The sequence below is a fragment of the Rhizobium sp. Root708 genome (genome assembly GCF_001429725.1).
Lineage (GTDB): Bacteria > Pseudomonadota > Alphaproteobacteria > Rhizobiales > Rhizobiaceae > Rhizobium.
This window is the reverse complement of record NZ_LMHV01000042.1, coordinates 227,186-283,581: the sequence shown is the minus strand read 5'-3', so window position 1 is coordinate 283,581 and position 56,396 is coordinate 227,186. Positions and strand designations below refer to the sequence as shown.

General features: G+C 61.3%; 54 protein-coding genes and 4 pseudogenes (2 of these 58 running past the window's edge). 25 read left to right on the top strand and 33 right to left on the bottom strand.

What is annotated here, in order from left to right:
- Window positions 1–431, top strand: the 3' portion of a protein-coding gene (locus ASE04_RS24040) for a Gfo/Idh/MocA family protein (RefSeq protein WP_056823782.1). The gene continues 676 nt to the left of window position 1, outside the view; only the last 431 of its 1,107 coding nucleotides appear in the window; the start codon falls outside the window, past its left edge; its stop codon occupies window positions 429–431.
- Between the two features lie 286 nt (window positions 432–717).
- On the opposite strand, the gene ASE04_RS24035 is transcribed toward ASE04_RS24040, so the two are convergent.
- Window positions 718–1,878 (bottom strand): aminotransferase, encoded by a 1,161-nt coding sequence (locus ASE04_RS24035; protein WP_056823779.1) that lies wholly within the window; start codon window positions 1,876–1,878, stop codon window positions 718–720.
- Between the two features lie 91 nt (window positions 1,879–1,969).
- Window positions 1,970–2,644 (bottom strand): Crp/Fnr family transcriptional regulator, encoded by a 675-nt coding sequence (locus tag ASE04_RS24030; RefSeq protein WP_244490482.1) that lies wholly within the window; start codon window positions 2,642–2,644, stop codon window positions 1,970–1,972.
- A gap of 161 nt (window positions 2,645–2,805) precedes the next feature.
- Here ASE04_RS24030 and hemN point away from each other — a divergent pair.
- The 9 genes and pseudogenes from hemN to ASE04_RS23985 all read left to right on the top strand — a co-directional run bounded on the left by hemN (window position 2,806) and on the right by ASE04_RS23985 (window position 12,335).
- Window positions 2,806–4,151 (top strand): annotated as a pseudogene (gene hemN / locus ASE04_RS24025) (oxygen-independent coproporphyrinogen III oxidase).
- Between the two features lie 147 nt (window positions 4,152–4,298).
- The gene (locus ASE04_RS24020) at window positions 4,299–4,877 is read left to right on the top strand and encodes a GbsR/MarR family transcriptional regulator (RefSeq protein WP_056823777.1); all 579 of its coding nucleotides are present in this window, start codon (window positions 4,299–4,301) and stop codon (window positions 4,875–4,877) included.
- 4 nt (window positions 4,878–4,881) lie between these two features.
- Complete coding sequence (gene cydD / locus ASE04_RS24015) at window positions 4,882–6,573, top strand: thiol reductant ABC exporter subunit CydD (RefSeq protein ID WP_056823774.1); 1,692 nt, start codon at window positions 4,882–4,884, stop codon at window positions 6,571–6,573.
- Complete coding sequence (locus tag ASE04_RS24010; RefSeq protein ID WP_056823771.1) at window positions 6,570–8,258, top strand: amino acid ABC transporter ATP-binding/permease protein; 1,689 nt, start codon at window positions 6,570–6,572, stop codon at window positions 8,256–8,258. Before cydD ends, ASE04_RS24010 begins: the two co-directional genes overlap by 4 nt.
- 76 nt (window positions 8,259–8,334) lie before the next feature.
- Entirely contained in the window at window positions 8,335–9,915 is a 1,581-nt protein-coding gene (locus ASE04_RS24005; RefSeq protein WP_056823768.1) for a cytochrome ubiquinol oxidase subunit I, read from the top strand.
- A gap of 6 nt (window positions 9,916–9,921) precedes the next feature.
- Window positions 9,922–11,076 carry a cytochrome d ubiquinol oxidase subunit II gene (gene cydB / locus ASE04_RS24000; protein ID WP_056823765.1) on the top strand — a complete coding sequence of 385 codons (1,155 nt, stop codon included), beginning with the start codon at window positions 9,922–9,924 and terminating at the stop codon, window positions 11,074–11,076.
- Between the two features lie 12 nt (window positions 11,077–11,088).
- Window positions 11,089–11,199 carry a cytochrome bd-I oxidase subunit CydX gene (gene cydX / locus ASE04_RS23995; protein ID WP_018857158.1) on the top strand — a complete coding sequence of 37 codons (111 nt, stop codon included), beginning with the start codon at window positions 11,089–11,091 and terminating at the stop codon, window positions 11,197–11,199.
- A gap of 165 nt (window positions 11,200–11,364) precedes the next feature.
- The gene (locus ASE04_RS23990) at window positions 11,365–11,961 is read left to right on the top strand and encodes a DJ-1/PfpI family protein (RefSeq protein WP_056823763.1); all 597 of its coding nucleotides are present in this window, start codon (window positions 11,365–11,367) and stop codon (window positions 11,959–11,961) included.
- 23 nt (window positions 11,962–11,984) lie between these two features.
- Window positions 11,985–12,335, top strand: coding sequence for a ribbon-helix-helix domain-containing protein (locus ASE04_RS23985; protein WP_056823760.1), 351 nt, complete (start codon window positions 11,985–11,987; stop codon window positions 12,333–12,335).
- Window positions 12,336–12,347: 12 nt separating this feature from the next.
- On the opposite strand, the gene ASE04_RS23980 is transcribed toward ASE04_RS23985, so the two are convergent.
- Window positions 12,348–12,836 (bottom strand): GAF domain-containing protein, encoded by a 489-nt coding sequence (locus tag ASE04_RS23980; protein ID WP_056824080.1) that lies wholly within the window; start codon window positions 12,834–12,836, stop codon window positions 12,348–12,350.
- Window positions 12,837–13,175: 339 nt separating this feature from the next.
- Between ASE04_RS23980 and ASE04_RS23975 the strand changes: the two genes are divergently transcribed.
- From ASE04_RS23975 to ASE04_RS23965, 3 genes are all read left to right on the top strand, one after another.
- Window positions 13,176–13,436 carry a hypothetical protein gene (locus tag ASE04_RS23975; RefSeq protein WP_056823758.1) on the top strand — a complete coding sequence of 87 codons (261 nt, stop codon included), beginning with the start codon at window positions 13,176–13,178 and terminating at the stop codon, window positions 13,434–13,436.
- Between the two features lie 17 nt (window positions 13,437–13,453).
- Window positions 13,454–13,933, top strand: coding sequence for an NUDIX domain-containing protein (locus ASE04_RS23970; protein WP_056823754.1), 480 nt, complete (start codon window positions 13,454–13,456; stop codon window positions 13,931–13,933).
- Window positions 13,934–14,041: 108 nt separating this feature from the next.
- Window positions 14,042–14,986, top strand: a complete 945-nt coding sequence (locus tag ASE04_RS23965; protein ID WP_056824078.1) for a DMT family transporter — start codon at window positions 14,042–14,044, stop codon at window positions 14,984–14,986.
- Window positions 14,987–15,089: 103 nt separating this feature from the next.
- Here the strand turns inward: ASE04_RS23965 and ASE04_RS23960 are convergent, their stop codons facing one another.
- The 5 genes from ASE04_RS23960 to ASE04_RS23940 form a co-directional block, all read right to left on the bottom strand.
- On the bottom strand, window positions 15,090–15,434 hold the full coding sequence (locus ASE04_RS23960) for a hypothetical protein (RefSeq protein ID WP_056823751.1): 345 nt from the start codon (window positions 15,432–15,434) through the stop codon (window positions 15,090–15,092).
- 147 nt (window positions 15,435–15,581) lie between these two features.
- Window positions 15,582–15,884: a hypothetical protein gene (locus ASE04_RS23955; RefSeq protein WP_056823748.1), complete on the bottom strand. Its 303-nt coding sequence runs from the start codon at window positions 15,882–15,884 to the stop codon at window positions 15,582–15,584.
- Between the two features lie 100 nt (window positions 15,885–15,984).
- Window positions 15,985–16,407: a secondary thiamine-phosphate synthase enzyme YjbQ gene (locus ASE04_RS23950; RefSeq protein ID WP_056823745.1), complete on the bottom strand. Its 423-nt coding sequence runs from the start codon at window positions 16,405–16,407 to the stop codon at window positions 15,985–15,987.
- Between the two features lie 77 nt (window positions 16,408–16,484).
- Window positions 16,485–16,838: a DUF1428 domain-containing protein gene (locus ASE04_RS23945; protein ID WP_056823742.1), complete on the bottom strand. Its 354-nt coding sequence runs from the start codon at window positions 16,836–16,838 to the stop codon at window positions 16,485–16,487.
- Window positions 16,839–16,961: 123 nt separating this feature from the next.
- On the bottom strand, window positions 16,962–17,930 hold the full coding sequence (locus ASE04_RS23940) for a LysR substrate-binding domain-containing protein (protein ID WP_244490481.1): 969 nt from the start codon (window positions 17,928–17,930) through the stop codon (window positions 16,962–16,964).
- Between the two features lie 489 nt (window positions 17,931–18,419).
- On the opposite strand from ASE04_RS23940, the gene ASE04_RS23935 reads away from it, so the two are divergent.
- Window positions 18,420–19,463 (top strand): porin, encoded by a 1,044-nt coding sequence (locus ASE04_RS23935; RefSeq protein WP_056823737.1) that lies wholly within the window; start codon window positions 18,420–18,422, stop codon window positions 19,461–19,463.
- Window positions 19,464–19,624: 161 nt separating this feature from the next.
- Here the strand turns inward: ASE04_RS23935 and ASE04_RS23930 are convergent, their stop codons facing one another.
- From ASE04_RS23930 to ASE04_RS23925, 3 genes are all read right to left on the bottom strand, one after another.
- Entirely contained in the window at window positions 19,625–20,005 is a 381-nt protein-coding gene (locus ASE04_RS23930; protein ID WP_056823735.1) for a DUF427 domain-containing protein, read from the bottom strand.
- A 159-nt stretch (window positions 20,006–20,164) separates the two neighbouring features.
- A complete protein-coding gene (locus ASE04_RS31270) occupies window positions 20,165–20,326 on the bottom strand; it encodes a hypothetical protein (protein ID WP_200960764.1) in 162 nt (53 codons plus the stop codon).
- A 153-nt stretch (window positions 20,327–20,479) separates the two neighbouring features.
- On the bottom strand, window positions 20,480–21,607 hold the full coding sequence (locus ASE04_RS23925; RefSeq protein ID WP_056823732.1) for a DUF930 domain-containing protein: 1,128 nt from the start codon (window positions 21,605–21,607) through the stop codon (window positions 20,480–20,482).
- Window positions 21,608–21,797: 190 nt separating this feature from the next.
- On the opposite strand from ASE04_RS23925, the gene ASE04_RS30355 reads away from it, so the two are divergent.
- Both ASE04_RS30355 and ASE04_RS23915 read left to right on the top strand, forming a co-directional pair.
- The gene (locus tag ASE04_RS30355) at window positions 21,798–22,163 is read left to right on the top strand and encodes an ArsR/SmtB family transcription factor (RefSeq protein ID WP_082597459.1); all 366 of its coding nucleotides are present in this window, start codon (window positions 21,798–21,800) and stop codon (window positions 22,161–22,163) included.
- The gene (locus tag ASE04_RS23915; RefSeq protein ID WP_056823727.1) at window positions 22,160–22,693 is read left to right on the top strand and encodes an SRPBCC family protein; all 534 of its coding nucleotides are present in this window, start codon (window positions 22,160–22,162) and stop codon (window positions 22,691–22,693) included. The genes ASE04_RS30355 and ASE04_RS23915 overlap by 4 nt, the downstream gene beginning before the upstream one ends.
- Before the next feature lie 62 nt (window positions 22,694–22,755).
- Here the strand turns inward: ASE04_RS23915 and ASE04_RS23910 are convergent, their stop codons facing one another.
- From ASE04_RS23910 to dnaG, 13 genes and pseudogenes are all read right to left on the bottom strand, one after another.
- A complete protein-coding gene (locus ASE04_RS23910; protein WP_056823723.1) occupies window positions 22,756–23,049 on the bottom strand; it encodes a GYD domain-containing protein in 294 nt (97 codons plus the stop codon).
- Window positions 23,050–23,255: 206 nt separating this feature from the next.
- On the bottom strand, window positions 23,256–25,310 hold the full coding sequence (gene rpoD, locus ASE04_RS23905; RefSeq protein WP_056823721.1) for an RNA polymerase sigma factor RpoD: 2,055 nt from the start codon (window positions 25,308–25,310) through the stop codon (window positions 23,256–23,258).
- Window positions 25,311–25,436: 126 nt separating this feature from the next.
- Entirely contained in the window at window positions 25,437–25,733 is a 297-nt protein-coding gene (locus tag ASE04_RS30830) for a hypothetical protein (protein WP_156408878.1), read from the bottom strand.
- A 35-nt stretch (window positions 25,734–25,768) separates the two neighbouring features.
- Window positions 25,769–26,116, bottom strand: coding sequence for a GFA family protein (locus ASE04_RS23900; protein ID WP_056823718.1), 348 nt, complete (start codon window positions 26,114–26,116; stop codon window positions 25,769–25,771).
- 10 nt (window positions 26,117–26,126) lie between these two features.
- The gene (tdh, locus tag ASE04_RS23895) at window positions 26,127–27,164 is read right to left on the bottom strand and encodes an L-threonine 3-dehydrogenase (RefSeq protein ID WP_056823716.1); all 1,038 of its coding nucleotides are present in this window, start codon (window positions 27,162–27,164) and stop codon (window positions 26,127–26,129) included.
- 21 nt (window positions 27,165–27,185) lie between these two features.
- Window positions 27,186–28,373 carry a glycine C-acetyltransferase gene (locus tag ASE04_RS23890; RefSeq protein ID WP_056823713.1) on the bottom strand — a complete coding sequence of 396 codons (1,188 nt, stop codon included), beginning with the start codon at window positions 28,371–28,373 and terminating at the stop codon, window positions 27,186–27,188.
- Window positions 28,370–28,498, bottom strand: a complete 129-nt coding sequence (locus tag ASE04_RS31960) for a hypothetical protein (protein WP_274533896.1) — start codon at window positions 28,496–28,498, stop codon at window positions 28,370–28,372. Before ASE04_RS31960 ends, ASE04_RS23890 begins: the two co-directional genes overlap by 4 nt.
- Window positions 28,444–28,623, bottom strand: a pseudogene (locus ASE04_RS31775) (SAM-dependent methyltransferase); the annotation flags it as partial. The pseudogene ASE04_RS31775 and the gene ASE04_RS31960, both read right to left, overlap by 55 nt.
- Complete coding sequence (locus tag ASE04_RS23885) at window positions 28,608–29,162, bottom strand: cytochrome b (RefSeq protein ID WP_056823710.1); 555 nt, start codon at window positions 29,160–29,162, stop codon at window positions 28,608–28,610. The pseudogene ASE04_RS31775 and the gene ASE04_RS23885, both read right to left, overlap by 16 nt.
- On the bottom strand, window positions 29,159–30,214 hold the full coding sequence (locus ASE04_RS23880) for a catalase family peroxidase (RefSeq protein ID WP_056823706.1): 1,056 nt from the start codon (window positions 30,212–30,214) through the stop codon (window positions 29,159–29,161). The genes ASE04_RS23885 and ASE04_RS23880 overlap by 4 nt, the downstream gene beginning before the upstream one ends.
- 152 nt (window positions 30,215–30,366) lie before the next feature.
- Entirely contained in the window at window positions 30,367–32,223 is a 1,857-nt protein-coding gene (recQ, locus tag ASE04_RS23875) for a DNA helicase RecQ (RefSeq protein WP_056823703.1), read from the bottom strand.
- Window positions 32,223–32,753: pseudogene (locus ASE04_RS32285) on the bottom strand (DNA primase); the annotation flags it as partial. The pseudogene ASE04_RS32285 and the gene recQ, both read right to left, overlap by 1 nt.
- Window positions 32,754–32,902: 149 nt before the next feature.
- Window positions 32,903–34,196 (bottom strand): annotated as a pseudogene (gene dnaG / locus ASE04_RS23870) (DNA primase); the annotation flags it as partial.
- Between the two features lie 650 nt (window positions 34,197–34,846).
- Here dnaG and ASE04_RS23865 point away from each other — a divergent pair.
- Entirely contained in the window at window positions 34,847–35,725 is an 879-nt protein-coding gene (locus ASE04_RS23865) for a hypothetical protein (RefSeq protein WP_056823698.1), read from the top strand.
- Window positions 35,726–35,730: 5 nt separating this feature from the next.
- Here the strand turns inward: ASE04_RS23865 and ASE04_RS23860 are convergent, their stop codons facing one another.
- Entirely contained in the window at window positions 35,731–36,183 is a 453-nt protein-coding gene (locus tag ASE04_RS23860; protein WP_056824075.1) for a GatB/YqeY domain-containing protein, read from the bottom strand.
- A 273-nt stretch (window positions 36,184–36,456) separates the two neighbouring features.
- Here ASE04_RS23860 and carA point away from each other — a divergent pair, with 273 nt between their 5' ends.
- Window positions 36,457–37,662 carry a glutamine-hydrolyzing carbamoyl-phosphate synthase small subunit gene (gene carA, locus ASE04_RS23855; RefSeq protein WP_056824072.1) on the top strand — a complete coding sequence of 402 codons (1,206 nt, stop codon included), beginning with the start codon at window positions 36,457–36,459 and terminating at the stop codon, window positions 37,660–37,662.
- 68 nt (window positions 37,663–37,730) lie between these two features.
- On the opposite strand, the gene ASE04_RS23850 is transcribed toward carA, so the two are convergent.
- The 3 genes from ASE04_RS23850 to ASE04_RS23840 all read right to left on the bottom strand — a co-directional run bounded on the left by ASE04_RS23850 (window position 37,731) and on the right by ASE04_RS23840 (window position 41,567).
- A complete protein-coding gene (locus ASE04_RS23850; RefSeq protein ID WP_056823695.1) occupies window positions 37,731–39,122 on the bottom strand; it encodes an MATE family efflux transporter in 1,392 nt (463 codons plus the stop codon).
- 136 nt (window positions 39,123–39,258) lie between these two features.
- Entirely contained in the window at window positions 39,259–40,506 is a 1,248-nt protein-coding gene (locus ASE04_RS23845; protein WP_056823691.1) for a TCR/Tet family MFS transporter, read from the bottom strand.
- 155 nt (window positions 40,507–40,661) lie between these two features.
- Window positions 40,662–41,567 (bottom strand): LysR family transcriptional regulator, encoded by a 906-nt coding sequence (locus ASE04_RS23840; protein ID WP_056823687.1) that lies wholly within the window; start codon window positions 41,565–41,567, stop codon window positions 40,662–40,664.
- A gap of 102 nt (window positions 41,568–41,669) precedes the next feature.
- Here ASE04_RS23840 and ASE04_RS23835 point away from each other — a divergent pair, with 102 nt between their 5' ends.
- Window positions 41,670–42,665, top strand: a complete 996-nt coding sequence (locus ASE04_RS23835) for an aldo/keto reductase (RefSeq protein ID WP_056823684.1) — start codon at window positions 41,670–41,672, stop codon at window positions 42,663–42,665.
- A gap of 38 nt (window positions 42,666–42,703) precedes the next feature.
- Here the strand turns inward: ASE04_RS23835 and ypfJ are convergent, their stop codons facing one another.
- Window positions 42,704–43,624 carry a KPN_02809 family neutral zinc metallopeptidase gene (gene ypfJ / locus ASE04_RS23830; protein ID WP_056823680.1) on the bottom strand — a complete coding sequence of 307 codons (921 nt, stop codon included), beginning with the start codon at window positions 43,622–43,624 and terminating at the stop codon, window positions 42,704–42,706.
- 136 nt (window positions 43,625–43,760) lie between these two features.
- Window positions 43,761–44,858, bottom strand: a complete 1,098-nt coding sequence (locus ASE04_RS23825; protein ID WP_056823678.1) for a phosphatase PAP2 family protein — start codon at window positions 44,856–44,858, stop codon at window positions 43,761–43,763.
- A gap of 226 nt (window positions 44,859–45,084) precedes the next feature.
- Here ASE04_RS23825 and ASE04_RS23820 point away from each other — a divergent pair, with 226 nt between their 5' ends.
- Both ASE04_RS23820 and carB read left to right on the top strand, forming a co-directional pair.
- Complete coding sequence (locus ASE04_RS23820; protein ID WP_056823675.1) at window positions 45,085–46,113, top strand: zinc-dependent alcohol dehydrogenase family protein; 1,029 nt, start codon at window positions 45,085–45,087, stop codon at window positions 46,111–46,113.
- A 172-nt stretch (window positions 46,114–46,285) separates the two neighbouring features.
- Entirely contained in the window at window positions 46,286–49,774 is a 3,489-nt protein-coding gene (gene carB / locus ASE04_RS23815; RefSeq protein ID WP_056823672.1) for a carbamoyl-phosphate synthase large subunit, read from the top strand.
- Between the two features lie 51 nt (window positions 49,775–49,825).
- On the opposite strand, the gene ASE04_RS23810 is transcribed toward carB, so the two are convergent.
- Both ASE04_RS23810 and ASE04_RS23805 read right to left on the bottom strand, forming a co-directional pair.
- On the bottom strand, window positions 49,826–51,316 hold the full coding sequence (locus ASE04_RS23810; protein WP_056823670.1) for a UdgX family uracil-DNA binding protein: 1,491 nt from the start codon (window positions 51,314–51,316) through the stop codon (window positions 49,826–49,828).
- Window positions 51,316–52,548 (bottom strand): putative DNA modification/repair radical SAM protein, encoded by a 1,233-nt coding sequence (locus tag ASE04_RS23805; RefSeq protein ID WP_056823667.1) that lies wholly within the window; start codon window positions 52,546–52,548, stop codon window positions 51,316–51,318. Before ASE04_RS23805 ends, ASE04_RS23810 begins: the two co-directional genes overlap by 1 nt.
- Before the next feature lie 215 nt (window positions 52,549–52,763).
- On the opposite strand from ASE04_RS23805, the gene greA reads away from it, so the two are divergent.
- The gene (greA, locus tag ASE04_RS23800) at window positions 52,764–53,240 is read left to right on the top strand and encodes a transcription elongation factor GreA (protein WP_056823664.1); all 477 of its coding nucleotides are present in this window, start codon (window positions 52,764–52,766) and stop codon (window positions 53,238–53,240) included.
- Window positions 53,241–53,246: 6 nt separating this feature from the next.
- A complete protein-coding gene (locus ASE04_RS23795) occupies window positions 53,247–54,332 on the top strand; it encodes a glycosyltransferase family 4 protein (RefSeq protein ID WP_156408877.1) in 1,086 nt (361 codons plus the stop codon).
- A 20-nt stretch (window positions 54,333–54,352) separates the two neighbouring features.
- Here ASE04_RS23795 and ASE04_RS23790 read toward each other — a convergent pair whose 3' ends face one another.
- Complete coding sequence (locus ASE04_RS23790; RefSeq protein ID WP_056823662.1) at window positions 54,353–54,820, bottom strand: Lrp/AsnC family transcriptional regulator; 468 nt, start codon at window positions 54,818–54,820, stop codon at window positions 54,353–54,355.
- A 232-nt stretch (window positions 54,821–55,052) separates the two neighbouring features.
- On the opposite strand from ASE04_RS23790, the gene trxB reads away from it, so the two are divergent.
- Window positions 55,053–56,027, top strand: coding sequence for a thioredoxin-disulfide reductase (trxB, locus tag ASE04_RS23785; RefSeq protein ID WP_056823659.1), 975 nt, complete (start codon window positions 55,053–55,055; stop codon window positions 56,025–56,027).
- Between the two features lie 23 nt (window positions 56,028–56,050).
- Window positions 56,051–56,396: the beginning of a LysR family transcriptional regulator VtlR gene (locus ASE04_RS23780; protein WP_056823656.1), read on the top strand. It continues 551 nt past the right edge of the window; only the first 346 of its 897 coding nucleotides appear in the window; it begins with the start codon at window positions 56,051–56,053; its stop codon lies off the right edge, out of view.

Genomic DNA, 56,396 nt, shown 5'->3' with positions numbered 1-56,396 from the left:
ATGCCAACGACAGCTTCACCATGTCGGTCGATTTCACCAATGGTGCGCTCGGCGTCATCCACGCGACCCGCTGGGCAACCGGCCATCTCAATGAGCTGAAGCTTCGCATCTATGGCGAAAAGGGCAGCCTCGAGGTCATCCATCGCCCGGATGGTTCCGAACTGCGCGGCTGCTTCGGCGAGGACATCGAGACCGCCACCTGGCGCGACATCGAGGTTCCGGCTGTGCTGACAAACTATCAGCGCTTTGCAGAAGCGGTCAGAACCGGAAAGCAGGACGACCCGACCTTCCGCCACGCCGCAAACCTGCAGAAGGTCCTCGACCTTGCGATCGTGTCGGAGAAGGAAAGGCGGGAGCTCAATCTGCTGGAGGCCTCAGAGCAGGCTAGCCCGGCAGACAAGCGGATACCGCCGCTGACAGTCGTCGTCTGATACGAGAATTCTCCAAAAAGGATAGAGGCCCGCCGATGCGGGCCTCAGACTGCTGACTAGCCGTTCCTTTTTGCGGAAGATCGGTTTCTCCGTCATGCCGGCCTTGAGCCGGCATCCAGCGGCACCGCGTCTGCGGTGCGAAAGGGCCTTTTGCGCGCAACGACTTGCGCGCGCTGGACCCCGGCTCGCCGGCCGGGGTGACGGCCGATAGGGCATCCATCCCGTTAGGACATAAGGCTTTGTCAACAAGCTTAAGTCCGCCGATGCGGGCCTTTATCTTTTCAAACTACCGAAGACGATCCGCGAGCAGGCCGATCGAGATAGCGTCGGCATTGGCAAAGGCGAGCCTGAGATAATGCTCCTGCCCTTCCCCGAAATAGCTGCCCGGCAGGCAGACGACACCGGCCTCCTTGGCCAGACGCTCCGCGACGGCGGCTGAGCTGAGCTCGGCGAAGGGGTGGCGGATGAACGCGAAATAGGCGCCAAGCGCACCGATCTCCCAGCCGGGCAACCCCGACATCACGGCCCGCAATGCATCCGCACGGCGCGCAATCTCCAGGCGATTTTCCGCCTGCCAGCCCGCAAGGATCGGTATCGCCGCGGCAACGGCGACCTGGGCTGCGCGTGGCGCGCAAATCTGCATGTTGTCCATGACCTTGGCAATCTCGGCTACGACGTTGACGCCTGCCGTGATCGCCCCGAGCCGATGGCCGGGAATGCAAAAGGACTTCGAGAAGCTGTAGAGAAGGACCAGCGTGTCTTCCCAGCCCTGAATCGTGAGTAGCGGATGTGGAGCGCCGTAGCCATCGGGAAGGAAGTCGCGGTAAGTCTCGTCGACGATCAGCCACGCCCCATGCTTGCGGCAGAGGTTGAACAGCTCATGCAGCAATGCCGGCGGGTAGATTGCTCCCGTCGGATTGTTCGGCGTCACCACCGCCAGCACCTTGGCGCCGCCCTGAAGCGCCTTTTCGGCTGATTGAACCTCCGGCAAAAAGCCATTCTCCGCATCGCACTCGACCAGAACGCGCTTGATGCCGAGCATCGACAGCGTCGTTTCCTGATTGAAGTAGAACGGATTGGTGAGCGCCACCGTATCGCCGGAGCCGGCAAGCGCGATTGCCGCCGACATGAAAGCCTGGTTGCAGCCTGCGGTGATATGAATGTTGGCTGCGGAAACGGCCGCCCCATAGACCTTGGACATATGTCCGGCATAGGCCTCTCTCAGCACGCCCTCGCCCTCGATCGGACCATAGCCCGTCGTCTTCGGCGACGATGCTGCTTCGCCAAGCAGCCGCAACATTTCAGGATGGGCCGGATAGCCGGGGACCGCCTGCGAAAGATCGACCAACGGTCCCTTGCCGCCCTTGTATTCGCGAGCCCAGGCGAGCACCGAGGGAATGGGTGGCGGAGACAGGCGGGAAACAAGCGGATTGGCGAAGGCAGACATGCAGCTCTCTTCTCGAACGAGGTGAGTCCTCACTCCTGCACGGAATGGGCTTCCTCGGCAACCGGCATTGAAGACCGTCGCACAGCGATCGTCAGGAGCCGCAGCAGGCCTTGAGTCTCGACAGCTTCGGCACCTCGATATGCCGGTTCGCGACGATGGAGATTACCCCATCGGCCTTCAGCTTCGACATCTGGCGGGAAACCGTCTCGATCGTCAGCCCGAGGAAATCGGCAATGTCGGCTCGCGACAGGGGCAGGTCGAACTGCCGCTTTTCGCCGTCGGCCTCAGGATCAAGATGCGTGGCGATCAAAAGAAGGAAGCTTGCGACCTTCTCCGCCGCCGTCTTGCGCCCGAGCGTCACCATCCAGTCGCGGGCTTCGTCGAGCTCGCGCAGTGTCTGCGACATCAGGCGTTCGGCGAGCGCCGGGTTGCTCTTGACCACGCGCTCCAGCGCGGCCTTTGGAATGCGACAGAGGTTGACGTCGGAGGCCGCCTCTACCGACACCGCATTTTCATTCGCATTCAGCCTGCCGAGAAGATCGGGCGCGAACTGCAGGCCGACGATCTGCTGGCGTCCGTCCTCCAGCGTCTTCGTGAGCTTCACGACGCCGCGGATGACGGTCGCGTAGGATTCGGCCGGCATCCTCTCACCGGCGAGCTCGTCGCCCGATTCGTGATTGACGAGACGCGTATGCGCCGACAGCGCCAGCAATTCGTCGGAACTGAGCGCACCGCACATGCCCTTGTGGCGAACCTCGCAGCTCATGCAACGTACTGGTATGTTTGAATTATGTATGTCTTTGCGCATCAAATCAGCTCCGCGCAAAAGCATAGACCACAGCCCACGCGCGAGAACAGCCCTTTTCTTGATCGAAATCAAAGTGTCGCCTTCCTGGCCCGGCTATGGCTTCCCCGAAAGGATACGCCATGAACGCCGAACTCATCGCCCGCTACGCCGCTCCGGTACCGCGCTATACCAGCTACCCCACAGCGCCACACTTCCACGACGGCATCGACGAAGCCGTCTATAGGGAGTGGCTTGGCGAACGGCCGGATGGCCCGCTGTCGCTCTATCTGCACATCCCGTTCTGCGATCGGCTCTGCTTCTATTGCGGCTGCCATACCAAACAGGTGCGCCGCTACGACCCGATCGTCGCCTATCTCGATGCACTCAACAAGGAGATCGGGCTTGTTGCCGGGTGCCTGCCCGAGCGGCGCAAGGTCAGCGCCATCCATTTCGGCGGCGGTTCGCCGACGATCGTCAGCCCGAAGGATCTGCAGCGATTGCGCGGCACGCTGGATCGACACTTCGACATCGCTCCAGACACCGAGATCAGTGTCGAAATCGACCCGACCCATGTCGACGCCGAGCGCCTGCAGGCATGGAGATCCTTCGGCATCACGCGGGCAAGCGTCGGCGTGCAGGACTTCGAACCGATCGTACAGACCGCCATCAACCGCCCGCAGAGCTTCGAGGAGACGGCTGACGTCGTGACCACGCTGCGAGATCTCGGCGTTGCGTCCATCAATCTCGACATTGTCTACGGCCTGCCGCATCAAGACCGGGCGATGCTGATGCGGACAATCGAGCACTGCCTTTCGATGGCGCCGGACCGGATCGCCATGTTCGGCTATGCGCATGTCCCCTGGATTAAGAAGCACCAGTCGCGGATCGATGCGGCGACACTAGCCGGCCCGTCTGAACGCTCGAGATGGCGGCTGCCGGTGCTGAGGCCATTCTTGCCGAGGACTATGTGCCTGTCGGTATCGACCATTTTGCGAAGCCGGCCGACGGCATGGCGCAGAAGCTCTCCGACGGCACGCTTCGGCGCAATTTCCAGGGCTACACCACAGATGATGCCGACGCACTGATCGGCTTCGGCGCCTCGTCGATCGGACGCCTGCGGCAAGGCTACGTGCAGAACATCACGCCGACCGGCCAATATTGTCGGGCAATCTCGGACGGGCACCTGCCTGTCGCACGCGGCTTTGCGCTGTCCGAGAGCGACCGCGCCGCGGCGTGCGCCATCGAGGACCTGATGTGCCGCTATGCGTTCTCCGTCACGGACCTGCGCTCCCGTTTCGGACGCGCGGCCGACGGCGTCTGCGCCGATGCGATGCGCACGTATATCTTCAACGAGGATGAACTGACCACCTTCGACGGCAATACCTTCGCCGTCACGCCGAAGGGCCGGCCTTTCGTGCGGGCGATCGCTGCGAAATTCGATCGTTACCTCAAGCAGGGCCATGCAAAACATTCCGTCGCCGTTTGATCCAGATCAAGTTCAGCCACGGCGAATTTTCCTATGACTCGCTGGGGCACCAAATTGCCGCAGCCTCCAATTGACGATTGCCCGTAGACCGACCCAGTTATAGTAATTTCAGAAATTTCTGAAATCACAGACATAACGGAAACCGAAATGAACCTTCCGCCGCTTGTTCAATCCTTTGTTCTGCACTTCGGCGAGATGGGCTCGCGGTGGGGCATCAACCGCACCGTTGGTCAGATTTATGCTTTGCTCTACGTCTCGCCTTCGCCGCTCTGCGCCGAGGATATCACCGATGCGCTCGGCATCTCGCGTTCGAATGTTTCGATGAGCCTGCGCGAGCTGCAGACCTGGAACCTGGTTCTGCTCAAACACAAGCCGGATGACCGGCGCGACTTCTTCACCACCCCCGACGACGTCTGGCAAATCCTGCGCACACTGGCCGAGGAGCGCAAGAAGCGCGAGGTCGATCCGACGCTGTCGGTGCTGAGGGAAATCCTGATGCAGCGCCCCGCAAGCGAGGCCGAGCGCCATGCCCAGGAACGCATGAGCGAGATGCACGCGCTGATCGAACAGCTAACGCATTGGTATGAAGACGTAAAACAACTTGAAACAGAGCGCCTTGCAACGTTACTCTCTTTAGGTGCGAAAGTGACGAAGCTGCTGGAGGCCAAGGACCGAGTTGTTTCGCTCGGCCGCAGCCGCCGGCCCAATCCTGCGAACAAGAGTTAGCGCTATGGGGAGTGCTTACTTAGACGCAAATGGAAAGCAGGCTTTCGGCAAGCCGGCTAAAGGCGTGGGCAAAAATAAGGGGCTGCGCAAGGCAGCCACCGTCCAGGCGCTGGCATCGCTCATCTGGATTCCGCAGGCGGCATTTCTCGCCGCCGCGGTCGGCCGCATCGCAGATGGCGGCGGCTTCAACGACGTCTTGTGGTTGGCCGTCTATATAGCGCTCCTCGGGTTCGCGAAGAGCTGTCTCGAAGCGGCTGGCGGCCGCATGGCATTCCGCGCAGCACGCGCCGAACTGACGGCGCGGCGTGAACTTGCTGCGGCAGCCCTCGCCCGGCGCTCGCCGATCGACAGCACAAGGCCGAGTTCCGGTGAAGCTGCAAGCATCCTCGGCGAACAGGCCGAGATGATCGTTCCCTACCTCTCCCGCTTTCAGCCGGCGCGCTTCAAGGCGAGCGCCGTACCGTTAGCCATCCTCGCCTGCGTCTTTCCGATTTCGTGGATCGCGGCTCTGATCCTGCTGTTCGCGATGCCGCTCATTCCGGTTTTCATGGCCTTGATCGGCTGGCGTGCCCAGACAGCCAGCGAAAAGCAGCTCGCAGCGACCGGCGGGCTCAACGGTTTCCTCCTTGATCGCCTGCGTGGAATGACGACGATCCGCTCGCTCGGTGCGGTCGATGCCACCGCGACCCGGCTGAGGGCCGATGCCGATGAGCTGAAAACCCGCACCATGGCCGTCCTCAAGATCGCCTTCCTGTCGTCGGCCGTTCTTGAGCTTTTCGCCGCACTCGGCGTGGCGCTGGTCGCCGTCTACATCGGCTTTTCCCTGCTCGGTGAAATCAGGTTCGGCGCCTGGGCCGGTGGCCTCGACCTGACAAGCGGCCTCTTCGTTCTGCTGCTTGCCCCCGCATTCTTCGAGCCGATGCGCGAACTCTCAGCCGTCTGGCATGACCGGGCCGCGGGCGAAGCCGCGATCAAGGCGATCGATGGGTTGAGTGCGCAAGGGCTTCAGCTTCCGGTCGGGGGCGATACCGCAAGCGAAAGCGCGGCCGGCGCCATCCGATTGCAGAATGTCGGCTTCCGCTACGACAAGGACGGCAAGGCGACGATCGAGGCATTCAATCTCAGCATTCGTCCCGGCGAGCACGTTGCGCTGCTCGGCGCCAGCGGCTCGGGCAAGTCGACCCTCCTCGCATTGATCGCCGGCCACGCCGCCTGCGAGACCGGCAGTGTCACCATCGACGACGAGCCCGCCAATCCCGCGCTGCAGGCCAGGATCGCCTGGGTCGGCCAGAAGCCGCACATATTTGCGGGCACCATTGCCGGCAATATTTCCCTCGGTCGACCGGGCGTCTCCCCGCAAGCGGTGGCGGAGGCGCTCGATCTCGCAAAGCTCGGCGGTTTCGCCAGCCTTCACGCCCGCCGCCCGCTTGGCGACGGTGGCCTCGGAGTATCGGGCGGCGAAGCGCTACGCCTCGCCATCGCACGCGCCGCCTGCAATCCCGACGCCCAAATCGTGCTTGCCGACGAACCGACGGCACACCTCGATGCGGACACCGCCAGCGACATCACCGAGAGCCTGATCGCTCTCGCCAAGGGCCGAACGCTGGTCGTCGCAACCCATGACCCGCGGCTTGCGTCGCGCATGGATCGCACAATCAGACTCGATCCCGAAACCGCACGGGAGGCCGCCGAATGAGCGCATCGCTTTCCAACCTCAAACCGATCATCAAGCTTTTCCTGGCCGAGCGGCGCCGCGGCCTGCTCCTCGGCGCGGCACTCTCAGCGACGACAGTCGCTGCCGGCATTGCCCTGCTCGGCCTGTCCGGCTGGTTCATCACCGCGGCTGGCATCGCCGGACTTTCCGCCGCAGCGATCTCCACCTTCGACGTCTTCATGCCGTCGGCCGGGATCCGCCTGCTTGCGCTCGGCCGCACCGGTTCGCGCTACGCGGAACGGCTGACGACCCACGACGCGACGCTGAGCGTACTCGCTGCCCTTCGCGAACGCCTGTTTCGCGGATGGGCGGCACCCGGTGCGGCCCGCGAACTGGCAAGGCGGCCCGCCCGCCTGCTTTTCCGTCTGACCGGCGACATCGACGCGCTGGATTCCCTTTATCTGCGCGTGCTGGTCCCGGCAGCCGTGGCGATCGTCGCAGCGCTTGCCGCGAGCATTGCGCTCGGCCTTATGAACCCGCTCTTCGGCCTCGCCGTCGGCGCCACGCTCCTCGGCGCGGGTCTCGGCATTCCACTGCTGGCAGGACGTCGCGCGACGAAGCACGCCCGCCGCCGCACCTATGGCATCGAAGCGCTCCGTGCCCGCACCATCGACCTCGTCGCCGGGCAGACTGACCTGCTGATGGCCGGACGCCTTGCTGCCCAGCGCGCGGCAATCGCCGAAGCCGATCGCTACGCGTCGGATGCGGATGATCGCCTGAACCGCATCGAAGCCGGTATTACCTTCGGCTTCGGTCTCACGACGACCGCACTCCTGGCCGGTTCATTGCTGTCGGTCGCGGCACTCGCGGGCAGCGGCGCAATCGGCGCACCGGCCGCGACCCTCGGCATCCTGATCGCCTTCGCATCAGTCGAACCCTTTGGCGCATTGAGGCGGGGGGCGATGGAACTCGGTCGCACGCTTCTTGCGGCACGCCGCATCGCGCCCCGGCTGTCGGCCGATGACGAGATTCACGGCAACCGCGCGCCGCCGACCGGTTCTGCTTTTCGCCTGCACGGCGTCAGCGCCGGCTACGACGCTGAAACATCAGCGCTTCACGGCCTCAATCTCGACATGGCGACAGGCTCGACGCTGGCACTCGTCGGCACCAGCGGCGCGGGAAAATCGACTCTGCTGTCGCTGCTCGCGGCCGAAATGCGGCCGAGCGAGGGAAGTGTCGAATGCCTCGACGCCACCCTGCTCACGCAGCGCACCGAGCTTTTCCAGGACAGCCTTCGCGGCAATCTGCAGCTGGCAGATCCCGAGGCAAAGGATGCCGCCCTCAACGAGGCGCTCGCCGACGCCGGGCTCCTGCAGGACCTCACCGCGCTGCCGCGCGGGCTCGATACCCGGCTTGGCGAAGGCGGCATGGGGCTGTCTGGCGGTCAGTCGCGCCGCCTCGCCCTTGCCCGTCTCTTCCTGCGCGATACACCGCTCTGGCTGCTCGACGAGCCAACCGAAGGTCTCGATGGCGCCACCGCCCGCGACGTCATGAACCGTCTGGCGGAGAAGGCGGAAGGACGGACGCTTGTCATCGCCACCCATATCCGCCGCGAGGCCGCGATAGCGGATGTCATGATCGTCATGGAGGATGGGCGCATCACAGAAGTTTCACGTCGTGGAGAGGCGACGTTCGAAAAGGCTTTGAATCGGCTGAGACCGGACTGAGCCACACCGCATGACCGCCCGGCAATCCGGCCTGGTGGAAACTCTTCATACCCCGTGGGGCCGTGGGAGAAAGACAATGGAACTAGACATAGTCGCGCTATCGCGCTTCCAATTTGCGCTAACCGCGCTTTACCACTTTTTATTCGTGCCATTGACGCTCGGACTTTCCGTGCTGCTCGCCATCATGGAAACGGTCTACGTCATGACCGGCCGCCAGATCTGGCGGCAGATGACGAAATTCTGGGGCGTGCTTTTCGGTATCAACTTTGCGATCGGCGTTGCGACAGGCATCGTCATGGAATTCCAGTTCGGGATGAACTGGAGCTATTACAGCTACTATGTCGGCGACATCTTCGGCGCCCCGCTGGCGATCGAAGGGCTGATGGCCTTCTTCCTCGAGGCGACCTTCGTCGGCCTGTTCTTCTTCGGATGGGACAAGCTTTCGAAGGTCGGCCACCTGGTGGCGACATGGTGCGTGGCGCTCGGCTCCAACTTCTCGGCGCTCTGGATCCTCATTGCCAACGGCTGGATGCAGAACCCCGTTGGCTCGGCGCTCAATCCGCAGACGATGCGCATGGAGGTCACCAGCTTCTTCGACGTGGTCTTCAATCCGGTTGCCCAGGCGAAGTTCGTTCATACGGTCTCGGCCGGCTATGTCTGCGCCTCGATCTTCGTGCTCGGTGTCTCGGCCTGGTACCTGTTGAAGGGACGCCACATCGAGATCGCCAAGCGGTCGATGACGGTTGCCGCCTCGTTCGGTCTTGCATCGTCCCTGTCGGTTGTCGTCCTCGGTGACGAAAGCGGCTATCTCGCAACCGAAAACCAGAAGATGAAGCTCGCCGCCATCGAAGCCATGTGGAAGACGGAACCGGCGCCCGCCGCCTTCACCGCCTTCGGGTTCCCCGATCAGGAAACGCGCGAAACCCACTTTGCCGTCCATATCCCGTGGGTCATGGGTCTGATCGGCACTCGTTCGTTGACGACGGAGATCCCCGGTATCGACAAGCTGGAGCAACAGGCCGAGGCCCGTATCCGCGAAGGCATCAAGGCCTACGACGCGCTGACGCAGATCCGCGCGGCTGCAACCCCGGATGCCATCGCGCCAGAACTCCGCTCGTCCTTCGAGGAACTCGGGCACCAACTCGGCTATGGCCTTCTCCTGAAGCGCTATGTCGACGACCCACGCCAGGCGACTGACGCCCAGATCACCCAGGCCGCCCGCGATACCATCCCGCATGTGCCGACGCTCTTCTGGTCGTTCCGTATCATGGTCGGGCTCGGCATGTTCTTCATCGTCCTGACGGCCGCTTTCTTCTGGCTGTCCGCACGACGTCACCTCGACAAGTATCCGCTGTTGCTCAAGATCGCCGTCTTCGCCATCCCGCTTCCCTTTATCGCCATCGAAGCCGGCTGGATCGTCGCCGAGATCGGCCGCCAGCCCTGGGTGATCGAAGGCGTGCTGCCGACGGCGATGGCGGTCTCGAGCCTCGGTGCCAGCACGGTGCTGCTGACGATCATCGGCTTTGCCGTTCTCTACACGGCGCTGATCGTCGTCGAGATGACCTTGATGATCAAAAGCATCCAGAAGGGACCGGAACCGGACGACGAGCCGGAAGCCGAGCTCATTTCCGAAACCCTCGTTCCTGCCGCGGAGTGATCGATCATGATCCTGCACGAACTCATAAGTTACGACATCCTGCGCATGATCTGGTGGCTGCTTCTCGGTGTGCTGCTGATCGCCTTTGCCGTCAGCGATGGCTTCGACCTCGGTGTCGGCACGCTGCTTCCCTTCGTCGCCAAGACGGATACGGAACGCCGTGTCGCCATCAACACGATCGGCCCGGTCTGGGAAGGAAACCAGGTCTGGCTGATCCTCGGCGGTGGCGCCATCTTCGCCGCCTGGCCGCCGCTCTATGCAGTGTCCTTCTCGGGCTTCTACCTTGCGATGTTCGCGATCCTGCTCGCCCTCATCCTGCGGCCGGTCGCCTTCAAGTACCGTTCGAAACGTGAAAGCGCCCGCTGGCGTGGCAATTGGGACATCGCGCTGTTCATCGGCGGCTTCGTCCCGTCGCTGATCTTCGGCGTCGCGGTCGGCAACGTGCTACAGGGCGTGCCGTTCCGGTTTGATCCGGCCGACATGCGCATCTTCTATGAAGGATCGTTCTTCGGACTGCTGAACCCCTACGCATTGCTCTGTGGCCTGCTTTCGGTCGCCATGCTGGTCCAGCATGGGGCTTCGTGGCTGGTCCTCAAGGCAAGCGGAACCGTGGCGGATCGGGCAAGAAGCTATGGAAGCCTAGCTGCGCTGGCAGTGATCGTCCTCTTCGCGCTCGGCGGCATCTTTCTCGCCCTCGGCGTCAACGGCTACACCATCACGAGCGCGATCAACACGACCGGCCCGTCGAACCCGCTGTTCAAGACCGCAACGCACGAGGGGTCCTGGCTTGCGAACTACGGCACCCATCCGTGGATGATCATCGCCCCGATCCTGGGCTTCGTCGGTGCGGCGGCGGCGTTCCTCGCGCTGCGGGCAAGATGGGAGGTAGCAACCCTGCTGTTCAGCAAGGTCTCGATCCTCGGCATCATCTCGACCGTCGGCCTTTCGATGTTCCCGTTCATCCTGCCCTCCTCGCTCGATCCGAAGTCGAGCCTGACGGTGTGGGATGCATCGTCGAGCCATTCGACACTGTTCACCATGCTTGTCGTCGCGGCGATCTTCCTGCCGATCATCTTCGCCTACACCGCCTGGGTCTACAAAGTCCTGTGGGGTAAGGTCGACGAGAAGGCCATCAAAGACAAGAGCGGCCACGCTTACTGAAGGAGAAAGACGATGTGGTATTTCGCATGGATCCTCGGCCTTCCGCTGGCCGCCGCCTTCGCGGTGCTCAACGCGATGTGGTATGAGCTGATGGACGACGAAGCCAAGAAGAAAAAGCAGTAGCGGCCAAGCTGCTGCCAAGGAAATGATAAGGGGGCGGCCAGCTGGCGCGTCCCCTTTTTGCTGCCCTCTGGCGAGGTATGTGGAATTTTCGCTGTAGTATTCCCTTAGTACCCGTTGGATCACAGGCCTTGCTAAGGTCCTCCCGTTGTTTTTGGGAGGAAACAGATGCCAGCTTCTAAAATCCTGATGATCACCGGCGATTTCACCGAGGACTATGAAACCATGGTCCCGTTCCAGACGCTGCTCGCCTGCGGTTATACCGTGCATGCGGTGTGCCCCGGCAAGAATGCCGGCGAGACCGTAGCGACCGCCATCCATGACTTCGAGGGCGACCAGACCTATTCGGAGAAGCGCGGCCACAACTTCGCGCTCAACGCCACCTTCTCCAGCATCCGCGCCGAGGATTACGACGCACTCATCATCCCGGGCGGTCGCGCGCCGGAATATCTGCGCCTTAACCCCGAGGTCATCAAGGCCGTGCAGCACTTCTTCGACGCCGGCAAGCCGGTTGCCGCGATCTGCCACGGCGCCCAGCTCCTGGCCGCCGCCGGCGTTCTCAAGGGCCGCACCTGCTCCGCCTACCCCGCCTGCCGCCCAGAAGTCGAACTTGCTGGCGGCATTTACGCCGATATCGCCATCAGCGACGCCGTCTCGGATGGCAACCTCGTGACCGCACCCGCATGGCCCGCACACCCTTCATGGCTGCGGCAGTTCATGGCTGTGCTTGATGCCTCGGCACTGCTACAAACGAACGCCGCCTGAGGAGACGGACAGGGAGAGACGGGATGTGCGAATTGTTCATCAAGGCGGACGCGAAGCTCTGGGAGAGCACCACGCGTTCGCTGCGCATCGACGGCATGGTGACGAGCGTTCGGCTGGAGAATTTCTTCTGGTCGAAGCTCGAGGAGATCGCCCGGCGTGACCGCATGAACGTCACGCAGCTGATCACCAGGCTGCATCATGAATCAATCGATGCCGGTCATGATCTCGGAAACTTCACGTCTTTCCTGAGAGTGTGCTGCGCACGCTATCTCGACCTGCAGCTGACGGGAGATATTCCAGCAGACGTCAACCAGCCGATCGCCGAGCTGAATGCCCCGGCGATCCTCATTCGCGAACGCGAAAAATATCACTGACGCCGTGAAGCCTCAGTAGCTGGCCTCGACGAAAATCCGGGCCAGCGCTTCGATGCCGGCCTGGTCTTCGGCGTCGAAACGCCCCGCCGTCGGACTGTCGAGGTCGATCACGCCGAGGATCTTGCCGTCGTGGTGGAGCGGCACGACGAGTTCCGAGCGCGAGGCGGCATCGCAGGCGATATGTCCGGGAAAGGCATGCACGTCCTCGACGAGGATCGACGTGCCCTTCTCCACCGCCGTTCCGCAGACGCCGCGCCCGACCGTGATGCGAACGCAGGCTGCCTTGCCCTGGAATGGCCCGAGAACCAGTTCGTTTTCCGTCTTCAGGAAATAGAATCCGGCCCAGTTCAAATCCGGCAGCATGTCGAAGAGGAGAGCAGAGGTGTTGGCGGCATTGGCGATCGTGTCCCGCTCGCCATGCAGCAGGCCTTGAAGCTGCTGCTGCAATTCCGCGTAGAACGTGGCCTTGTCCGCATGCGTTATTTTGGAAGCCTGAAACATGGCCTGAACACTCGCTGTCATTAGAATGCGCTCGATATAATAGGCCGATCACGCTTTGCCAATGCCGTGGTCACATCGCCGCGAGTGAGCAGGTCGCGGACTTGTCGGAATGCGACGGCACCTTATCTATTATGAGTGGCGACCTTCTGGTCATCAGCGAACCGGATGCCCGCAGCGATCTGCAGCGCAACGCTCGCCGTAAAGCGTTGTCGTTCCGGCGAAACCGGCATGTTTTTGATGATGCGTCATAAGCGTCGACCCCGTGGTGGCGAGTTCTCGTCGCGACGATCTATTGCAGTTGTTGTTTGAAGTGGCTCCATTCATACCCGAGGCAAGACAATGACACCCGAAGACAGACGTTTAGTCTTCAGCCACCGCGAGATCGCGGCGATTATCAAAGGAATTACGCAAGAGGACGGGACGGAAGCTCCGATCACCGGAAAATCACTTGGCGAGGCGATATTGTTCGTCTCCGAAGAGGCTGCGACAAGCTCCTCGAGCGCGCATGTCGTCTACGGGGCCAATGAATCGTTGAGCTATACCGATTGCCTCAGCATCTACCGGGATTATGGCGCGGCTTTGCGCGCCGGATCGCATTGACCGCCGGGGCATGGTGAATGGCGAAACGAAGCGCCGGTCTGGTCATCCACCGCCAGCATGAGGGTCGTGTCGAGGTGCTGCTGGTTCATCCGGGTGGACCCTACTGGGCCAAGAAGGATGCCGGCAGTTGGTCGATCCCCAAGGGCCTGGTCGACGAGGGAGAAGACGAACTCGCCGCCGCCAGGCGCGAGGTGCGGGAAGAGATCGGCCACACTCCGGATGGTCCCTTCACCTTCGTCGGATCGTACAAGCAGCCGAGCGGTGGAAAGATCGTTGTCGCGTGGTCCGTCGTGGCCGAGATCGATACCGACAGGATCGTCAGCAACAGCTTCGCCATGGAATGGCCCCCGCACTCCGGTCTCACGCAAGAGTTTCCGGAAGTGGACAGAGCCGCATGGTTTTCGCTTGATGAGGCGGATGTAAAGCTGCTGCCCGGTCAGCGACCGATCCTGCAGGATTTTGCCAGGGGGATCGTCGGCGCTCATCCAGCGGCGTGACGGGAGCGCACTCCCCGCCTGCTGCATGGCAGCTATTCTTATTCAGCGTTCGCTCCGCGGATATTTATGGGCCATTGTGGCGCACCCTCCGTCAATGATTCTGGCCACATGACAGCTCCCCATTCGCCGCTCCGCGGTGTTCTCGTAGCGTTTGCCGCTTACGCGGTTTTCGCGTTCAGCGACGCATCCATCAAAATCCTCCATGGCAGCATTCCGGCCTACCAGGTCGCCTTCATCGGCGCTCTGTTCGGAACAGCCGTTCTTCCCTTCATCAAGGGCAAGGACGACACCTGGCTCGATATGGTTCGTTCATCCAATCGTCCGCTCTGGCTGTTGAGATTCGTCTGTGGCGCCGTCGGCGCCATTGCCTCGATCATCACGTTCACGAAGCTGCCGATGGCGGAAGCCTTCTGTCTGCTGTTCCTGCTTCCATCCTTCGTCACCATTCTCTCGGTGATCTTCCTGAAGGAAGATGTGCGCTGGCAGCGTTGGGCCGCCGTCATCGTCGGCTTCCTCGGCGTGTTGGTGGTGCTGCGGCCGGGCTTCAGGGAATTGTCGGTCGGACACCTCGCCGCTGCGATCGGCGGACTGGCCGCGGCGATCTCGATCGTGGTGCTCAGAAAGATGGGTCCGGCGGAAAAGCGCCTGTCCCTCTACGGTGCGGCATTGCTCGGCACGCTCATCGTCAGCGGCATCCTGATGGTGTCGCAGGTGACGATGCCGACACCGAGCCAGTGGTTCTTCCTGGCGAGCTATGGCCTGCTCGGCGCCGCCGGCAACGTGATGCTGATGACGGCCGCGCGCATGGCGCCGGCAAATCTTGTCGCTCCACCGCAATATAGCCAGATGCTCTGGGCAATCGCCTTCGGCTACCTGATTTTCGACGATACGATCGATCTTCCGATGGCCGGCGGCATCCTGCTCATCATCTGCTCCGGCCTGTTGACACTCGCGCGCGAACGCAAGCGCGGTACTCCGCTTCCGACCTCTGTCGTCTCGACCGACAGCCAGGCGCCGCTCGCAACGACAAAACAGGCCGCTAGCGCGGATTAATTCCGCCCGCCGCTGTGAAGCGGCGATGACGTCCTCACAAAAAACAACACCCCTGCCGGCGGCAACGCAGGCAGGGGTGTTGAGTTTTCAGGCGATCGAAATTCTATCGGCGCAGAACGGGGCAGCCGCGAACGTTGCCGAAGCTGATTTCATCGGCACCGCGGCGCGACCAGCCCTGGACGATGACGCGGCGCGGCGTCACGTCGACGACACGGGCGCGACGGAATCCGTAGTCGCGCGCGATATCTTCGGCAAGCCGAGGATCACAGCCACGTGGACGACCATAACCTGGCGGCGGGGGTGGCGGGCGACCGTAGCCGGGAGGCGGTGGCGGACGATCGCTACCGATATAGACATCCACCTGGGCGGACGCGGGCGCCACTGCTCCGGCAAGCGTGCCGGCAGCAAGCACCGCGGCGATACCCGCCTTGGCCAGAAACTGCTTCATCAAACTCTCCATATCCTCACGGCACGAAACCGTGACTGCTCCGATTTTACTCGTCCCGGTCGGCCACGGCCGTCCCGGATACGCTTACTCATATGCGATTCGCACAAAGCCGTTCGAAAATGGCACCGCTATGGCGAATCCGAGCCGTCAACGACGGATCAGTGGACATCCTCTAACGTTGGCGAACCACATCTGCTCCCATCCACGATAACCCCGTCCCGAGACGGCAACCCGCTTTGGCGTCATATGCGTCACCCGCGCATTGCGAAGGCCGGCCCACCGCGCCTTCTGCACGGCTTCTACCGGCGAGCAACCACGGACCGGACGATACTGGACGTCGATCACAGCGGCGCGCTGCGGTGATGCCGCATCGGCGACGGAAGAGGTTGCTGGCATGGAGGCAAAAGCAACGAAGGCTGCAAAGGCAACGCGGGCGACGAATTGATGCATAACGGAACTCTCATCAGTTTCATTGATCTCCCTTGCGGGATTGAGAGAACCATAAGCCGCTGAAAATGAACGATGTTCGAATTGCCTATTCAGATTGGGTTCAGGCGCCGAGATGCAGCACGACCTCGCGCCGATGCGGCCGATCTCGATGCTCGAAGAGATAGATGCCCTGCCAGGTGCCAAGCGCCAGCCGCCCCGAAACCACCGGGATACCGATGGAAACCTGGGTCAAAGCGGCCTTGATATGAGCAGGCATGTCGTCCGGCCCCTCTGCCGTATGCGCGATCCAGCGCATCGAAGGATCCGACGACGGCGGCACCAGCCGGGCAAAAAATGCTCGCAGGTCCTGCTGCACATCCGGATCGGCGTTTTCCTGGATGATCAGGGAACAGGACGTGTGCCGCACAAACACCGTGAGCAATCCCTCGGTGACCGCGGACGAGCGGACAAAGGCGCTGGCCTCATGGGTAAATTCATAGAGACCCTGGCCTTGTGTGGCCAGGCTGATGATCTTCTGAGGCATGATGATACTCCGGACAGGCTGAATGTCGCAGCAGCAGTGGCTGCGGCGCTCGCCTCATGTCAATCTTTGGCGTCTGGTCAAAGCCGAAGAAACGGCTCGAAGCCCCCGAAGATCATCCGCTTCCCGTCGAAGATGGACTTCCATTCGTCGCCTTGCAGGCGTGAATCCGCCATCACCTTCTCGACGATTTCGTCGCGATCCTTGCGGGAATCATAAACGATCCAGGAAAAGACGACGACCTCGTCGTCCTTCGCCTGAACGGCGCGGGGAAACGACGTGATGTCACCATAAGGCACGTCATCGCCGACGCACTCGACATATTCCTTTGCGCCGTAAGACTTCCAGATGGCTCCAGTTGTCGCCGAGAAGGCCTTGTAGGCCTCGATATTCTGCTTCGGCACCGCAACGATAAATCCATCGACATAAGGCATGTTGTTCTCCCTTCATGGCGTCCTTCTTCAAGGACGGACGAGTTCATGAGAAACCGACATGCACATAAAAATGAGTCGCGATCGCGAATGGGCAAGCGTGGAATTATCGGGAGGTGGGCAGTATTAGCCGTCCGTCGCCGCTTCAAAGGCCCTGGTCGGAACGCGGAAGGTCTTGAACTTGTCGACGAGAAAATCGACCAAGGCCCGGACGGCGGACGGCAGGCCGCGCGAGGCGGTAAAGACGATATAGATCGTCGCCTGAGACATCTGGTAATCAGGCAGCAGATGAACGAGACTGCCGTCGCGTATCCCTTCGGCGCACAAGTGGTCCGGCAAGAGACCGACACCCACGCCGGCATAGATGGCCTCCAGAACCGCAGGAACGGAACGGCAGCTCATGCGCGGCCGATGCTCATGCCGGTGCATCGCCCCATCCGGTCCCTTGAATTCCCAGACGTCGGTATCGCGCCACTCGCTCATCGTGCCCGTAAAGGAGACCGTCGGAACATCGGAAAGGCACTCGATGCCCCCACCCTGCGGCACGAACTCCGCCAGTTGCTTGTTGGCGACGAGGATCAGGTCAACCTTGCTCAGGACGCGCATCGTCAGCTCGGAATCGGTTTCGTCATTCAACTGGGCGCGAATGGCGAGGTCCAGACGATCGTTGATGATATCGACCCGGCTGTCGGTCGCCAGGATTTGCAGCTGGACGCGCGGATGGCGCAACAGGAACTCCGGAAGAATGCCCGCAAGCGATCCCTCTAGAAGACCGGTCGGCACGCTGATGCGGATCTGCCCCTGCGGCTCACCGCTCGCCTCGTTCACCGCCTTCGCTGCCCGGTCGACTTCGCGCAGCATGTTCTCGCAATAACCGTAGAGCGATTGGCCAATCTCCGTGACACGGAACCGATGAACGGTCCGCTCGATCAATCGGACGCCGAGACGCTCCTCGAGCGCCGATATCCGCCGGCTCAACTTCGATTTCGGCAACCCCAGGACGCGTCCAGCCGACGAGAAGCCGCCGTGCCGCACCACCGCTGCGAAATAGGCAAAGTCGTTCATATCAGGAAATGAGAAATCCGCGGCAGGCACGTGGCACCTCTTCTTAAAATGCTGACTACGCCCCCGCCGCCGTCAATTACGCCTGTTGAGCGCAGATGCCAACAGCCCAAAAATGGCGTTCGTTCCAAATTTGGAACATTGCGTTCCAAAGACCGGCCTTCAACTCGCTGCCGGTCGATATTATCTCGCGGTCGTAATGCGCACGGCGTGATTTTGCGTCGTGCTCCTACCGCTCTCATGAGCCCTCGCAACAGCAATAAATCTATTGTGCGACGCAGCAACGGCGCAGCGGATGCGCGCGCCTAAGTATTTGATATTGTTGCGAAAAAATCACAAAATGAGTAAAACGAAGGTTTGGGGTGCCCATTTTGATGACAGGAGAATTGATAGATTTACTTAAGGATGAAAGAGAAGGGGCAGCGGTTCGCTGATCCGCGCGCCGAAAGGCAATTACCGGAACGGCCGCCAACCGACTTCATGGTTTGGCGGTAGTCCCTTCGAAAAGGAAATGGATTTCAAATGAATATACGGATGGTTTTGTTGACCTCGGCGGCGGCTCTCGCTGCTGCGTCCTCGCCGGTTTTCGCTGCTGACGCCATCGTTGCAGCTGAGCCGGAACCGGTTGAATACGTCCGCGTCTGCGACGCGTACGGCACGGGTTACTTCTACATCCCCGGCACCGAAACCTGCCTGAAGATTGGCGGTTACCTGCGTTTCGAAGTATACGGCGGCCCAAACCAGAAGGGTACGTCTGACTGGAACGCTCGTACGCGCGCTCAGGTTCAGTTCACCGCCAAGAGCGACACTGAATACGGCCCGCTGACCGGCGTTATCGTTCTCCGTAACAACGGCGACAACGCTTCGACGACCAGCACGCTCGACTCCGCTTACATCGACATCGCCGGTCTCCGCGCTGGTCTGTTCTACAGCTGGTGGGATGATGACCTGAGCGGCGAGCCGGACGTTCTGTCCAGCTACCAGACCCTGCACAACTCGTTCCGCTACCAGTACGAATCCGGCGACTTCTACGCTGGCGTATCGGTCGACGAACTGGAAGACGGCGCTGAGAAAGGCGCTCTTAACGCCGACGGCAGCCCGGGTACCCGCACCGGCAGCAACGACGTCGGTATCGCTGCTGCAATCGGCGGCAAGGCTGGCGTAGTATCCTACCAGCTCATCGGCGGCTACGACACCGACACCGAAGAAGGTGCTATCCGTGGCATGCTCTTTGCTGACATCGGACCGGGCACCCTCGGCCTCGCTGGCGTCTACGCTTCCGGCATCAACAGCTACTACGACGAGTCGGAGTGGACGATTGCTGCTGAATACGCTCTGAAGGCAACAGACAAGTTCACCTTCACTCCGACAGTTCAGTACTTCGGCGACTACGGCCATAATGCCACCAACACCGACTTCGCTTCCGGCGACGCTTGGAAAGTTGGCGTAACGCTCGATTACCAGATCGTAGACAACCTCTACGCCAAGGCAACCGTAAGCTACCTCGACCCGAAGCACGACGACGACGTAACCACGGGCTTCTTCCGCCTGCAGCGCGCGTTCTAATTTTCGAAATCTCGGGGCCCCGGCATTGTCGGGGCGCCATTCGTATTGCGTTTTCTGATCCGATTGACCTCCGATCAGTTACGGGGATTGGTCCGGTTTCCCTGCCGGACCATCCTTGCTACGACAGCCGCCTTCAGTGCGCAGCTCCTGAAGCCCCACTCCTAGCCGGGAAGGACTTCTATCGAATCGACTCGGTCTGGATAGAAGGCGAAATAGCCGGCGATTTCTTCCACTGCCCCATGAGGATCTTCATAGGTCCATATCGCGTTCTTCGAACGCTCTCCGCCAGGCAGGATGCTGAAATACGACGCTTCGCCCTTGTATGGGCAATAGCTGTGATGATCCGTCCTCTCGACGAGCGAAAGATCCACATCCTCCCGGGGTATGTATTGAACCGCTGGATACGACGCCTCTTTCAGCGTCAGCGCCCGCCGGCTATCCGCAACGACGCGTCCGCCGGCCGTTACCACGACGCGGCTTGTATTCAGGTGGATCGTGATCGGGTGATCGGGACCGGGTAACTTCATCGGCTGTGCTGACATCGACGGCTCCTGTCGGGTGATACCCGGAATATAGAGCCCGCAAAGGAAATTGCAGGAGCGCCGCGCACTCCCGCAATCGAAAGCAGTCAGGGATCAAACCGGAAAATCTCGCGAGCGACAAACGTCTGCTTCGTTCAACTGCAACCGGAGTTCGGAAGCTCAGTGCCAGGTCTTGACGTCGACGTCACCAGACAGCGCGGAAAACGTGTCTTCCAGCGCGGCAACAAGAATATCGGTCAGTTCATCACCACGATTCTCGACGAACATCACCTTGGTGTCTTCGTCTTGCAATTCGAAAAAGCGGTCAATCAGATCCGACATTCATTGTCCTTTCGTTCGCCACCAACATCGGGCGATGAGACGAACTTAGGAAACCTTACTTGTGCCGAACTGGAGCGGCGGCCGATTTCAGTTCACCCTTCGGTAAGCAAACAACCTAGAGGAATCCTCGGTTTCGTCCAGCCCTGACGCAGATTAGTAGCTCGGAAAGCCACGGCTTTTCCATTGGCTCTTCGGAACGACATCGCCGACATCGAAGGCGAACGACACGACTTTCGTCGCATCGGCGTCCACCTCGCAGCGGAAGCTCATATCGTACCACCGTGCACTCGCGCGGAAGGCGCCGCGCTTCACCTCCAGCACCGTCCCTTGCGACAGCCGGTAGGACGGCAGCAATTCCGGGCGATAGCGCTGCGGCGCGTGGATAAGCTGCTCGCGTAGTTCCGTGCTGCAAAGCTGTGCTACCCGCATGCCCCGTGGCAGGCCATCGATCGCAGTCTTGGCGACAGGATCGTTGGTGGCCTTTGGGGAGAAGAGCGTCTTTGCCTCCGTCAGTTCGTCCGTTCCGGCCTTGTCGGCTTCGGTAGCGCCTGCGTCGGCCTGGTTCTGCGGCCCGATCGTCGTCTTCACATCCGGATTGTCGGAGGCGGCAGGCGCATTGTTCTCAATATGCGTTTCCGCCGCAGCAACCTCAGGCAACGCGATATCGTCGGGCACGGGCTTTGCCGGCGGCTTGTCGCTCGGCGGCGCGTCCGCCTTGGCGGCGGCCTCGGGCTTCGGCTCAGGCGGCTTGTCGGACGGTGTCGGATTGGGCTTTCCGCTCGACGCGGAGGCGTTGCCCGTTTCCGACTTCTCCGGCCCCGTATCCTTGTCGCCGAACTGGAACACCGGCCTTAGGGGCTGCAGGGGTTGCGCTCCACCGGCCTCCTTCCCTTCGGGCTTGGGCTCCTCCGTCTTCGGAGGCGCAGGAGCCGGCTTCTCCTCGGGAGGCTTCTCCTCGGGTTTCTCTTCCGGTGGCGGTGGGGGTGGAGGGGGTGGCGGCTCGGCGGGTTTTTCCTCGGCCTTTTTCTCTTCGGCCTTCTTCTCCTCCTGCTTCTCGTCCGGCATTTTCAGCTCGGGAGGCTTTTCTTCAGGCTTTGGTTCCTCGGGCTTTTTCTCTTCAGGCGGCGGCACGAGATCGACACTGACAACCTCCTCTTCCTTGGGCTGAGGCATATCAGGCAGCTTCAGAAGGAAGGCTCCGACGACAACAAGGTGCAACAGCACGGAGGCAAAGATGCCCCAGCCGAATGCTCCCCAGTGCCTTTCCAGTATTCTCGGCATGCCTGCCCGCTACGCTCCGTCGATCCAGTCCCGATGTGGCCGTTTAAGAAGGCGTCATCAAGCCACAAAACGAAAAAAGCGTATGGAGACAACCTCGACATAGGTGCAGGTGGCGTATTCGAACACAGTCAACAGCGAATATTAAACCACATGGTTGACCATTCGGGTGCCGTAGCATATATTCAACTTCATGGTTGAATTACGAACACTGGAACTCGACACGGTTTTTCACGCCCTCGGCGACGCTACCCGAAGACGGATGTTGCGCGCGCTGGCGGACGGCGAACGAACTGTAACTCAGCTCGCGGAACCCTTTGAGATTTCGCTCGCCGCGGCGTCCAAACATATCAAGGCGCTTGAAAATGCCGGCCTCATCCGCCGAGAGGTTCGCGGCCGCACGCATATATGCCGCCTCGATCCCGGACCTCTGGCGAGCGCCCAGGAATGGCTGAGCTTCTACGAGCGCTTCTGGAATGGACGCCTGGATCTGCTGGAGCAGCTTCTTCGCGAAGACGACAAACATGCCCCTCAACCACCAAAAGGAGACGACCAATGAATGAACTTGCGACTCTTGATGCCTATGGTGTGCTCACGGAACCTGCCACGCTCAAAATCCAGCGCCTCTTGCCCGGGCCGATCGACCGGGTCTGGCGATACCTGACGGAAAGCGACCTGCGCCGGCAGTGGCTGGCGTCGGGCAAGATGGAAATGAAGGCCGGATCTCCCTTCGAACTGACGTGGAAGAACGACGAGTTGACGACGCCTCCGGGCGCGCGGCCGGCCGATTTCCCGGAAGAACATCGTATGCAGAGCCGGATCACCGAGCTCAACGCCCCACACAAGCTCGCCTTCACCTGGGGAGAGCACGGCGAGGTCTCGTTCGAACTGAAGGAAGCCGGGCGCGATGTCCTGCTGACCGTGGTGCACAAGCGTATCTCCGACCGCAAGAACCTCATCATGGTCGGCGCCGGATGGCACATGCACCTCGATATCCTCGCCGCACTTCTTGCTGGGGGCACGACCGAGCCCTTCTGGGATGGCTGGCTCAAGCTGCGGGGTGAATACGACCAGCGCATTCCCGGCTGACCATCGGCTATTCTGCCTTGCGGACGCCGCCATTCCGTGGCGCCCGCGAGGCCGTTGTACGCCTACCCGAGCGACCCTATGATTTCGCGATAGGCTGCCTCGGGAAACGCCTTGAGCGTACGCGTGCGCACATTTCCGCCCATACCGAGAGAAAGACCAAAGCGCGCCATCACGGCATCGTCAGGCGCGTCGCAGACGGCAACCATGTCATGGTCGCCAAGCGTGAGAAAGAATTGCTGGAACGAACCGCCCATGTCGCCCAGAAGCTTCTTGGCTGAGTCCAGGCGCTTTGCCGAGTCGCGAACGTTGCGAATGCCCTGATCCGTCCAGTTGATAAGCACGATATAAGTGGTCATTGCACACCTCCCGACGGAGGGTCTTGGTCCACGCAACAGGCTATGGCGACCGTCGCTCATGCGCTGTGGTCGGTCCCTTCCCCCGTGATGCGCACTTTACTCCTGTGCCGTCGTGACAACAAGAAACGGCAACCAGAGGCAGGCGCCAAAAAGCAAAAGCCGGGCACAGGGCCCGGCTTTCCAAAGGTTTGTTCGGCAGCGGAATCTTAGCTGTCGAGGAACGAGCGCAGCTTGCGCGAGCGACTCGGGTGCTTCAGCTTGCGCAGCGCCTTCGCCTCGATCTGGCGGATACGTTCGCGGGTAACCGAGAACTGCTGGCCGACTTCCTCGAGCGTGTGGTCGGTGTTCATGCCGATGCCGAAGCGCATGCGCAACACGCGCTCTTCGCGCGGCGTCAGCGATGCCAGAACGCGGGTCGTCGTCTCGCGCAGGTTCGCCTGGATGGCGGCGTCGATCGGAAGCAGCGCGTTCTTGTCCTCGATGAAATCGCCGAGGTGCGAATCTTCTTCGTCACCGACAGGCGTTTCGAGCGAGATCGGCTCCTTGGCGATCTTCAGGACCTTGCGGACCTTTTCGAGCGGCATGGCGAGCTTCTCGGCCAGTTCTTCCGGCGTCGGCTCGCGGCCGATCTCGTGCAGCATCTGGCGCGAGGTGCGAACGATCTTGTTGATCGTTTCGATCATGTGCACCGGAATACGGATCGTGCGGGCCTGGTCGGCGATCGAGCGGGTGATCGCCTGACGAATCCACCACGTCGCATAGGTCGAGAACTTGTAACCACGACGGTATTCGAACTTGTCGACCGCCTTCATCAGGCCGATGTTGCCTTCCTGAATGAGGTCGAGGAACTGCAGACCGCGGTTCGTGTACTTCTTGGCGATGGAGATGACGAGGCGAAGGTTCGCTTCGACCATTTCCTTCTTGGCGATACGCGCTTCGCGCTCGCCCTTCTGCACCATCGACACGATGCGGCGGAATTCGGCGATCGAGATGCCGGTTTCCGTCGCGAGGTTCTGAATCTCCTGGCGGATATCGCGGATCGTGGTGTTTTCGCTCTTGGCGAATTCCTTCCAGCCGCGCGCAGCCAGATTGCCGATCGACTTCATCCAGTTCGGATCGAGCTCGGCACCCTGATACTGCTCGAGGAACGAGTCACGCTTGACGCCGTAGGATTCGGCCAGACGCAGCAGGCGACCTTCGTTCTGCATCAGTCGCTTGGAGATGTCGTAGAGCTGCTCGACGAGGGCGTCGACGCGGTTCTGGTTCAGCGACAGAGACTTGACGGCCTTGATGAGCTCATCCTTGAGCTCCTTGTAGCGGCGCTCCTGAGCGGAAGACAGCGTGCCGGTTGCGGCCAGGCGCTGCTCGACCTGCTGGTCCTGCAGCTTGCGCAGCTTCTTGTAGGTCTCGGCGATGATGTCGAGCGTTTCCATGACCTGCGGGCGCAGTTCCGCTTCCATGGCGGCCAGCGACAGGTTGGATTCGTCCTCGTCTTCTTCTTCCTCTTCCGGAGGCAGGCCTTCGCCGCCGACATTGGTGATGTCGTCGTCGCCGGAACGGCTGCGGCGGGTCTTTTCCTTCTCTTCGGCGGCCTTGCGGTCAGCCTCGATCTTCTCGGGGCTCTGGAACTGCGGAGCAGCCTTGGCCTCGGGACCGGAATAGGTGGTTTCGAGATCGATGATCTCGCGCAGCAGCGTCGTGCCTTCGTTGAGTTCGTCGCGCCAGATGATGATCGCCTGGAAGGTCAGCGGGCTCTCGCAGAGACCACCGATCATGGTTTCGCGGCCAGCCTCGATGCGCTTTGCGATCGCGATTTCGCCTTCGCGCGACAGAAGCTCCACCGAGCCCATTTCGCGCAGGTACATGCGAACCGGGTCGTCGGTGCGGTCGGTCGGCTCTTTCTTCTTGGCGGCCGCCAGTGCGGTACCGCTGGAAGGTGCCAGTTCGCCGCCTTCGCTCTCGTCGTCGGAGCCGGAATCGTCGTCGCTGCTGTCGCTGGCGCCAGCCTCTTCCGCTTCCTCGTCCTCGATCACGTTGATGCCCATGTCAGAGAGCATCGACATCGTGTCTTCGATCTGTTCGGACGTCACTTCTTCGGACGGCAGAACGGCGTTCAGCTCGTCCATCGTCACATAGCCGCGCTTCTTCGCGGCCTTGATCATCTTCTTGACCGCGTCATCGGAAAGATCGAGAAGAGGGCCGTCGGTGCCGCCGTCGCGTTCGACTTCCGCTTCTTCGTTCTCTTTGACCTTGGTTGCCATTTATATCGTCGCCTTCCTGACGCTATTCAAACTCGCCGCAGTGAACGACCGTACGCAGCCGATACGCCGCACACGATCGTTTCGAATCACATGCTCCCAACTAATGGGATGAGATTTAATGCCCGATTAACCACGATTGCCGGCGCCGGACGACAGAGCTTTATTGTCATCAAATGTCCGGCCATGGTTGTGCGATCCGCCCTTGACCCAGTTCACCGCTTTCCAAGTTGAACGGTGATTCCCACAATTTTTGTTTTCGTCAAGCTTTTCTGGAAAAAAAGCATCGGAAAACCCGGAAAAAGCCTTATCCACAGGCTCGGAACCGCTCAAGCGATTGCCAACCATAGATAGGATGTCACCAGAAGAAGACAAGAGCGGCAGGCCCTCTTCCCCAACGGCAAAGTTGCCGCCACGTTTTTTCAAACACCGGCTGCCGGTTTTTCGATGCGGTTTGAAGCTTAGCGCGACTGCCCGTCCCAGGGCTGGATCTCCAGGCTTGCCAGATCAACCGCGGGAATGCAGCGGACGTTGATGCAAGCCATTTCTGCTCCATCGGGCATCTGCGCCTCGGCGAACGGCGCAACACCGCACGTCCCGCAGAAGCGGTGCTGGATGCTATGCGTATTGAACGTATAGGTCGACAGGTTCTCGCGCGGTGTCTTCAGGGTGAACTTGTCGCGCGGCACGAAGGCCAACAGCCCGCCGCGCCGCCGGCAGAGCGAGCAATTGCAATCAAGCGCCGACGTAAATTCGCCTTCCACCTCGAACTCGATGTTGCCGCAATGGCAGCTTCCCTCGTAGAGCATCGTTCCTCCCTCAGCTCCAGTCCATGACCACCTTGCCGGAGTTGCCCGAGCGCATCGCCTCGAACCCCTCGCGGAAATCGTCTATTCCGATCCGATGCGTGATGAGGGGCGAAAGGTCCAATCCCCCCTGCACGAATGCAATCATCTTGTACCAGGTCTCGAACATCTCGCGGCCATAGATGCCCTTCAGGTTAAGCATCTTGAAGATCACTTTGTTCCAGTCGATCTCGAAACCGGCCGGCGCAATGCCGAGGATGGCGATCTTGCCGCCATTGTTCATCTTGTCGATCATGTCGCGAAAGGCCGGCGCGGCGCCCGACATTTCAAGGCCGACGTCGAAACCCTCCGTCATCCCGACGGACGTCATCACGTCGGCGAGGTTCTCCTTCGAGGCATCGACGACGTGATCGATGCCGAGCTTGCGGGCGAGATTCAGCCGGTGCGGATTGATATCCGTTATGACGACCTTGCGGGCGCCCGAACGCTTGGCGACCAACGCACCCATGATGCCGATCGGCCCCGCTCCGGTAACCAGCACATCCTCGCCGACGAGATCGAACGACAGCGCCGTGTGCACCGCGTTGCCGAACGGATCGAAGATCGCCGCGATCTCATCCGGAATATCGTCCGGGATCGGCACCACGTTCGCTTCGGGAATGCAGACGAACTCTCCGAAGGAACCGGGGCGGTTGACGCCGACGCCGAGCGTGTTGCGGCAGAGGTGCCCCCTGCCCGCGCGACAGTTGCGGCACTTGCCGCAGACGATGTGCCCTTCGCCCGAGACGCGCTCGCCGACATGGTACTTCGTCACCGAGGATCCGATCTGAGCGATCTCGCCACAGAACTCGTGACCGACGACCATCGGCACCGGAATGGTCTTCTGCGCCCACTGGTCCCAGTTCCAGATATGGACATCCGTACCGCAGATCGCGGACTTCTTGACCTTGATCAGCACGTCGTTCGGCCCGACCTCGGGAACCGGAACATGCTCCATCCAAAGCCCGACCTCCGGCTTCGCCTTCACCAGCGCCTTCATCATGTTCGACATGATATTACTCTCCCAAACCCTTTAAATGACTCCGAGTTCGCGGCCCGCCTCCGCGAAGGCCGCGATGGTCCGCTCGACATCTGCACGCGAATGCGCCGCCGACATCTGCGTGCGGATGCGCGCCTGTCCCTTCGGCACGACGGGGAAGGAGAAGCCGATCACGTAGACGCCCTTCTTCAGCATCAGAGCCGCCATGTCCTGCGCGAGTTTCGCATCGCCGAGCATGACCGGAATGATCGGATGTCCCTCGCCCGCCAGCGTGAAGCCGAGCTTGGTCATTTCGGTGCGGAACAGCGTCGCGTTGGCGGCCAGCCGCTCGCGCAGAGCATCGCCGTTGTCGATCAGATCGAAGACCTTCAGCGATGCAGCCGCGATGACCGGCGCCAGCGTGTTCGAAAACAGGTAGGGGCGCGAGCGCTGCCGCAACCACTCGACAACCTCGGCCTTGGCCGAGGTATAGCCGCCGGAAGCACCGCCGAGCGCCTTGCCGAGCGTGCCGGTGATGATGTCGACCCGGCCCTCGACGCCACAGTGTTCGGCCGAACCGCGCCCGTGCTTGCCGACGAAGCCGACAGCGTGGCTGTCGTCGACCATGACCATCGCGCCGTACTTCTCGGCAAGGTCGCAGACGCCCCGCAGATTGGCGATGATCCCGTCCATCGAGAACACACCGTCGGTGGCGATCAGCTTGAACCGGCTGCCTTCCGCCTTCTTCAGCTCCTCCTCCAGCGCCGCCATGTCATTGTTGGCATAGCGGAAACGCTTGGCCTTGGAGAGACGCACGCCGTCGATGATCGAGGCATGGTTCAGCGCGTCCGAGATGATCGCATCCTCCTCGCCGAGCAGCGTCTCGAAGAGACCGCCATTGGCGTCGAAACACGAGGAATAGAGGATCGTGTCTTCCATGCCGAGGAAGGAAGAAATACGCGCCTCCAGCTGCTTGTGCTCTTCCTGCGTGCCGCAGATGAAGCGCACAGAAGCCATGCCGTAGCCATAGCGGTCGAGCGCCTTCTTCCCCGCCTCGGCGAGCTCTTCGTTGTCGGCGAGCCCGAGATAGTTGTTGGCGCAGAAATTCAAGACCCGCTCGCCCGAAGCAACCGCGATCTCGCCGGCTTGCTTCGAGGTGATGACGCGCTCGGACTTGTAGAGCCCGGCGTCCTTCAATGCGGAAAGTTCGGTTCGGAGGTGGGAGAGGAAGTGCGAGGTCATTGGATGCCCTTCTTGTGACGGTTCCCGATGCCCTGCACTAGCACATAGGCAAGCGCCTGTCTTGCCGTCGTCAGCGCCGCGCCGCGATGAGCAGGAACATCGGTCGGTCCATCTCTTCGGCCCATTCAGGATGTGCGCCAAGCTGTTCGTCGCTCGGCCGCCACTCCTCGACATGCCGGATCGAAAAGCCGTTCGCAGTCAGAGTGTTGAGCGTCGTTCCGAGCGGGCTATGCCCTATTGCGACGGATCGTCGCCGCCCACTGGCAGCATCGTCTGGAGAACCCCGTCGCGACGGACGAGACCGTGGAATAGCGCGGCCGCGATATGCATCAAGACGAGCGCGAAGAAGGCAAAGGCCAGATAGAAATGCGCGTTCCAAAGCAGCGTGTGCAGACTGTCGCTCTGCGGCAGGATCGGCGGCAACAGGATGCCACCATACAACACGATCGGATAGGCCGCCGCCGACATCATCGCCCAGCCGATCAAGGGCATGCCGAGCATCAGCGCATACAAGCCGACGTGGGATAGATACGCGGCGAGTTTCATCGGCTCCGGAAGGTCGGCGGGCAATTTCGGCGAACCGGAGATGAAGCGAACGATCAGGCGAAGCACGGCGAGAACCAGAATGGCGATTCCGAGCGTCTTGTGGGTTGCCAAAAGCGGCACATACTGCCGCCCGATGGTCGATACCATCCCGACGCCGATGAACAGCATCGCCAGAATGCCGATCGCCATCAGCCAGTGGAGCAGACGTTGAACGAAGGTGAATTGGGTGTGTGTGCCGTTCATGGCTTCGCGCTCGCTGCAGTTCGAGGATAGTGGCTCGCTTCGGAGGTCCGCAGATCGTAGGATTTGGCGTAGGCAGCCGAGCGCGCCGCCGGGAACGGATCGTCGGAAACCTTGATACCGTCAGGCAGAATGGTCGGATCGAAATTGATGTCCCGGCAAGGTCCATCGGCTTCCGGCTCGATCTCCTGCACGACAAGAGTACCGGCTTCGACTGTGCGACGCTCCGCAGGCCAGGCCTTGGTCGGATCCGACGTCGGATCGGAGGGGTCGGCCACTGTCAGCACGAGCGTCCAGCGCTGCGGCGACTTCGCCACCCGTTCGGCAATATCATCCTCGAGATGGTTGGGGCCGAGCTTGACGAAATCTTCGGGCGTGATCGGTGTCGCCGCTGCCTCCGGTCGCCACGACCAACGCACGGCATGCTCCGCGCCCGAAGCATCGGTGAAGATGAATGCATTGAGGCTGTTGAACGCCACTTCGGCGTAGCTCGCCGTCCATGGCGCGGTCATCGCCCACTTGCCGAATGCGACGAATTCCGGATGGGCGGCCACGAAACTCTTCATTGCCCCCGGATCCTTGCTCCCCGACGCCTGCAGCAGCTCATAGAAGCCTTGCGGTGTGGAAACGGCAAAGACGGGAGGATCGATCATAGCCATCCTCCAGACACCTCCATCAGGCGCCGAGATCTGCACGCCGAGGCCACGCACCCGCACCGTGGGGTCGGCCGCATCAGGATTGGGCGTTGCAAGATTGAAGCGCCCGACGACGGGATATTGTCCGGTCGCGAATGCCGACGCCCGCGAAAGCGCCACGCCGTTTCCGTTCGCTTCGAACACCCCGGTAAAACAGATGCCCTTTGCATGGTTGCGCCGATGCCCCAAAGCCGGACCGCCGGGAGGCGCCAGGGCACTCACAAGCTTTGTCGACGTCAGACGATCGGGGGAAAGCCAACCGGCGGTGTAAGCGAACGCGCCGGCGCCACAGGCGACCACGGCTGCAATCAGCACTAGAGACCCCAAAGCGGAACGCTGCGACTGCGACGGTCCTGGCATCCAACACTCTCCGTTTTCGTCAATCGGGTACGATAGGCAGCGCCAGCGATGCTGGGAGGTCATTTCAGTAGGCGGGGCGGCAGTCGAAATATAGGACGAATATACGGTTCTTGACCGAAACCATGGCACCCCTCACCCGTTGGGTCAAATCCCTAGTCGTCGTGCCCTAGGATGACCTCGAGAAACGCATCGCCGTACCGTTCGAGCTTCGACTGGCCGACGCCGGAAATCTCCAGCATCTCCTTGTGCGTCCTTGGCCGTTCGGTCGCAAAGGCGATCAGCGTCGTATCTGGAAAGACCACATAAGGCGGCACGCCAAGCGAGCGGGCGATCGAGGTCCGCTCGGCCCGCAGCGCCTCGAAAAGAACGCCGTCGCTCCCTGATAGCACCGATCGACGCTCGACCTGCGCCGTTCGCTTCGAGCGACGCTCGGCGACCGGACGATCCTTGCGAAAGAACACCGACCGCTCGCGCTTGAAGACGGCACGCGCCTCGGGCTCCAGCTTCAGCGCGCCGAACGCCTGCTGGTCGACCCTGACCAGCCCCATCGCGAGCAACTGTCGAAACACCGACTGCCAGGTGCGGGCCGGCAGATCATTGCCCGCGCCGAAGACCGGCATCGTCGTGTGGCCGAAGCGCTCGGTCTTTTCGTTGACATTTCCGAGCAGCACGTCGACCACATGCCCGGTGCCGAACCGCTCGCCCGTCCGGTAGATCGCGGCAAGCGCCTTGATGGCGGCCTCGGTGCCGTCCCAGGTCTCGACCGGTTTCAGGCAGGTATCGCAACCACCGCAACCGCCCGCATGGGCCTCGCCGAAATGCGCGAGGATCGCCTGACGGCGGCAGGATGCCGTTTCGCAGATTGCCAGCAGCGCGTTAAGCTTGGAGCGCTCGACGCGCTTGATTTCCTCGGCGGCACCGCCATCGTCGATCATCCGGCTGCGCTGGATGACGTCGGCCATGCCGTAGGCCATCCAGACTTCCGATGGCAGGCCGTCGCGCCCGGCGCGGCCGGTCTCCTGGTAATAGGCCTCGACCGATCCCGGCAGATCGAGATGCGCGACATAGCGCACGTTGGGCTTGTCGATCCCCATCCCGAAGGCAACGGTGGCAACAAGGCAGAGTTCTTCTTCCTTGAGGAAGGCATCCTGGTTCGCGTCGCGCATCGCGCGGTCCATGCCGGCGTGATAGGCCCGCGCGCGGATGCCCTGCCCGTTCAGCCACTCCGCGGTCTCCTCAACCTTGGCACGCGACAGGCAATAGACAATGCCGCTGTTGCCCTTGTGCCCGGAAAGAAACCGCAGCAACTGCTGGCGTGGCTGATCGCGCTCGACGATCTCGTAGGAAATATTCGGGCGATCGAAGCTGGTCGTGAACACCTTGGCGTTGTTCAGCGCCAGCCGTTCGACGATATCGTCACGCGTATGCGCGTCGGCGGTCGCCGTCAGCGCGATACGCGGCACACCGGGGAACTGTTCAGCCAGCCTGCCGAGTTCACGGTATTCCGGGCGGAAATCATGTCCCCATTGGGAGACGCAATGCGCCTCGTCGATCGCAAACAGCGAGATCTTCGTGCTGCCGATCGTGTCGCGAAAGCCATCCAGAAGAATACGCTCAGGCGTGACATAGAGAAGGTCGAGCTTGCCTGCAGAAAGCGCCCGGCGAACATCGATGAACTCCTCGCGCGTCAGAGCGGAGTTCAGCGCCGCCGCCCTGATACCGAGCTGCTTCATCGCCTCCACCTGATCGCGCATCAGCGCGATCAGCGGTGAAACGACGATGCCGATGCCATCGCGACAAAGAGCCGGAATCTGGAAGCAAACGGACTTGCCGGCTCCGGTCGGAAAGAGAACGACGGCATCCCCGCCCGCCACGACGTGCTCGACCACCTGTTGCTGCTTGCCGCGAAAGGCGGGATAGCCATAGACGCGGTTGAGAATACCAAGCGGCGATCGCTCGGCCCCGAACAATGCATCGCCCGCGGAAAATTGCCGATCCGTCGAATCCATCAATGGCTCGCCGCTCCCTTGACGCGGCCGGAAAGCACACCGAAACCATCGATGATCGCTTCCTGGTTTTCAAGCCGAAGCCCTTCGAAGTGAACTTCCTGCAATGCACGCATCAACAGGTCGATCACCTCGCCATTGCCGGCCTCGGTCGCCTCGGCGATCTCGCGTTCGAGCTCGATCTTCTGGAAACGCAGCGCCTTGGCACGTTTGTGGAAGGCAAGCGCCTGCCGATAGCCCTCCCGCGCATCCTCCATCGCCGCCTGCTCGGTGGCGATCCAGAGACGGGCATTACGGATCTGCTTTTCCAGCGCCTGGATCAGCCCACCAAACCCCTGCTCCTCCAGCCGCTCGACCAGATATTCCCGTGTCAGATGCGGCCCGGCAACGGCCGCCGCCGCCCCCAGCATGCCCGACCATAGCCGCTGCAGTTCGCGGCTGTCGTAATCGATCGAGGCGATCTCGTCATATTCGTCCTGCATCAGTGCCGGATGGTTGACCACCGTCAGCGCCAGCACGCTCTCGCGCAAAAGCAGGCTTTCAACCGGAGACGATTTGACTTTCTGATTGAGCCGCGCACTGCCTGCACTGCCTTTTTCCAAACGCGCTGTGTTTAATAAATCTAGCTTTTGCGCGCGCGCACCCTTTTGCCCACCGCCTGAAAAATTTGACGCAACAACTGCGGGGCGGAAGAGCGCATAAAGCTTGTCGCGCATGACCTGCTGATATTGTCGGCGCACACTTTCATCGGCAACCACAGCAACAAGCTTGGTAACCCTTGCTTCAAGTTCAGCCCGTGCCTCGGGCGTATCAAACTTGCTGGCGGCAACCTCGCGATCCCATAGCATTTCAGAGAGCGGCTTCGCCTGGCTCATCACCTTGTCGAACGGCGCGCGGCCCTCGTTGCGCACGAGATCGTCCGGATCTTTACCGTCAGGTAGAAGCGCGAAACGCACGGTGCGCCCCGGCTTGATATGCGGCAACGCCAGGTCGGCCGCGCGGTTGGCTGCGCGAATGCCGGCTCCGTCGCCGTCGAAGCAGAGGACCGGCTGCGGCGTCATACGCCATAAGAGCTCTAGCTGGTTTTCGGTCAGCGCCGTGCCAAGCGGCGCCACCGCGTTCTCGACGCCGGCCTGATGCAGGGCAATCACATCCATATAGCCTTCGACGGCGATGATGGTGCCCTCGCCATTGGCGCCCTGCGTCGCCCGCCGCGCGCGGGTGAAATTGTAGAGCACGCTGCCCTTGTGAAAGAGCTCGGTTTCATTGGAGTTGAGATATTTCGCCGGCGCATCCGGAGACATGGCGCGACCGCCAAAGGCAATCACCTTCTCGCGGGACGACAGGATCGGGAACATGATGCGGTCGCGGAAACGGTCATAGGACACCGGAATCTCGGGGCCATGCACGACGAGGCCGCAAGCCTCGATCTGCTCCTTGGCGACACCCTGCCCCGCCAGGAATTCCTTCAGGGCATTGCGGCTATCGGACGCAAAGCCAAGCCGAAACGTCTCGATCGTCCGGCCGGTCAGTCCGCGGTCGCGCAGATAGGCGCGGGCCCGAGCGCCGAGCGCCGTCTGCAACTGATCCTGGAAGAACTTGGTCGCGAGTTCCATGACGTCGAGAAGCGACGTGCGCTCCTTCTCGCGTTTCTCCATGACTGGATCGGCGATCGGCATCGCGACGCCCGCCATGTCAGCGATCTGCTGCACGGCCTCGGGGAAACTCAACCCTTCCAGTTCGGTCATGAATCGGAAGTGGTCGCCGGTGACGCCGCAGCCGAAGCAGTGGTAGCGCCCCTTGCGGTCCTCGCAGTGAAAGCTCGGTGACTTCTCGCCGTGAAACGGGCAGCAAGCCCAATAATCACCGCGCGGGACATTGGTCTTGCGTTTGTCCCAGCTCACCCGACGGCCAATCACGTCCGAAATCGGCACGCGATCGCGTATCTCGTCGAGAAAGGAATTGGAAAAGCGCATGTAAACCTCTTGATGCGGTCCATATAAGCAGGTTGGTCCGCATATGCCACGACCTTCGGCTAAAAGGTTCGCTATTCACAGGCTCATTCGTCACCGGCCGGAAATCGATCAAGAAACCGTTACCGCACCTGCGACAGGGGGTGCGACAATGACTACTCCCGGTGAAATCCGCCCTGGCTTGATAAGCCGGAGCTCAGGGGCTGACAAAAGTCATTCTCAAACATAATCAAATAAAAACAGTAACTTATTCTGAAAATGCGCCTATCCTCACAGCTAAACCACGACCTAAAGATCGGCTCTTCAGGACGCCGCGCGGGGATTGAGGCAGGGCAACGACGGAATTATTATATTTTTGTAATTTGAATTGCCTTTCGCATCGCAATAATTTCGATCTCAACAAAGCGATCCCCTGGTGAGGCACCATCCCTACCCCCGGCGCCGCCTCACCAGGGTGCCTTTGCAACTGTCCTTAGGCATGGGCTCAAACCCCTGCGTAGCCTCAGGATGCAAAGAGCGAAAAGGCAGGAGCACCCCCAGCTCCTGCCTTCTTTGTTTTCTTACTCAAGTTTTATTTTTCTCGCTGTCGAACAGATCATTGACAGCCGCACGCCCTATGTCCATTGAAGGCGGAATTGCGATGGTTGCTAGAGATGCCCCATAAGGTTGAAGATTTTCTCGAAAGCGATGCCTTCTTTGCAGCCATGCTGCACTGTGCGGGGGAAATGCTCGCGATTTATCACGAGAGCCCACGCATAGCCTCGATCTTTGCGGCCCAGCAGCGATGGCTCATGGCCCATGCCGGTTTCGCCCTCCACTTCGGCGTTCCCGGAGAACAGAAGCCCGGCCTTTATTCCGGCCGCTTCATCGCCTTCGTCGTCGAGAACAAGATCGCTAGCCGCAACACCGCTGCAGCCTTCATCCAGGAAATGATCGCCTACCGTTTTCTCCGTGTCGTCGAAGGCACGGCCGACAAGCGAACGCGCCTGCTGGAGCCAACGGATACGGCCCAGGAGCACTTTGTCAAGTGGCTCGCGACGCACCTGCTGATTCTGGATCATCTCGACAGCGGAGGTCGCTACGACCGCGCTGTGGCCGAGACCGCCGCTTTTTCGCGGATGCAGCCGCTGATCGCCAAGCGCATTCTCGACAGCGACGCCGTTCGGAATCCGGGCGCCACCTACAACCTGTTCAACTGGGCCAACTCCGGCGGTCTGGTCATGGATTATCTCATGAGCAGGATAACCGAGTTCGACAAGTCGATCGAGCAGGTCAATCTCGGCAAGGTATCCCTCAAGGAGATCCGCGATCGCTTCATGATTTCCAACACCCATCTGAAGCGCCTGTTCACGCAGGCAGCCGAGGTGGGAGATATCGGTTGGACGGAAGCGTCGTTCAAAGGCGACATGTGGCTGTCGCGCAAGTTCGTGCTGGAATACTGGGGCTATCAGGCCGCCAAGTTCGTCGTCGTCGACGGAGTCGCTGAAGAAGTGCTCGGGCTCGCGATCGGAAAGATCGCGAGCCGGCGCTGATCGGATCAGTTCAGCTGTTCCTTGACCGCGCCTGAGGCCTTGGAGAAATCCATCTGGCCGGCATAGCGCTCCTTGAGCACCGCCATCACCTTGCCCATGTCCTTCGGCCCGGCAGCACCGGTCTCCGCAATGATCGCCGCAATGTTGCTGCGAACTTCCGCATCGGAAAGCTGCTTCGGCAGAAAGTCCTGCAATACGATGATTTCGGCGCGCTCCTTGGCCGCCAGTTCCGGTCGCGCGTTCTCTTCGTAGATCTTCGCCGATTCCTCGCGCTGCTTCACCATTTTGGCGAGGATCTGCAGGATCTCGTCGTCGCTGGCCTCCTCCTTGCCGATGCCGCGATTGGCGATGTCCCGGTCCTTGATCCCGGCCTGAATCAGGCGAACGGTCGAGCGCCGCTCGGCGTTCTTGGACTTCATGGCATCCTTGAGGGCGGCGGCGAGTTGATCGCGCAACATCATAATCACTCCTGTTTGAATGCCGCTTCATAAACCACGCGAATGCATGGGATCAAATAAATTGCGGAAAACGGCGGCAGAAAGCGCGAGAAAACCGGCAGAATGTGCGGTACAAAGATTGACCTCGCGAAATAGCGTGGCTATTTACCGCCACCTGCACCAAAATTCGTGATCAGGCCTGAGAGCGTGCGCCTTGCCGCGCGCGTATGCTTGCGAACCAAATGGCCGGCCAACGTTGCCCAAGGACGTGTGGCCGCCGGAAACGGGATGAAGATGACCGCGACAGCACCCTGGACAACCGAAAAGCCGACCGCCCTGCTCGTTCTTGCAGACGGAACCGTCATTGAAGGCAAGGGCATCGGCGCGACCGGCAAGATCCAGGCCGAGGTGGTCTTCAACACGGCGCTGACAGGCTACGAAGAGATCCTGACGGATCCCTCCTATCTCGGCCAGATCGTCACCTTCACCTTCCCCCACATCGGCAACATCGGCACCAACGACGAAGACATCGAAGACCTGACGCCGGCAGCACGCCACGGCGCGGTCGGCGTCATCTTCAAGGCCGACATCACCGATCCGTCCAACTACCGCGCCGTCAAGCACCTCGATGCCTGGCTGAAGGCTCGCGGCATCATCGGCCTCTGCGGCATCGACACGCGCGCGCTGACCGCCTGGATCCGCGAAAACGGTTCGCCGAATGCCGTCATCGCCCATGATCCGAACGGCGTCTTCGACGTCGAGACGCTGAAGGCGGAAGCCAAGGCATGGAGCGGCCTCGAAGGCCTCGACCTCGCCAAGATCGCGTCTTCCGGCCAGTCGTCGCAGTGGGCGCAGACCCCGTGGATCTGGAACGAGGGCTACGGCGAACTGAAGGCCGAAGACGCCAAGTATCACGTCGTCTGCCTCGATTACGGCGTCAAGCGCAACATCCTGCGCCTGTTTGCTGGCCTAGACTGCAAGGTTACCGTCATGCCCGCAACGACGAGCGCCGAGGAAGTTCTCGCCATGCAGCCAGACGGCATCTTCCTGTCGAACGGCCCGGGCGACCCGGCAGCAACCGGCGAATACGCCGTTCCCGTGATCCAGAAGCTGATCAAGACCGACATCCCGGTTTTCGGCATCTGCCTCGGCCATCAGATGCTCGGCCTCGCGCTCGGCGCCAAGACCGAGAAGATGCACCAGGGCCACCACGGCGCCAACCATCCGGTCAAGGACCACACGACGGGCAAGGTCGAGATCGTGTCGATGAACCACGGCTTCGCGGTCGACACGAAGTCTCTGCCCGATGGCGTTGAAGAGACTCACGTTTCCCTCTTCGACGGCACCAACTGCGGCCTGCGTGTAGCAGGCAAGTCGATCTTTTCGGTTCAGCATCACCCGGAGGCTTCCCCCGGCCCGCAGGACAGCCACTACCTCTTCCGTCGCTTCATCAATCTGGTGCGCGAGAAGAAGGGCGAGGAAGCTCTCGCCGAGCGCTGATACCGGCGAAAACGCATTAAAAAAGCCCGCTTTCGAGCGGGCTTTTGTTTGTCCGGTGTTCAGCGGCTCTATCGACCCATCCTGCGGATCAGCACGTAGAAGCGCCAGCACAGCATGATCGACGCCGTGAACAACCCGATCAGGAAGCCGAACCAGATCCCGATGCCGCCGAAGCCGAGCGGGAATGCCAGCACCCAGGCGAGGAAGAAGCCGATGGGCCAGTAGGCGATCAGCGCCAGAATCATCGGCACGCGCGCGTCCTTGAGGCCGCGAAGCAGGCCATTGGCGATGGCCTGAAGACCGTCGACCAGCTGAAACAGGCCCGCAATGACAATCAACGGGCCGGCAAACGCGAGCACTTGCGGCGCTTCTGCCGAACTCGTGTCCAGGAACCAGCCCGCGAAGAACGCCGGCGCGATCGCGAACAGGGCGCCCCCGACAGCCGATATGGCGCAGGAGATTGCAAGAACCGAGATCGCAGCCCGCACGAGCGCGACATGATCGCCCTGCCCGTGGGCAATGCCGACCCGCACCGTGGCCGCCTGCGACAGGCCGAGCGGAATCATGAAGGCGATGGAGGCCCACTGAAGCGCGATGCCGTGCGCGGCAAGCTCAATCGTCCCGATGCGCCCCATCAGGAGAGACGCGACGGTAAACAGGCTCACCTCGGCAAGGATCGTCACGCTGATCGGCAGGCCCAGGCGCACCACCTCCCTGAACGCCTTCCAGTCGGGCCGCCAGAAGCGCACGAAAATCTCATAGCGCCGCGTTTCGGGCCGGCTCTGAACGTAAGCGACGATGAACAGAAATCCGGCTGTCTGTACCAGAACGGAAACGATCGCGGCACCCTCCAGCCCCATCGCCGGCAAGCCGAAATGACCGAGCACCAGCGCATAGGCGAAGATGGCGTTGAGCGTCAGCATGGCGATCGTCACGTTGAGGACGACGGCGGCCTTGCCGATCGCGCTCACCAGGGCGCGCATGACGTTGTAGAGCAACCCCGGCAGAACGGCGAACTGCCCGATGACGATATAGCCGTGCGCCAAAGCAGCGACATCCGGCTTCTGTCCTGCCGCGAGCAGAATATGCTCCGAATTGTAGAAGGCCGGCAGCATGAGGAGCCAAAAGGCGCATACGACCCACAGACCCATCCGCATGGAGCGGCGCACGCTGACGATGTCGCCGCGACCATAGGCCTGCGCCACCATCGGAATGACGGCGATGGAGAATCCCGAGCCAAAGACCAGGATCGTAAAGAGAAACTGTCCGGCAAGCACCATTGCCGCCAGGTGTTCCGCCCCAAGGCGCCCGACGATCATGACGTCGGTCGTGTTGATTCCCAGCTGTGCCAGCTGCGCTCCAATAAACGGAATCCCGAGTGCGAGGGTGGCGCGAATATGCGCAGCCCAACGGTTATCGGTTTTCGGCGCGAGCGCTTTTGCGTCGATCGGCGTATCCATGACTATGCTCTGTGATTTTGAGGTCCGGTCGCGAACGTGGCAACCAAACTACTGAATTAAAGGAAAGCCCGGAAAATGGACACCCCAAACGGGCAGATGATGAAAATTTCATCATCGCATCATGAATTCTGATGGTTCACTGCGCGGGTTGCCGGGCCGCCTCCTTGGGCGACGCCGTGCGAACCTTCATCAGAAACACCAGCGCGGCGACGAGGATAAACACGGCCGCCAGCAGATAGGGAGCCCCGGCAAAGGTGACCGGCGCTGCCGGGCTGGTGAAGTATCCGAACAGCTGCGTGAAGATCAGCGGTCCGATGATCGTGGTGATGCTGCTGAGGCTGGTCAGCGCGCCCTGCAACTCACCCTGCGCCGATGGCGGAACCTTGCCGGCGGCAATGCTTCGCAGCGGCGGGTCAGCGACGTTCTCCATGACCGTCAGCACGATCACCGCGTAGACGACCCATCCCTCCCAGGCGAACGCATAGCCCGTCAGGCCGACCACCGAGAAGCTCAATCCGACCACCGCCGTTTTCCATTCTCCAAGGATCGGCACGATCCTCGGCAGGACCAAAGCCATCACGACGGCGGCACCGATGCCATAAAGCCCCAGCGAGAAGCCGATCTGCCCCTCGCTCCAGCCGTAGCGGTATGTCGAGACGAACGACCATACCGCCGGATAGACCGCATGGGCGAGCCAGAACAGAAACATCACCGCCGACACCCAGCCGATACCCGGATAGTGGCGCATCTGTCTCAACGCGCCGAGCGGATTAGCCCGCTTCCATTCGAAGCGCCGGCGATTTTTTGCATCCAGTGTTTCCGGCAGCAGGAAACAGGCCGCGACGAAATTGAGGAACGACACCGCGGCTGCCCCGAAGAACGGCACCCGCGGCCCGAACTCGCCGAGGAAGCCGCCGATGACAGGGCCGACCGTGAAGCCGACGCCGAAGGCAATGCCGATCAATCCGAAATTCTTGGCGCGATTCTCATCGTTGCTGATATCGGCGATATAGGCGGAGCAGGTCGCAAAGCTGCCGCCACTGAGGCCGGCAAGCGCCCGCCCGATGAAGAGCATCCAGAAGCTCGTCGCAACGGCGCAGATGAAGTTGTCGATCGCAAATGTCAGCACCGAGAGAAGCAGGATCGGCCGCCGCCCGAAGCGGTCGCTGAGATTGCCGAGGAACGGCGCGAAGAGGAACTGCATCCCGGCATAAACGACGAGCAGCCAGCCGCCATCGAGGGCCGCATCGCTCACCGAGCCGCCGGTCAGTTGCTCCAGATAGGCAGGCAGCACCGGCATGATGATCGCGATCCCGATAACGTCGAGAAACAGGATCATGAAGACGAGGAAAAGACCACGGCGAACGAATTTCGGATCGAGCATCAGACGCCTCTACAGCAGGTTGTTTCTGAAAAGACGATCTCATCGCCGGGTTTGTTACTTAGCCCACGCATATTAGCGAAACAATCCGTGAACATTTCAAATCTTTTGATAGGCACACGACTTATCTTGATGGAAAAACGGAACAAAGGAGGATTCTAGCCTCCCCGGCGCTGCTCTTCCCTGACAAAATCGACAAAGGCCCGCAGCGCAGCCGGCATGTGACGGCCGCTCGCATAGTAGAGAAACGGGCCGGAGAATTCCGTCACCCACTCCTCGAGGATCGGCACCAGCGACCCGCTCTCGATCGCAGGCAGCATCAACTCCTCGAAGGTCCTGATAACACCGAGCCCGGCGACGGCAGCCGACACTTCCATTTCGATCGCATTGGCGATGATCGGCCCCTTCGGCATGATCGTAAGTGTGTCCGCTCCACGCTCGAACTCCCACGCCAGGGCGCCGCTGGTCAGGAAGCGGTGTCTGATACAGTCATGTTCCAGCAGTTCGCGAGGGTGACGAGGTAGGCCACGCCGTTCCAGATAGTCAGGCGATGCGGCGGTGATGTAACGTTGCCGGCGCGGCCCGATCGGCACTGCGATCATGTCCTGCTCCAACCGCTCGTCATAGCGGATGCCGGCATCGTAGCCCGCCGCCAGCACATCGACGAACGTATCCTCGCCGACGATCTCAAGCGAGATTTGCGGATAACGCTTCAGGAAGCGGTTGGCGATGTCGGGCAGAAACAGCCGCACGGCAATGATCGGGACATTCAGGCGAAGCGTTCCGCTCGGACTGTCGCGGAACGTATCGAGCTGCTGAAGCGCCTGCGAAACTTCTCCCAGGGCCGGCGCCAGCCGTTCCAGCAGCCTCTGCCCCGCCTCGGTCGGCGTAACGCTGCGGGTCGTCCGATTGAGCAGTCGAACGCCGACGCGCTCCTCGAGACGGCGCAACGAGTCGCTGAGCGAGGAAGCCGAGACGCCGCGCTTGCGCGCCGCGGCACGAAAGCTTCGCTCCCTTGCAATGGCTGTGAAGGCATCCAGATCATTGAGGGGAAGATCGTCCATTGTGCGCTTTTCCGTACGGCCCGTTCGAATTTACTGGGATTATCGCACGAAGCGACGCGCGGTAGAACCATGACAACACAAACACTTCATCAGGAGAAGCACATGGAGACGCATCGTTTGGGGAAGACTGGTCCGATGGTCTCGGCGATCGGGCTAGGCTGCATGGGGATGTCCGGCATGTACGGCCCGTCCGATCGGAACGAGAGCATTGCGACCATCCATGCCGCCATCGACGTCGGCGTCAACCTGCTGGATACCGGCGACTTCTACGGCATGGGTCACAACGAAATGCTGATCGGCGAGGCCCTCAAGGGTCGCAAGCGGGAAGACGTGGTAATCAGCGTCAAGTTCGGCGCCTTGCGCGATCCGGCCGGCAACTGGAGCGGCTACGACTCCCGCCCCGCCGCGATCAAGAACTTCCTGGCCTATACGCTGAAGCGCCTCGACGTCGATTACATCGATATCTACCGCCCTGCCCGCCTCGATCCCAATGTCCCGATCGAGGAAACGGTGGGGGCGATCGGTGATCTGATCAAGGCCGGATACATCAGGCATGTCGGACTGTCCGAAGTCGGCGCCGAGACCATCCGCCGGGCAGCCGGCACCCATCCGATCTGCGACCTGCAGATTGAATATTCGCTGCTCTCGCGCGGCATCGAGGAACAGATCCTTCCAACCTGCCGAGAGCTCGGAATTTCAATCACCGCCTATGGCGTCCTCTCGCGCGGTCTGATCAGCGGTCACTGGCAGAAGGGACAAGGCGGCACAACCGGCGACTTCCGCGGCATGAGCCCGCGTTTCCAGGACGGCAACATCGATCGCAACCTCGCCCTTGTCGAGGAACTGCGCAAGATCGCGGATGCAAAGCTGGTCTCGGTGGCCCAGATCGCCATCACATGGGTCGCCGCGCAGGGAAAGGACATCGTGCCTTTGGTCGGCGCGCGCAGACGGGACCGTTTGACCGAAGCGCTCGGCTCACGCGCCGTCGAGCTTTCCGCCGAGGACATGGCCGCGATCGAAAGGGCGATCCCGAAGGATGCCGCTGCCGGCGCGCGCTATCCCGACGCCCAACTCAGACACATGGACAGCGAAAAGTAGAGAACCCGATCGGCCTCCCGATGGAGGCCGATATCCGTTCAGACAGGACCGGAGAACGTATCGCAGTCCGAAAGCTTGCCGCTGTCGAAGCCACGCTTGAACCACCGCGCGCGCTGTGCCGAGGTCCCGTGATTGAAGCTCTCCGGCACGACGTAGCCCTGGCTGCGCTTCTGCAGCGTGTCGTCGCCGATCTGCTGCGCGGCATTGAGTGCTTCTTCAAGATCGCCGGCTTCGAGGATGCCCTTCTGCTCGGTGAATTTGCCCCAGATACCGGCAAAGCAGTCGGCCTGGAGTTCGACCCGGACGGACATCTTGTTGGCGTCGGCTTCGCTCATGCGCTGACGCGCTTCATTGAACTTCGGCAAGATACCCAGCTGGTTCTGGACGTGGTGGCCGACCTCGTGGGCCACCACGTAGGCTTCCGCGAAATCGCCGGAAGCACCGAACTGCTTGCTGAGCTGCTGGAAGAAGGCCGTGTCGAGATACACCTTGTGATCGCTTGGGCAGTAGAAAGGACCCGTCGCCGCCGAGGCAAAACCGCAAGCGGATTGAGTCTGGCCGTTGAACAGAACAAGGCGCGGCTCTTCATATTGCCGTCCCATCGATTGGAAGATGCCGTTCCATGTGTCTTCCGTTTCGGCGAGCACGGTACGGACGAACCCCGTCATCTCGTCATTGGCGGGCTGGCGACTGCTGCCGGAATCGCTTTGCTCATAGCCGGAACCGCCGGTCGACGTCCCGCCGTCCATGACCTGAAGCAGATCGATGCCCATCGCCTTGAAGATAAAGTAGATCACCACCAGGAAAATGATCGTGCCGATGCTGAGGCCACCGCCGCGACGACCCATGCCGCCGCCGGATGGGAAGCTGAAGCCTCCCCCTCGGCCCAATCCACCGATGGAAGGATCGCCGCGGCGATCCTCGATGTTGTCGGACTGACGCCGGCCTTTCCACTCCATGATGGTCCCCTAGAGCTAAACCTCGGTCGCTATTGCTTCAATTATATATCTCGGTGCCCAGGAAATTCCAGCAGCCGAAAGAGGCAAGTCGCAACGACAGAGAATGTCAGGGATTGATGCATCGGCGACGCCAAAATCAGGGCGTCACAGTCGCGCCGTCGGGAGCACGCGAGGGCGTCGGCCGCCGCTCCCTCAGGGCCTTGAGCCCATAATGGGCCGCACCTACCAATATCAGCGACGCATAGCCATCGACGGCATAGTGCCAGCCAAGGCAGACCGAGCTCAGCATCACAAAGGCCGTGTAGCAGACGGCCAGGACACCGAACCTGCGCGACAAGTCGAACGCAAAGAATGCGTTCAGGGCAATCAGTCCGACGTGAACGCTCGGAAAGGCCGAGATGCCGGAGCCAAGGCCGGATGTGCCGCCTTGGTGCAACGACCAAAGGTAGCCCTGAAAGCTCCTCGCAAGCAATGGGCCATCAGGTGAGGACAGGAAGGCCAGAAGTGCAGCGAAGCGTTCGTGATCGCCGGTCACGGCGCCGTAAAATGCCGGGCCGGCCGACATGAAGATGGCCGCCAGGATGTTGCCGCAGACGACCCAGACGAACATGAACATGGAGATGTATCGGACACGGATGGAGGCTGCGCGAGGCGATGTGGCCACGAAGAAGAGCGTTCCGAAGCAGAGGATGAACCAGAGGATGCTGTAGTTCCAGTCCATGATCCCGACCACTCTGATCGACTGAAGAATCTTAACCGGATCGGGGCCGAAGGACAGCAAAGCGTCGGCATTGGCGAGCATGTGGTCATAGACGAAGCCGCCACGAAGAATTGGCAGCAGGTTCTTGATCGAGGTGAACGTGCCCTGAAAGATCATCAGCGCCATCAGCAGAGCCATGCCGGAAAACAGATGCGCCAGACGCTGCGGCGAAAACGCCTTGCGCGCGGCCAGCGATCGCTTTGCCTCAAAGCGAAAGATGATCCATGCATAATCGACGACAACAGCCGTCAGCGGCATGAATATCAGGAACAGGAAGGTCCACTGGTCGAAATAGAGCGAAAAGGACATCACCTCGGCATGACCACTGAAGGTGATCAACAGGACGCCGCCAATGAAATAGAATGCGACGGCAAGGTAAAGCCATGCGTCCGCCCTCGCGCGAAGCATGAAATGCGACAGCAACTCGGATGTCCAGGAAGTTACATCCCTGGATTTTTCATCGACTTGAAACATTGCCAGCCCACGCCCTCAACAACAGACTGCCCTCTTAAGTCTGCACCCAAATAGAAAGCGCCCTATTTATTAATTTTCCTCGACAGGCATCCGTAAAAACGTCGTATTGCGAAATATTTTTATGGTCTTCCACGAGAGCAGTTTCAGCCCTCCCGAAGCCCACTCGCTTGACGAGAGATCCGCGATCGGGCCTCCTTGGGTCCACAAGTCTGGGGAGGAGACAAGGATGAAGGCCGTACGTCTGGAAGCGACCGGAAAACTTGGCCTGCGCGACGTGGAGCGGCCGGAACCGGGCGTCGGTGAGTTGCTGGTTCGCGTTGAAGCCTGCGGCATCTGCGGGACCGATCGCCATCTGTTTCACGGCGAGTTCCCCTCAAAGCCGCCGGTCACGCTCGGTCACGAATTCACCGGCATCGTCGAGAAGGTCGGGAATGGCGTCAGCGGTTTTCGCGAGGGAATGCGCATCACCGGCGACCCGAACATCACCTGCGGCCGCTGCCCTGAATGCCAGCGCGGTCGCGTCAATCTCTGCCATAATCTTCAGGCGATCGGCATCCACCGCGACGGCGGCTTTGCCGAGTATGTCTGCATCCCGCAGCAGCAGGCATTCCAGTTACCGGATGAACTGCCTCCCCTACACGGCGCCTTTTGCGAGCCGCTGGCCTGCTGCATCCACGGGGTCGACCTCGCTGAAATCCGCACTGGTTCCTCCGTCGTCGTGCTCGGCGGCGGCGTCATCGGCCTGCTCGTCGTCCAGCTGGTCCGGCTGGCGGGAGCCACCAGCGTGGTTCTCGTGACCCGCAGCGCGGAGAAGCGTCAACTCGCCGAGGAGCTTGGAGCGACCGCCAGCGCAGATCCCTCGACGGGTGACGTCGTCGCGCAACTGACGGCGGCGGACGGTTTGCTGCCCGGCGGCGCCGACGTGGTGATCGAGTGCGCCGGCGTTGCCGAAACGATCGAACAGGCTCCGAGCCTCCCGCGCCGCGGCGGCACCGTCGTCATCCTCGGGGTCATGCCGCAGGGGGTGAAGGCCGCAATCGAGCCTTTCGATCTGCTCTTTCGCGAGATCAGATTGATAAGCTCCTTCATCAATCCGTTCACGCACCGGCGGGCCGCCGATCTCATTGCGTCGGGCACCATCAAGGTCGAACCGCTGATATCCCGTCGAATCGGCCTTGCGGAGGCCGTCGAAGCCATCTCCAACCCTGCCCGGAAAGGCGAGATCAGAGCGCTGGTGGTCCCGGGCATCGGCTAGGCTCCGGCAACAGGCGCCAATTCCTGTCGATTCCGTAATTTATGGGGTTCCGTTTACAAATACATTTGCCTATAAGCCGCTTCTAGCCTGAAAAGACCATCATACGCGCGACCCGGCCGGTGCCTCCCACCCTGGCCGGCTTTCTGCGCAGCTAGGAAACGGAAAAAAGCCCATGCCGAAGCGCCAAGACATCAAATCGATCCTCATCATCGGCGCAGGACCGATCGTCATTGGCCAGGCTTGCGAATTCGATTACTCCGGCACCCAGGCGTGCAAGGCGCTGAAGGAGGAAGGCTACCGCGTCATCCTCGTCAACTCCAACCCGGCGACGATCATGACCGACCCGGGCCTCGCCGACGCAACCTATGTCGAGCCGATCACCCCTGAGGTCGTCGCCAAGATCATCGCCAAGGAACGCCCCGACGCGCTTCTGCCGACCATGGGCGGCCAGACCGCGCTCAACACCGCGCTCTCCTTGAAGCGCATGGGCGTCCTCGATCGCTACAATGTCGAGATGATCGGCGCCAAGCCGGCCGCCATCGACATGGCCGAAGACCGCGCCTTGTTCCGCGAAGCCATGCAGCGCATCGGCCTGGAAACTCCGAAGTCGATGTTGGCCAACGCCACCGATATCAAGGATGCCGACCGCAAGACCCATGAGGTTGAGCGCAACAAACTGAAGGAAAGCCTCTCCGGCGCCGAACTGGACACGGCGCTCGACGCGCTTGAGAACCAGTGGAACCTCGGCGAAACCGACCGCAAGCAGCGCTACATCAGCCACGCCATGGCGATTGCCGCCCAGGCGATCGACGTCGTCGGCCTGCCCGCCATCATCCGCCCCTCCTTCACCATGGGCGGCACCGGCGGCGGCATTGCCTATAACCGCTCGGAGTTCTTCGAAATCATCGGCGGCGGTCTCGATGCCTCCCCGACCACCGAAGTCCTGATCGAAGAGTCGGTTCTCGGCTGGAAGGAATATGAAATGGAAGTCGTCCGCGACAAGGCGGACAACTGCATCATCATCTGCTCGATCGAAAACATCGACCCGATGGGCGTCCACACGGGCGATTCCATCACTGTCGCGCCGGCGCTGACGCTGACCGACAAGGAATACCAGATGATGCGCAACGCCTCGATCGCGGTCCTGCGCGAGATCGGCGTCGAAACCGGCGGCTCGAACGTCCAGTTCGCCGTCAACCCGAAGGACGGCCGCCTCGTCGTCATCGAAATGAACCCGCGCGTCTCGCGCTCGTCCGCTCTCGCATCGAAGGCAACCGGCTTCCCGATCGCCAAGGTCGCCGCCAAGCTCGCCATCGGCTACACGCTCGACGAACTCGACAACGACATCACCGGTGGCGCAACGCCCGCCTCGTTCGAACCGTCGATCGACTATGTCGTCACCAAGATCCCGCGCTTCGCCTTCGAAAAGTTCCCGGGCGCTTCGCCGATCCTGACCACGGCCATGAAGTCGGTCGGTGAAGTCATGGCGATCGGCCGCACCTTCGCCGAATCGCTGCAGAAGGCGCTTCGCGGCCTCGAAACGGGCCTCACCGGTCTCGACGAAATCGAAATCCCCGGCGTCGAGGAAGGCGAATCCAGCCAGAACGCCATCCGCGCCGCGATCGGCACGCCGACCCCGGATCGCCTGCGCATGGTTGCCCAGGCGCTGCGCCAGGGCATGAGTCCCGAGGAAGTGCACGAAGGCTGCAAGATCGACCCGTGGTTCATCGCCCAGTTCAAGGCGATCGTCGACATGGAAGCCCGCGTTCGCGAACACGGCCTGCCCACTGACGCCGCCAACCTGCGCACGCTGAAGGCCATGGGCTTCTCCGACGCCCGCCTCGCGACACTCTCCGGCAAGCGCCCGAAGGAAGTGGCCGAACTTCGCAATTCGCTGAACGTCCGCCCGGTCTTCAAGCGCATCGACACCTGCGCCGCCGAGTTCGCCTCGCCGACCGCCTACATGTACTCGACCTACGAAACGCCTTTCGTCGGTGAGCTGCGCTCGGAAGCCGAAGTTTCCGCCGCCAAGAAGGTCGTCATCCTCGGCGGCGGTCCGAACCGCATCGGCCAGGGCATCGAGTTCGACTATTGCTGCTGCCATGCCGCATTCGCTCTGCGCGATGCCGGCTATGAAGCCATCATGATCAACTGCAACCCGGAAACGGTCTCGACCGACTACGACACGTCAGATCGCCTCTACTTCGAGCCGCTGACTGCCGAGGATGTGATCGAGATCCTGCGCGCTGAGCAGGAAAAGGGCGAAGTCGTCGGCGTCATCGTGCAGTTCGGCGGCCAGACCCCGCTGAAGCTCGCCGAAGCGCTCGAAAAGAATGGCATCCCGATCCTCGGCACCGCGCCCGACATGATCGACCTTGCTGAAGACCGCGACCGCTTCCAGAAGCTGCTGGTCAAGCTCGACCTGACGCAGCCGAACAACGGCATCGCCTACTCGGTCGAACAGGCCCGCCTGGTCGCCACCGAAATCGGCTTCCCGCTGGTCGTTCGCCCGTCCTACGTTCTGGGCGGCCGCGCCATGCAGATCCTGCATTCGGAAAGCCAGCTGCAGACCTACCTGCTCGACACCGTTCCGGAGCTGGTGCCTGAAGACATCAAGCAGCGCTACCCGAACGACAAGACCGGCCAGATCAACACCCTGCTCGGCAAGAACCCGCTGCTCTTCGACAGCTACCTGTCGAACGCCATCGAAGTCGATGTCGACTGCCTCTCCGACGGCAACGACGCCTTCATCGCCGGCATCATGGAGCATATCGAGGAAGCCGGCATCCACTCCGGTGACTCGGCCTGCTCGCTGCCGCCGCGCACGTTGTCATCCGAGATGATCGACGAGCTCGAGCGGCAGGCGAAGTCGATGGCCAAGGCTCTCAACGTCGTCGGCCTGATGAACGTCCAGTTCGCCATCAAGGACGGCATTGTCTACGTTCTCGAAGTGAACCCCCGTGCCTCGCGTACCGTTCCCTTCGTCGCCAAGACCATCGGCGCTCCGATCGCAAAGATCGCCGCCCGCGCCATGGCCGGCGAGAAGCTCGACGCGCTGTTTTCCGCCTATGGCGAGAAGCCGGATCCGCGCAACCTCAAGCACGTCGCCGTCAAGGAAGCTGTCTTCCCGTTTGCCCGCTTCCCCGGCGTCGACACGCTGCTCGGCCCGGAAATGCGCTCGACGGGCGAAGTCATCGGCCTCGACACCGACTTCGCGCTAGCTTTCGCCAAGTCGCAGCTCGGCGCCAGCGTCGAACTGCCGCGTGACGGAACGGTCTTCGTTTCGGTTCGCGACGCTGACAAGCCGCGCGTCCTGCCGGCCATCCGCGTTCTCGTCGGCGAAGGCTTCAAGGTTCTCGCAACCGGCGGCACCCAGCGCTTCCTCGCCGAGAACGGCATCGAGGCCACGAAGATCAACAAGGTTCTCGAAGGTCGCCCGCATATCGAAGACGCGATCCGCAACCGTCAGGTCCAGCTGGTGATCAATACGACGGATGGTAACAAGGCGATCTCCGACTCCAAGTCGCTCCGCCGTGCCACGCTGATGCAGAAGGTGCCGTACTACACGACGATGGCCGGCGCCGAGGCAGCCGCCCAGGCAATCAAGGCGCTGCGCGCCGGAAACCTCGAAGTCCGCCCGCTGCAGAGCTACTTCGCCTGATCCTCATCGGTGATCGCAACCCGCCATGTCACGGGTTGCGATCACCGCTCATCAAGCCGTCGATGCGCTTGAATCTCCTTGCGAGATCGATTCCATAAGCTTCTGAATTTTCAGCATATCCTGCAGGAATCGATCCGTTTCCTCCGCCTTCTTGGCGGGATCCGGCAGGCGCAGCAAATAGGACGGATGCACCGTCGTGAACAGCATCCGGCCATCCGGGGTCGCAAGTGCCTCGCCCCTGATATCCGAGAAGCGATATTTTCCATCGGTCAGTGACGCGACCGCCGTTGCACCCATCGCGACGACAAGCTTGGGAGCGATCAGCTCCAATTCCTGCTCGAGCCACCAACGACAGTGTTTCACCTCGCCCATGTTCGGCCGCTGGTGGATACGCCGTTTGCCGCGCGGTTCATACTTGAAGTGCTTCACCGCGTTGGTGATGTAGACTTCCGATCGCACGATGCCGGCGTGACCCAATGCGTGATCAAAAACCGAACCGGCGGGCCCAACGAAAGGCCGCCCGGCCAAATCCTCCTGGTCGCCCGGCTGCTCACCGACGAATACGACCACCGCGTCCTGCGGGCCCTCGCCGAACACGGTTTGTGTCGCCGGCCCATGCAGCGGACATTGGGTACAGGCGGCAGCGGCATTCCGGAGCGACTCCCATGTGCCAGCCTCCGCCGCAGGTGAGGCGGGCGCATTTCGGGCAGCCTCCTGCAGGCGCTGGTGGAACGGCAGCGGACGGGTTGCCTCCCGCTTTGCCATTGCCAGCACCTGGCTCTCGGCATTTGCGATCAGACCGGGAATGAGGTCCGCTTCCGGCAGATTCTTCCAGTATTTCTTCGGCATCTCCGCCTGCATCGCCTTCACCTTCAACCGCGCCGGATTGAAGATGTTGGCGTAGTAGGTGCGCCAAAGTTCATCAGCGGCATCGGAAAGGTCGGGCTTCTCGCAGGCGTCGTCGCCGACAGTCAGGGCCTTGCCATCCCATCCCGCCGAGCCTTTCGGCGTGAGGATGATCCAGTCCATATCGTTGAAGCGCTTCTGGAAAAACGACGCCTTGCGCCCGACGATGTAGTGGTCCGGCTCGAACCAGGCGAGAAACTTGCGCCGTCCGTTCACCGAAATCCCGCTGCCGACCTCCTTGAACCGAACGAACGCCGTCATCTTGTGCGCGTCGCGCCGAACGCTCTTCTCCATCAGTCGCGCGCGCACCACGTCTTCGTCCGACGGCTGTTCCAGAAGCCGCCGGTCGGCCTGCAACCGCACCAGAAGCCGGTAAAGCAGCATGAAGCGCGCCGGATCGCTATGACAGATGACAGCATTGGCAAGCTCGATAAAGCCCGGCGGCACGGTCAATGGCGCGCCATCCGGCAATGGCGCAGGCGCAGGCATTTCGGCCTCATGTCGGAAAAGCCCATCAGCTTCCGCTTCCGCGTGCCACTCGACTTCCGCCGAGGGAACTCCCGCGGCTGCCAAGGCGCGGGCCGCAACCCGCCATTCCTCCAGATCCCCTCGCCCGCGCAACGTGATGTGTCGCATCACAGCAACCTCAACTGCTCCGGCTGCGGCTCGAACATCTGGCGAAGGTCGGGCCGGTCGATCAGACGCCGCGGCGACCAGTCCTCCGCGATGATGAAAGCCTGCACCTTCTTGATCGAAACGCCGAGACGCGAGAGGTCATCCATCCGCAATCGGCGGAAGCGTCTCGCCGACAGCAGGGATTTCACCGTCTTCGTGCCGAAACCCGGAACCCGCAGCAGCTTCTCGCGATCGGCCTTGTTGATGTCGACCGGAAACTCGCCGCGATGGCGAAGCGCCCAGGAGAGCTTGGGATCGAGATCGAGGTCGAGCATCCCGTCGGTCTGCGACGAGGTGATTTCATCGATACCGAAACCGTAGAAACGATACAGCCAATCGGCCTGGTACAGCCGATGCTCGCGCATCAAGGGCGGCTTGATCAGCGGCAGGGCGCTGGACGAGTCGGGGATCGGGCTGAAGGCCGAATAATAGACGCGGCGAAGGCCATAGCTTCCGTAGAGATTGGCGCTGCAGCCGAGGATGGCCGCATCGTTGGCGCCGTCAGCACCGACGATCATCTGTGTGCTCTGCCCGGCTGGGACAAACCGCTTGCGACGCTTCGTCTGCAGTGTCGGCTCGCTCGCCGCTTCTATCTTCAAGCGAAGGTCGGCCATCGAGCGACGGATTCCCGACGGCTTCTTTTCCGGCGCCAGCCGCGCCACACCGGCATCCGTGGGAAGCTCGATGTTGAGCGACAGGCGGTCGGCATAGAGGCCCGCCTCCTCGATCAGCTGTGGCGAAGCCTCGGGAATGGCCTTGAGATGGATGTAGCCGCGAAAATTATGCGTTACCCGCAGTTCCCGCGCGATCCTGACGAGCTGCTCCATCGTATAGTCCGAGGAGCGGATGATCCCCGATGATAGAAACAGGCCCTCGATATAGTTGCGACGGTAGAATTCCAGCACGAGCCAGACGACTTCTTCCGGTGTAAAGCGCGCGCGCTCCACATTGCTCGACGAGCGATTGACGCAATATGCGCAGTCAAAAATGCAGAAATTGGTCAAAAGGATCTTCAGCAGCGAAATGCATCGGCCATCGGGCGCATAAGCATGGCAGATGCCGGCGCCTTCGGTCGAGCCAAGGCCACCGGATGCTCCCGAATCGCGCTTCGTAGTCCCGCTGGAGGCACAAGAGGCGTCATACTTTGCGGCATCGGAAAGAATGGCCAATCGTTCTTTGAGCGACTTTCTCATTCTTTTGTTCACTATATGTTCCCGCGATAAAAGTCAAGACAATCGCGCGTAGCGGCGACGCACAGCCAGCGATACGAATTTTATGGAAATCCGCGAGGGCGATCTGCTATAAGTCAGCTAATCAGAATTGTTGCACGGTTCCGAAGTTTTCTCTTCGGGACCGGTTTTCGTTTGTGTCTGCGGCTAAGCGGATGCGGGGAGTGAAGGACAGAAAAATGGTTGATAAGGTACCGATGACGCAGGGTGGTTTCGTCAAGCTGCAGGAAGAACTGCGCTGGCGTCAGCAGGAAGAGCGCCCAAGAATCATCGAGGCGATCGCCGAAGCTCGTGCCCACGGTGACCTTTCCGAAAACGCCGAATACCATGCCGCCAAGGAAGCGCAGAGCCACAACGAAGGCCGGGTCGCCGAACTGGAAGATCTGACGGCTCGCGCCGAAGTCATCGACCTCTCGAAAATGTCCGGCAGCACGATCAAGTTCGGCGCCAAGGTAAAGCTCGTCGACGAGGATACCGAGGAAGAAAAGACCTACCAGATCGTCGGCGATCAGGAAGCCGACGTGAAGCAGGGCCGCATCTCGATCTCCTCCCCGATCGCCCGCGCGCTGATCGGCAAGGAAGTCGGAGATTCCATCGAAGTGAATGCGCCTGGCGGCGCCAAGGCCTACGAAGTGCTGTCCATCAGCTGGGGCTGACGGACAGTGGCGGACCGCGGCCAAACCGCAATCGTCGACGTCAAGGACGTTGAGGTCATAGCGCCGAACTTCAAGAAGCGCCTGTCGGGCGTTACCTCCACCATCATTCAGCTGGTCCCCATTCAGCGCAACCTCGGACAGAAGGTTGCCGCCCTGGGGCCCGGCCTGCCCGGCCGCTTGCCGCATATCCGCTTTTCCGATCTGACGCGCCTCTGGCGAGCGCCTGAAGGAAAGCCTTTTCGTATCTGGCACGCGCGCCGCAACATCGAAATGTTGCCGGCCATCGTCCTGCGCGACCTGCTCAGAATGCCGCTCAAGATCGTTTTCACCTCGGCTTCGCAGCGCAAGCATAGCGGCTGGACAAAGTGGCTGATCTCCCGAATGGACGCGGTGATCGCGACCAGCGGCAAGACCGCCGGCTATCTCGAGGTTCCGAGCAACGTCGTGCTTCATGGGATCGACACGCATCGCTTTGCGCCGGCAGGCGACAAGGCGGCCGCCAAGCGCGCCTGCGGGATCGACGAAACCAGCAAGACGGTCGGCTGCTTCGGTCGCGTTCGACACCAGAAGGGCACCGATCTCTTCGTCGACAGCATGATCCGCCTGCTTCCCGACCGCCCGGATTGGAACGCGATCGTGGCTGGGCGGGCAACGCCGCAACACCTCGCCTTCGAGAACGATCTGAAACAGCGCGTCGCTGCGGCCGGCCTCTCCGATCGCATCCTCTTCGTCGGAGAGCACACCAATATCGACGAGTGGTACAAGACGCTGGATCTTTTCGTCGCGCCACAGCGCTGGGAAGGCTTTGGCCTGACGCCGCTGGAAGCCATGTCGACGGCCGTCCCTGTCGTCGCGACCGATGTCGGCGCCTTTCCGGAACTGCTGGTCACCGGCCCCGGCGAAACCGGCATCATCATCGCGCGCGACAGTATCGACGCCATGGTCGATGCAGCCGCTCAGTTGATGGACGATACGGCACGACGCGATACCGCAGCGGAACATGCGCGTGCGCATGCGCTTCAGTCGTTCAGCATCGATGGCGAAGCGCAGAAGCTCGGCGCGGTCTACAACCGGCTATTCTCTGCCGCCTGATCATTGTCAGGCGATGGTCGTCAGACCTCGACCAGACCCAACCGCTTGACCTGACGGATCGTCAGCATGGTGCGAACCGTGTCGACGTGCTCATTGGCCGTCAGCACTTCGATGACGAAATCCTGGAACCGCGTCAGGTTCTCGGCGACACAATGGAGCAGGAAGTCGCTATCGCCGGACACCATCCAGGCCTGGCGAACCAGCGACCATTCGGCGGTGGCGGCAGCGAAGGCCTTGAGATTGGCTTCTGACTGGTGCTTGAGGCCGACCATGCAGAACGCCACCAGATCGAAGCCGAGCTTCGGGCTGTTCAGCATGGCGTGATAGCCTTCGATTATCCCCGATTCCTCGAGCTTGCGAACGCGACGCAGGCACGGCGGCGCTGAGATACCGACCCTGTCGGCCAGTTCGACATTGGTCATGCGACCGTCAGCCTGCAGTTCTCGCAGTATCTTGATGTCGATGGCGTCGAGTTCAGCGCGGACCAAGCGAGTGCCTTTCTTTAATTTGCTCTGGGCAGCTTCTATATAAAGCAACGCAATACGCAAGAATGTTTCGCCTGCATGACGGAATCTTGCACACCCCCACCGGAATGCCTTGTTGGTAACGCAAGGCTGCCCTTGAATAAAAGCATTGGACGTTCATAAATGGCGAATGGATCGCGAAACGGCCGCATTCGCCTTTTAGCCGCCGCCTCCTGACAGTTGAAAGGAAATATCTATGTCCGCCCGCCACACAAAGGTGCTCATCATCGGCTCCGGGCCTGCCGGTTATACGGCAGCCGTCTATGCGGCTCGCGCAATGCTGAAGCCCGTACTGATCGCCGGTCTGGAGCAAGGCGGACAGCTGATGATCACCACCGACGTGGAGAACTATCCGGGCTTCGCCGATCCGATTCAGGGTCCTTGGCTGATGGATCAGATGCTGCAGCAGGCAAAGCATGTCGGCGCCGAGATCGTCAACGACATCGTGACGGAAGTGGACATGAACCAGCGTCCCTTCGTTGCCCATACCGACAGCGGACAGATTTGGACGGCTGATACGCTGATCATCGCGACCGGCGCCAAGGCCAAGTGGCTTGGCATCGAAAGCGAGCAGCATTTCCAGGGCTTCGGCGTTTCGGCTTGCGCCACCTGCGATGGCTTCTTCTATCGCAACAAGCACGTGATCGTCGTCGGCGGCGGCAATAGCGCTGTCGAGGAAGCACTCTACCTTTCCAATATCGCGAAGTCCGTGACCGTCGTGCACCGCCGCGACAGCTTCCGCTCCGAGAAGATCCTGCAGGAGCGTCTGTTCTCCAAGGAAAACGTCAAGGTGCTGTGGAACACGGAAGTTGCGGAAATCACCGGTGCGCCGGCCAAGCCGCCGATGCCGCCGTCCGTCAGTGGCGCGCGCCTGCGCGACACCCGTACCGGTGCCGTCACCGAAATTGCCGTCGACGGCGTCTTCGTTGCGATCGGCCACGCGCCTGCCACCGAACTTTTCAAGGGCAAGCTGAAGCTCAAGGATAACGGCTATCTCTGGACCGCGCCGGACTCGACCGCGACCAGCCTGGAGGGGGTCTATGCCGCTGGTGACGTGACGGACGATACGTTCCGTCAGGCGATCACGGCGGCCGGCCTGGGATGCATGGCCGCCCTGGAAGCCGAACGTTATCTGACGGGCCATATGCCCGTCGCCGTTGCCGCGGAGTAGGATCGGCCATGAGGGGTGGGGGAATGCCATTGGATTGGGACAAGCTGCGTATTTTTCACGCAGCTGCCGAAGCGGGCTCGTTCACGCATGCGGCCGATAAGCTGCATCTGTCTCAATCCGCCATCAGCCGCCAGGTCAGCGCTCTCGAGCAGGACGTCGGTACCAAGCTGTTCCACCGCCATGCCCGCGGCCTGATCCTGACGGAACAGGGCGAGCTGCTCTATCGCACCGCGCACGACGTTCTCCTGAAGCTCGAAACGGTGAAGATGCAACTCACCGAGACGACGGAAACGCCGACCGGAAAGCTGCGCGTGACGACGACGGTCGGTCTTGGCCAGGGCTGGCTGACCGACAAAATCCAGGAGTTCA

Bases quoted from the DNA above. Each gene is read 5' to 3' on its own strand.
- ASE04_RS24035 (WP_056823779.1), bottom strand. From the start codon at position 1,878: ATGTCTGCCTTCGCCAATCCGCTTGTTTCCCGCCTGTCTCCGCCACCC.
- ASE04_RS24030 (WP_244490482.1), bottom strand. From the start codon at position 2,644: ATGAGCTGCGAGGTTCGCCACAAGGGCATGTGCGGTGCGCTCAGTTCC.
- ASE04_RS24020 (WP_056823777.1), top strand. From the start codon at position 4,299: ATGAACCTTCCGCCGCTTGTTCAATCCTTTGTTCTGCACTTCGGCGAG.
- cydD (WP_056823774.1), top strand. From the start codon at position 4,882: ATGGGGAGTGCTTACTTAGACGCAAATGGAAAGCAGGCTTTCGGCAAG.
- ASE04_RS24010 (WP_056823771.1), top strand. From the start codon at position 6,570: ATGAGCGCATCGCTTTCCAACCTCAAACCGATCATCAAGCTTTTCCTG.
- ASE04_RS24005 (WP_056823768.1), top strand. From the start codon at position 8,335: ATGGAACTAGACATAGTCGCGCTATCGCGCTTCCAATTTGCGCTAACC.
- cydB (WP_056823765.1), top strand. From the start codon at position 9,922: ATGATCCTGCACGAACTCATAAGTTACGACATCCTGCGCATGATCTGG.
- cydX (WP_018857158.1), top strand. From the start codon at position 11,089: ATGTGGTATTTCGCATGGATCCTCGGCCTTCCGCTGGCCGCCGCCTTC.
- ASE04_RS23990 (WP_056823763.1), top strand. From the start codon at position 11,365: ATGCCAGCTTCTAAAATCCTGATGATCACCGGCGATTTCACCGAGGAC.
- ASE04_RS23985 (WP_056823760.1), top strand. From the start codon at position 11,985: ATGTGCGAATTGTTCATCAAGGCGGACGCGAAGCTCTGGGAGAGCACC.
- ASE04_RS23980 (WP_056824080.1), bottom strand. From the start codon at position 12,836: ATGTTTCAGGCTTCCAAAATAACGCATGCGGACAAGGCCACGTTCTAC.
- ASE04_RS23975 (WP_056823758.1), top strand. From the start codon at position 13,176: ATGACACCCGAAGACAGACGTTTAGTCTTCAGCCACCGCGAGATCGCG.
- ASE04_RS23970 (WP_056823754.1), top strand. From the start codon at position 13,454: ATGGCGAAACGAAGCGCCGGTCTGGTCATCCACCGCCAGCATGAGGGT.
- ASE04_RS23965 (WP_056824078.1), top strand. From the start codon at position 14,042: ATGACAGCTCCCCATTCGCCGCTCCGCGGTGTTCTCGTAGCGTTTGCC.
- ASE04_RS23960 (WP_056823751.1), bottom strand. From the start codon at position 15,434: ATGAAGCAGTTTCTGGCCAAGGCGGGTATCGCCGCGGTGCTTGCTGCC.
- ASE04_RS23955 (WP_056823748.1), bottom strand. From the start codon at position 15,884: ATGCATCAATTCGTCGCCCGCGTTGCCTTTGCAGCCTTCGTTGCTTTT.
- ASE04_RS23950 (WP_056823745.1), bottom strand. From the start codon at position 16,407: ATGCCTCAGAAGATCATCAGCCTGGCCACACAAGGCCAGGGTCTCTAT.
- ASE04_RS23945 (WP_056823742.1), bottom strand. From the start codon at position 16,838: ATGCCTTATGTCGATGGATTTATCGTTGCGGTGCCGAAGCAGAATATC.
- ASE04_RS23935 (WP_056823737.1), top strand. From the start codon at position 18,420: ATGAATATACGGATGGTTTTGTTGACCTCGGCGGCGGCTCTCGCTGCT.
- ASE04_RS23930 (WP_056823735.1), bottom strand. From the start codon at position 20,005: ATGTCAGCACAGCCGATGAAGTTACCCGGTCCCGATCACCCGATCACG.
- ASE04_RS31270 (WP_200960764.1), bottom strand. From the start codon at position 20,326: ATGTCGGATCTGATTGACCGCTTTTTCGAATTGCAAGACGAAGACACC.
- ASE04_RS23925 (WP_056823732.1), bottom strand. From the start codon at position 21,607: ATGCCGAGAATACTGGAAAGGCACTGGGGAGCATTCGGCTGGGGCATC.
- ASE04_RS30355 (WP_082597459.1), top strand. From the start codon at position 21,798: ATGGTTGAATTACGAACACTGGAACTCGACACGGTTTTTCACGCCCTC.
- ASE04_RS23915 (WP_056823727.1), top strand. From the start codon at position 22,160: ATGAATGAACTTGCGACTCTTGATGCCTATGGTGTGCTCACGGAACCT.
- ASE04_RS23910 (WP_056823723.1), bottom strand. From the start codon at position 23,049: ATGACCACTTATATCGTGCTTATCAACTGGACGGATCAGGGCATTCGC.
- rpoD (WP_056823721.1), bottom strand. From the start codon at position 25,310: ATGGCAACCAAGGTCAAAGAGAACGAAGAAGCGGAAGTCGAACGCGAC.
- ASE04_RS23900 (WP_056823718.1), bottom strand. From the start codon at position 26,116: ATGCTCTACGAGGGAAGCTGCCATTGCGGCAACATCGAGTTCGAGGTG.
- tdh (WP_056823716.1), bottom strand. From the start codon at position 27,164: ATGTCGAACATGATGAAGGCGCTGGTGAAGGCGAAGCCGGAGGTCGGG.
- ASE04_RS23890 (WP_056823713.1), bottom strand. From the start codon at position 28,373: ATGACCTCGCACTTCCTCTCCCACCTCCGAACCGAACTTTCCGCATTG.
- ASE04_RS31960 (WP_274533896.1), bottom strand. From the start codon at position 28,498: ATGGGCCGAAGAGATGGACCGACCGATGTTCCTGCTCATCGCGGCGCG.
- ASE04_RS23885 (WP_056823710.1), bottom strand. From the start codon at position 29,162: ATGAACGGCACACACACCCAATTCACCTTCGTTCAACGTCTGCTCCAC.
- ASE04_RS23880 (WP_056823706.1), bottom strand. From the start codon at position 30,214: ATGCCAGGACCGTCGCAGTCGCAGCGTTCCGCTTTGGGGTCTCTAGTG.
- recQ (WP_056823703.1), bottom strand. From the start codon at position 32,223: ATGGATTCGACGGATCGGCAATTTTCCGCGGGCGATGCATTGTTCGGG.
- ASE04_RS23865 (WP_056823698.1), top strand. From the start codon at position 34,847: ATGCCCCATAAGGTTGAAGATTTTCTCGAAAGCGATGCCTTCTTTGCA.
- ASE04_RS23860 (WP_056824075.1), bottom strand. From the start codon at position 36,183: ATGTTGCGCGATCAACTCGCCGCCGCCCTCAAGGATGCCATGAAGTCC.
- carA (WP_056824072.1), top strand. From the start codon at position 36,457: ATGACCGCGACAGCACCCTGGACAACCGAAAAGCCGACCGCCCTGCTC.
- ASE04_RS23850 (WP_056823695.1), bottom strand. From the start codon at position 39,122: ATGGATACGCCGATCGACGCAAAAGCGCTCGCGCCGAAAACCGATAAC.
- ASE04_RS23845 (WP_056823691.1), bottom strand. From the start codon at position 40,506: ATGCTCGATCCGAAATTCGTTCGCCGTGGTCTTTTCCTCGTCTTCATG.
- ASE04_RS23840 (WP_056823687.1), bottom strand. From the start codon at position 41,567: ATGGACGATCTTCCCCTCAATGATCTGGATGCCTTCACAGCCATTGCA.
- ASE04_RS23835 (WP_056823684.1), top strand. From the start codon at position 41,670: ATGGAGACGCATCGTTTGGGGAAGACTGGTCCGATGGTCTCGGCGATC.
- ypfJ (WP_056823680.1), bottom strand. From the start codon at position 43,624: ATGGAGTGGAAAGGCCGGCGTCAGTCCGACAACATCGAGGATCGCCGC.
- ASE04_RS23825 (WP_056823678.1), bottom strand. From the start codon at position 44,858: ATGTTTCAAGTCGATGAAAAATCCAGGGATGTAACTTCCTGGACATCC.
- ASE04_RS23820 (WP_056823675.1), top strand. From the start codon at position 45,085: ATGAAGGCCGTACGTCTGGAAGCGACCGGAAAACTTGGCCTGCGCGAC.
- carB (WP_056823672.1), top strand. From the start codon at position 46,286: ATGCCGAAGCGCCAAGACATCAAATCGATCCTCATCATCGGCGCAGGA.
- ASE04_RS23810 (WP_056823670.1), bottom strand. From the start codon at position 51,316: ATGCGACACATCACGTTGCGCGGGCGAGGGGATCTGGAGGAATGGCGG.
- ASE04_RS23805 (WP_056823667.1), bottom strand. From the start codon at position 52,548: ATGAGAAAGTCGCTCAAAGAACGATTGGCCATTCTTTCCGATGCCGCA.
- greA (WP_056823664.1), top strand. From the start codon at position 52,764: ATGGTTGATAAGGTACCGATGACGCAGGGTGGTTTCGTCAAGCTGCAG.
- trxB (WP_056823659.1), top strand. From the start codon at position 55,053: ATGTCCGCCCGCCACACAAAGGTGCTCATCATCGGCTCCGGGCCTGCC.